The 56,541-nt window shown below is 73.7% G+C and carries 53 protein-coding genes and 1 riboswitch (1 of these 54 running past the window's edge); of the genes, 19 read left to right on the plus strand and 34 right to left on the minus strand.

The features are described 5' to 3' along the window. Positions 1–853 carry the beginning of a pyruvate dehydrogenase gene (locus ASG41_RS12715; protein ID WP_056295226.1) on the minus strand. It extends 1,469 nt beyond the left edge of the window, so only the first 853 of its 2,322 coding nucleotides appear in the window; its start codon is at positions 851–853; the stop codon falls past the left edge of the window. A gap of 78 nt (positions 854–931) precedes the next feature. On the opposite strand from ASG41_RS12715, the gene ASG41_RS12720 reads away from it, so the two are divergent. Beyond that, positions 932–1,846 (plus strand): hypothetical protein, encoded by a 915-nt coding sequence (locus ASG41_RS12720; protein ID WP_056295230.1) that lies wholly within the window; start codon positions 932–934, stop codon positions 1,844–1,846. Between the two features lie 172 nt (positions 1,847–2,018). Here ASG41_RS12720 and ASG41_RS12725 read toward each other — a convergent pair whose 3' ends face one another. Continuing rightward, positions 2,019–3,077 (minus strand): zinc-dependent dehydrogenase, encoded by a 1,059-nt coding sequence (locus ASG41_RS12725; RefSeq protein ID WP_056295233.1) that lies wholly within the window; start codon positions 3,075–3,077, stop codon positions 2,019–2,021. Between the two features lie 311 nt (positions 3,078–3,388). Here ASG41_RS12725 and ASG41_RS12730 point away from each other — a divergent pair, with 311 nt between their 5' ends. The 3 genes from ASG41_RS12730 (at position 3,389) to ASG41_RS12740 (ending at position 7,532) form a co-directional block, all read left to right on the plus strand. After that, on the plus strand, positions 3,389–5,377 hold the full coding sequence (locus ASG41_RS12730; RefSeq protein WP_056295236.1) for a PTS mannitol transporter subunit IICBA: 1,989 nt from the start codon (positions 3,389–3,391) through the stop codon (positions 5,375–5,377). A gap of 154 nt (positions 5,378–5,531) precedes the next feature. Continuing rightward, a complete protein-coding gene (locus ASG41_RS12735) occupies positions 5,532–6,272 on the plus strand; it encodes an SDR family oxidoreductase (protein ID WP_056295240.1) in 741 nt (246 codons plus the stop codon). A 138-nt stretch (positions 6,273–6,410) separates the two neighbouring features. Further along, on the plus strand, positions 6,411–7,532 hold the full coding sequence (locus ASG41_RS12740) for an NDMA-dependent alcohol dehydrogenase (protein ID WP_056295244.1): 1,122 nt from the start codon (positions 6,411–6,413) through the stop codon (positions 7,530–7,532). A 106-nt stretch (positions 7,533–7,638) separates the two neighbouring features. Here the strand turns inward: ASG41_RS12740 and ASG41_RS12745 are convergent, their stop codons facing one another. Beyond that, entirely contained in the window at positions 7,639–7,908 is a 270-nt protein-coding gene (locus ASG41_RS12745; RefSeq protein WP_056295247.1) for a DUF2277 domain-containing protein, read from the minus strand. A 91-nt stretch (positions 7,909–7,999) separates the two neighbouring features. Beyond that, a complete protein-coding gene (locus ASG41_RS12750) occupies positions 8,000–9,190 on the minus strand; it encodes an acyl-CoA dehydrogenase family protein (RefSeq protein WP_056295249.1) in 1,191 nt (396 codons plus the stop codon). Positions 9,191–9,251: 61 nt separating this feature from the next. Between ASG41_RS12750 and ASG41_RS25075 the strand changes: the two genes are divergently transcribed. From ASG41_RS25075 to ASG41_RS12775, 5 genes are all read left to right on the plus strand, one after another. Continuing rightward, positions 9,252–9,839, plus strand: a complete 588-nt coding sequence (locus ASG41_RS25075) for a TetR/AcrR family transcriptional regulator (protein ID WP_056295252.1) — start codon at positions 9,252–9,254, stop codon at positions 9,837–9,839. 250 nt (positions 9,840–10,089) lie between these two features. Next, a complete protein-coding gene (locus ASG41_RS12760; protein ID WP_082556895.1) occupies positions 10,090–11,211 on the plus strand; it encodes an iron ABC transporter permease in 1,122 nt (373 codons plus the stop codon). Next, positions 11,208–12,299, plus strand: coding sequence for an iron chelate uptake ABC transporter family permease subunit (locus ASG41_RS12765; protein ID WP_082556896.1), 1,092 nt, complete (start codon positions 11,208–11,210; stop codon positions 12,297–12,299). The genes ASG41_RS12760 and ASG41_RS12765 overlap by 4 nt, the downstream gene beginning before the upstream one ends. 16 nt (positions 12,300–12,315) lie before the next feature. Next, on the plus strand, positions 12,316–13,149 hold the full coding sequence (locus ASG41_RS12770) for an ABC transporter ATP-binding protein (protein WP_056295255.1): 834 nt from the start codon (positions 12,316–12,318) through the stop codon (positions 13,147–13,149). A gap of 101 nt (positions 13,150–13,250) precedes the next feature. Beyond that, entirely contained in the window at positions 13,251–13,541 is a 291-nt protein-coding gene (locus tag ASG41_RS12775; RefSeq protein ID WP_056295258.1) for a DUF1540 domain-containing protein, read from the plus strand. A 25-nt stretch (positions 13,542–13,566) separates the two neighbouring features. Here ASG41_RS12775 and ASG41_RS12780 read toward each other — a convergent pair whose 3' ends face one another. The 5 genes from ASG41_RS12780 to ASG41_RS12800 form a co-directional block, all read right to left on the minus strand. After that, entirely contained in the window at positions 13,567–13,995 is a 429-nt protein-coding gene (locus ASG41_RS12780; RefSeq protein WP_056295261.1) for a hypothetical protein, read from the minus strand. A 65-nt stretch (positions 13,996–14,060) separates the two neighbouring features. Beyond that, positions 14,061–14,387 carry a putative quinol monooxygenase gene (locus ASG41_RS12785; protein ID WP_056295263.1) on the minus strand — a complete coding sequence of 109 codons (327 nt, stop codon included), beginning with the start codon at positions 14,385–14,387 and terminating at the stop codon, positions 14,061–14,063. Between the two features lie 225 nt (positions 14,388–14,612). Next, positions 14,613–16,469, minus strand: a complete 1,857-nt coding sequence (locus ASG41_RS12790; RefSeq protein ID WP_235564771.1) for a BCCT family transporter — start codon at positions 16,467–16,469, stop codon at positions 14,613–14,615. Positions 16,470–16,687: 218 nt separating this feature from the next. Then, entirely contained in the window at positions 16,688–17,722 is a 1,035-nt protein-coding gene (locus ASG41_RS12795; RefSeq protein ID WP_056295267.1) for an iron-siderophore ABC transporter substrate-binding protein, read from the minus strand. 97 nt (positions 17,723–17,819) lie between these two features. Further along, the gene (locus tag ASG41_RS12800; protein ID WP_200938858.1) at positions 17,820–18,806 is read right to left on the minus strand and encodes an acyl-CoA dehydrogenase family protein; all 987 of its coding nucleotides are present in this window, start codon (positions 18,804–18,806) and stop codon (positions 17,820–17,822) included. A 44-nt stretch (positions 18,807–18,850) separates the two neighbouring features. Between ASG41_RS12800 and ASG41_RS12805 the strand changes: the two genes are divergently transcribed. Beyond that, positions 18,851–19,756, plus strand: a complete 906-nt coding sequence (locus ASG41_RS12805) for a mechanosensitive ion channel family protein (RefSeq protein WP_056295273.1) — start codon at positions 18,851–18,853, stop codon at positions 19,754–19,756. Continuing rightward, positions 19,753–20,256, plus strand: a complete 504-nt coding sequence (locus tag ASG41_RS12810; protein ID WP_056295275.1) for a hypothetical protein — start codon at positions 19,753–19,755, stop codon at positions 20,254–20,256. Before ASG41_RS12805 ends, ASG41_RS12810 begins: the two co-directional genes overlap by 4 nt. A gap of 12 nt (positions 20,257–20,268) precedes the next feature. On the opposite strand, the gene ASG41_RS12815 is transcribed toward ASG41_RS12810, so the two are convergent. Genes ASG41_RS12815 through ASG41_RS12825 form a run of 3 tightly spaced genes read right to left on the minus strand, consistent with a single transcriptional unit; the run spans position 20,269 to position 22,118 of the window. Further along, a complete protein-coding gene (locus tag ASG41_RS12815) occupies positions 20,269–21,285 on the minus strand; it encodes an alcohol dehydrogenase catalytic domain-containing protein (protein WP_056295277.1) in 1,017 nt (338 codons plus the stop codon). A gap of 37 nt (positions 21,286–21,322) precedes the next feature. Next, positions 21,323–21,655 (minus strand): Sec-independent protein translocase subunit TatA, encoded by a 333-nt coding sequence (tatA, locus tag ASG41_RS12820; protein WP_056295279.1) that lies wholly within the window; start codon positions 21,653–21,655, stop codon positions 21,323–21,325. Between the two features lie 40 nt (positions 21,656–21,695). Beyond that, a complete protein-coding gene (locus ASG41_RS12825; protein WP_056295281.1) occupies positions 21,696–22,118 on the minus strand; it encodes a MarR family winged helix-turn-helix transcriptional regulator in 423 nt (140 codons plus the stop codon). Positions 22,119–22,202: 84 nt separating this feature from the next. Here ASG41_RS12825 and ASG41_RS12830 point away from each other — a divergent pair, with 84 nt between their 5' ends. The 3 genes from ASG41_RS12830 to ASG41_RS12840 all read left to right on the plus strand — a co-directional run bounded on the left by ASG41_RS12830 (position 22,203) and on the right by ASG41_RS12840 (position 26,606). Then, positions 22,203–23,993, plus strand: coding sequence for an ABC transporter ATP-binding protein (locus ASG41_RS12830; RefSeq protein WP_056295285.1), 1,791 nt, complete (start codon positions 22,203–22,205; stop codon positions 23,991–23,993). A 43-nt stretch (positions 23,994–24,036) separates the two neighbouring features. Beyond that, positions 24,037–24,154, plus strand: a riboswitch (SAM riboswitch). A gap of 45 nt (positions 24,155–24,199) precedes the next feature. Then, positions 24,200–25,492 carry a bifunctional o-acetylhomoserine/o-acetylserine sulfhydrylase gene (locus ASG41_RS12835; RefSeq protein WP_056295287.1) on the plus strand — a complete coding sequence of 431 codons (1,293 nt, stop codon included), beginning with the start codon at positions 24,200–24,202 and terminating at the stop codon, positions 25,490–25,492. 4 nt (positions 25,493–25,496) lie between these two features. Then, the gene (locus tag ASG41_RS12840; RefSeq protein WP_056295290.1) at positions 25,497–26,606 is read left to right on the plus strand and encodes a homoserine O-acetyltransferase; all 1,110 of its coding nucleotides are present in this window, start codon (positions 25,497–25,499) and stop codon (positions 26,604–26,606) included. A gap of 73 nt (positions 26,607–26,679) precedes the next feature. Here ASG41_RS12840 and ASG41_RS12845 read toward each other — a convergent pair whose 3' ends face one another. The 12 genes from ASG41_RS12845 to ASG41_RS12900 form a co-directional block, all read right to left on the minus strand. After that, the gene (locus ASG41_RS12845) at positions 26,680–27,171 is read right to left on the minus strand and encodes a hypothetical protein (protein WP_056295295.1); all 492 of its coding nucleotides are present in this window, start codon (positions 27,169–27,171) and stop codon (positions 26,680–26,682) included. Beyond that, positions 27,168–27,530, minus strand: a complete 363-nt coding sequence (locus ASG41_RS12850; RefSeq protein ID WP_056295298.1) for a response regulator — start codon at positions 27,528–27,530, stop codon at positions 27,168–27,170. Before ASG41_RS12850 ends, ASG41_RS12845 begins: the two co-directional genes overlap by 4 nt. After that, positions 27,527–28,006, minus strand: a complete 480-nt coding sequence (locus ASG41_RS12855) for a chemotaxis protein CheX (protein WP_056295300.1) — start codon at positions 28,004–28,006, stop codon at positions 27,527–27,529. Before ASG41_RS12855 ends, ASG41_RS12850 begins: the two co-directional genes overlap by 4 nt. Then, the gene (locus ASG41_RS12860) at positions 28,003–28,392 is read right to left on the minus strand and encodes a response regulator (RefSeq protein ID WP_056295303.1); all 390 of its coding nucleotides are present in this window, start codon (positions 28,390–28,392) and stop codon (positions 28,003–28,005) included. The genes ASG41_RS12855 and ASG41_RS12860 overlap by 4 nt, the downstream gene beginning before the upstream one ends. A gap of 1 nt (position 28,393) precedes the next feature. Continuing rightward, positions 28,394–29,230, minus strand: coding sequence for a protein-glutamate O-methyltransferase CheR (locus tag ASG41_RS12865; RefSeq protein ID WP_235564772.1), 837 nt, complete (start codon positions 29,228–29,230; stop codon positions 28,394–28,396). Next, positions 29,227–30,318, minus strand: a complete 1,092-nt coding sequence (locus tag ASG41_RS12870; protein WP_056295305.1) for a chemotaxis response regulator protein-glutamate methylesterase — start codon at positions 30,316–30,318, stop codon at positions 29,227–29,229. The genes ASG41_RS12865 and ASG41_RS12870 overlap by 4 nt, the downstream gene beginning before the upstream one ends. Positions 30,319–30,406: 88 nt before the next feature. Further along, positions 30,407–31,354 carry a hypothetical protein gene (locus ASG41_RS12875; RefSeq protein ID WP_200938859.1) on the minus strand — a complete coding sequence of 316 codons (948 nt, stop codon included), beginning with the start codon at positions 31,352–31,354 and terminating at the stop codon, positions 30,407–30,409. A gap of 7 nt (positions 31,355–31,361) precedes the next feature. Then, the gene (locus ASG41_RS12880; RefSeq protein WP_235564773.1) at positions 31,362–32,996 is read right to left on the minus strand and encodes a methyl-accepting chemotaxis protein; all 1,635 of its coding nucleotides are present in this window, start codon (positions 32,994–32,996) and stop codon (positions 31,362–31,364) included. Beyond that, positions 32,993–34,609: a methyl-accepting chemotaxis protein gene (locus tag ASG41_RS12885; RefSeq protein ID WP_056295308.1), complete on the minus strand. Its 1,617-nt coding sequence runs from the start codon at positions 34,607–34,609 to the stop codon at positions 32,993–32,995. Before ASG41_RS12885 ends, ASG41_RS12880 begins: the two co-directional genes overlap by 4 nt. A 230-nt stretch (positions 34,610–34,839) precedes the next feature. Further along, the gene (locus ASG41_RS12890) at positions 34,840–36,453 is read right to left on the minus strand and encodes a methyl-accepting chemotaxis protein (RefSeq protein ID WP_056295311.1); all 1,614 of its coding nucleotides are present in this window, start codon (positions 36,451–36,453) and stop codon (positions 34,840–34,842) included. A gap of 174 nt (positions 36,454–36,627) precedes the next feature. After that, a complete protein-coding gene (locus ASG41_RS12895; RefSeq protein ID WP_056295314.1) occupies positions 36,628–37,071 on the minus strand; it encodes a chemotaxis protein CheW in 444 nt (147 codons plus the stop codon). 1 nt (position 37,072) lies between these two features. After that, the gene (locus tag ASG41_RS12900) at positions 37,073–39,472 is read right to left on the minus strand and encodes a chemotaxis protein CheA (RefSeq protein ID WP_235564774.1); all 2,400 of its coding nucleotides are present in this window, start codon (positions 39,470–39,472) and stop codon (positions 37,073–37,075) included. Positions 39,473–39,995: 523 nt separating this feature from the next. Here ASG41_RS12900 and ASG41_RS12905 point away from each other — a divergent pair. Continuing rightward, entirely contained in the window at positions 39,996–41,573 is a 1,578-nt protein-coding gene (locus ASG41_RS12905; protein WP_056295319.1) for a peptide chain release factor 3, read from the plus strand. Between the two features lie 9 nt (positions 41,574–41,582). Here the strand turns inward: ASG41_RS12905 and ASG41_RS12910 are convergent, their stop codons facing one another. The 5 genes from ASG41_RS12910 to ASG41_RS12930 all read right to left on the minus strand — a co-directional run bounded on the left by ASG41_RS12910 (position 41,583) and on the right by ASG41_RS12930 (position 44,584). Next, positions 41,583–42,110 carry a gamma carbonic anhydrase family protein gene (locus ASG41_RS12910; protein ID WP_056295322.1) on the minus strand — a complete coding sequence of 176 codons (528 nt, stop codon included), beginning with the start codon at positions 42,108–42,110 and terminating at the stop codon, positions 41,583–41,585. A gap of 14 nt (positions 42,111–42,124) precedes the next feature. Continuing rightward, the gene (locus ASG41_RS12915; protein ID WP_082556898.1) at positions 42,125–42,520 is read right to left on the minus strand and encodes an RNA polymerase-binding protein RbpA; all 396 of its coding nucleotides are present in this window, start codon (positions 42,518–42,520) and stop codon (positions 42,125–42,127) included. A 112-nt stretch (positions 42,521–42,632) separates the two neighbouring features. Further along, complete coding sequence (locus ASG41_RS12920; protein WP_157519402.1) at positions 42,633–42,944, minus strand: hypothetical protein; 312 nt, start codon at positions 42,942–42,944, stop codon at positions 42,633–42,635. A gap of 46 nt (positions 42,945–42,990) precedes the next feature. Next, positions 42,991–43,605 carry a GNAT family N-acetyltransferase gene (locus tag ASG41_RS12925; protein WP_056295331.1) on the minus strand — a complete coding sequence of 205 codons (615 nt, stop codon included), beginning with the start codon at positions 43,603–43,605 and terminating at the stop codon, positions 42,991–42,993. Positions 43,606–43,615: 10 nt separating this feature from the next. Beyond that, on the minus strand, positions 43,616–44,584 hold the full coding sequence (locus tag ASG41_RS12930) for an EamA family transporter (protein WP_056295338.1): 969 nt from the start codon (positions 44,582–44,584) through the stop codon (positions 43,616–43,618). Between the two features lie 82 nt (positions 44,585–44,666). Here ASG41_RS12930 and ASG41_RS12935 point away from each other — a divergent pair, with 82 nt between their 5' ends. Further along, positions 44,667–45,215: an ABATE domain-containing protein gene (locus tag ASG41_RS12935; RefSeq protein WP_056295341.1), complete on the plus strand. Its 549-nt coding sequence runs from the start codon at positions 44,667–44,669 to the stop codon at positions 45,213–45,215. Between the two features lie 4 nt (positions 45,216–45,219). Here ASG41_RS12935 and ASG41_RS12940 read toward each other — a convergent pair whose 3' ends face one another. Beyond that, complete coding sequence (locus tag ASG41_RS12940) at positions 45,220–46,149, minus strand: NAD(P)H-hydrate dehydratase (protein ID WP_082556899.1); 930 nt, start codon at positions 46,147–46,149, stop codon at positions 45,220–45,222. Continuing rightward, positions 46,133–46,864, minus strand: coding sequence for a histidine phosphatase family protein (locus ASG41_RS12945; RefSeq protein WP_056295343.1), 732 nt, complete (start codon positions 46,862–46,864; stop codon positions 46,133–46,135). Before ASG41_RS12945 ends, ASG41_RS12940 begins: the two co-directional genes overlap by 17 nt. A gap of 62 nt (positions 46,865–46,926) precedes the next feature. Between ASG41_RS12945 and ASG41_RS12950 the strand changes: the two genes are divergently transcribed. Next, positions 46,927–47,493, plus strand: a complete 567-nt coding sequence (locus ASG41_RS12950) for a YdeI family protein (protein WP_157519404.1) — start codon at positions 46,927–46,929, stop codon at positions 47,491–47,493. 94 nt (positions 47,494–47,587) lie between these two features. Then, the gene (locus tag ASG41_RS12955; RefSeq protein WP_056295348.1) at positions 47,588–48,976 is read left to right on the plus strand and encodes an aspartate aminotransferase family protein; all 1,389 of its coding nucleotides are present in this window, start codon (positions 47,588–47,590) and stop codon (positions 48,974–48,976) included. A 139-nt stretch (positions 48,977–49,115) separates the two neighbouring features. Here ASG41_RS12955 and ASG41_RS12960 read toward each other — a convergent pair whose 3' ends face one another. Beyond that, a complete protein-coding gene (locus ASG41_RS12960) occupies positions 49,116–49,538 on the minus strand; it encodes a universal stress protein (RefSeq protein ID WP_056295352.1) in 423 nt (140 codons plus the stop codon). 57 nt (positions 49,539–49,595) lie between these two features. Next, a complete protein-coding gene (locus ASG41_RS12965) occupies positions 49,596–51,125 on the minus strand; it encodes an APC family permease (protein WP_056295355.1) in 1,530 nt (509 codons plus the stop codon). Positions 51,126–51,281: 156 nt separating this feature from the next. Here ASG41_RS12965 and ASG41_RS12970 point away from each other — a divergent pair, with 156 nt between their 5' ends. Then, positions 51,282–52,496: a saccharopine dehydrogenase family protein gene (locus tag ASG41_RS12970; RefSeq protein WP_056295359.1), complete on the plus strand. Its 1,215-nt coding sequence runs from the start codon at positions 51,282–51,284 to the stop codon at positions 52,494–52,496. Positions 52,497–52,553: 57 nt separating this feature from the next. On the opposite strand, the gene ASG41_RS12975 is transcribed toward ASG41_RS12970, so the two are convergent. Continuing rightward, positions 52,554–56,501 carry a CBM35 domain-containing protein gene (locus tag ASG41_RS12975; protein WP_200938860.1) on the minus strand — a complete coding sequence of 1,316 codons (3,948 nt, stop codon included), beginning with the start codon at positions 56,499–56,501 and terminating at the stop codon, positions 52,554–52,556. Positions 56,502–56,541 lie beyond the last annotated feature (40 nt).

A 56,541-nucleotide genomic window follows, 5' to 3' on the forward strand; every position in this document is an offset into this window, starting at 1 on the left:
CGGCGATCAGCCGGGCGACGTCGTCGGCACCGTGGCCCTCACCGGGCAGGTGCTGGCGCAGCTCCTCGGGTGTGCGGCGCAGCATCCGCTGGTACTCGGGGTTGGTCATGGTGTCGATCCGGTCGCGCAGCGCCGGACCGCCGTCCCGGGTGAAGAGCTCCTCCAGCAGCGCGCCGTACTTCACCGTCAGCACCTGCCAGCCGGCCGCGGCGAACATGCCCTGCAGCCGGGCGGCGCCCATCGTGGGGACGACGCGGTCCAGCGACTGCCGGTTCAGGTCCACCACCCAGACGACCTCGCCCAGCTCGGCGACCATCGGGTCGACCACGGCCTCCCACACCGCGCCCTCGTCCAGCTCGGCGTCCCCGACCAGGGACCACTGCCGACCGGCACCGCCGGTGCCGAACTGGGTGTTGACGTACCGGCGGGCGATCGCACCCCAGATCGGGGCGGTGGCCCCGATGCCGACCGAGCCGGTCGAGTAGTCGGCGGGGACCGGGTCCTTGAGCCGCGAGGGGTAGGACTGCAGACCACCGAACTCGCGCAGCGTCGTCAGCTTCTCCGCCGGCAGCTGGCCGAGCAGGTACTCCAGGGCGTGCAGCACCGGCGAGGCGTGCGGCTTCACCGACACCCGGTCCTCCGGGCCCAGGGCCTCCAGCCACAGCGCCGTCATGATCGTGGTGATCGAGGCGCTCGACGCCTGGTGGCCGCCCACCTTGAGCCCCGACGGGTTCGGCCGCACCCGGTTCGCGTGGTCGACGATCGCACTGGCCAGCCACAGCACGCGCTCCTCGACCTCACGCAGGGCGGCGTCGGGACGGGTGTCGGCAGCGGCGCCGAGGGTGGCGGTCATGGGCCCAGCATCCCAGTGCGACCGGCTCTACGCTGCGCCCAGGTGGCCTGCGCCACACCCCCAGACCCGGAGGGCCCGATGGACTACGCCGAGCTCCAGACCGCCTTCCTCGGGGAGCCCGCGCCCGGACGCCCCGCCCCCCGGGTGCCCGACACCCCGGCCCGGCGGCTGCGCGACGCCGCCGAGCCGCTGGCGACCGTCGGCTTCTGGGGCCGCCCCGCCTACGCCGCCCTGGAGGCGCTGGGCCTGGAGTTCCTCACCGGCTACGTCTGGGCGCGGACCGCGCCGATGGGCGAGCCGACGGCGCCGGTCGTCGTCGCCGCGTTCGGGGTGTTCGAGCCCGGCCTGGTGACGTCGCTGTACGACCAGGCGCGGGCCCTGGCCGGCCGGGACCACGTCCTCGCCGCCCGGGAGCGGGGTGCGGTGGAGTCGCTGCGGGAGCTGCTGGCCGACGTCCCCACCCGGGAGGTGGAGACGGCGGTGGCACAGCTGCGTCGGGCCACCGACCTCGTCGTCGCCGATGTGGCGGGCCGGCCGCTGACCGCGGGCCTGGCCTCGCTGGAGTGGCCGGCGGACCCGCTCGGTGCGCTGTGGCACGCGACCTCGCTGCTGCGCGAGCACCGCGGCGACGTGCACCAGGCGGCGAACGTGGCCGCGGGGCTCAGCGGCGTCCAGATGAACCTGGTGACCGAGCACTGGGTGGGCTGGGAGCCCGGCGCCTACGCCGGCACCCGCGGCTGGTCCCCGGAGGTGATGGCCGCCGCCGGCGCCGACCTGGCCGCCCGCGGCTGGGTCGCCGACGGCGCGCTCACCCCGCTCGGCCAGACCGAGCGCGACCGGATCGAGGCGCAGACCGACGCCGCGATGGACCGGGTGCTGACCCCCGTCGGGGAGGACCTGCCCGCGCTCACCGAGCAGCTGGACGCCTGGTCGGCACTGGTGCTCGCCGGCGGTGCCGCACCCCTGGACCCGTACAAGCGCGTCTCGGGCTGACCCCGCGGGCGGCGAGCGTTGATCAGGGTCCCTGATCAGAGTCCGTCCACCCTCACGACACGTCCCGAGGGAGGACGGACTCCGGTGAACGCCCCTGATCCACGCTCGCCCCCCGCCGGAGACGACGAACGCCCCGGGGCGGCGGGCACCCGGGGCGTTCGTCCGTACTGCGTCAGGGCTCGACGGTCACCTTGATGGCGGTGCCGGCCTTGACGATGTCGAAGGCCTCCATCGCGCGCTCCAGCGGGAGGCGCGCGGTGATCAGGTCCTTGACCGGGACCTGACCGGTGGAGATGTACTCCAGGGCGCGCTTGTTGTGCTCGGGGGCCGAGCCGTTGGCGCCGTGGATGTGCAGCTGGCGGTAGTGCACGACGTTGGAGTCGCAGGTGATCGTCGGGTTGGTCTTGGGCAGACCGCCGAAGAAGGAGATCCGGCCGTTGCGGGCGGCCATCGCGATGGCCTGCTCCTGGGTGACGTTGGCCGCGGTCGCGGTGATGACGACGTCGGCACCGCGGCCGCCGGTCAGCTCCATGACCCGCTCGACGACGTCGACCTCGGCGCCGTTGATCGTCTCGTCGGGCTGGACGGCGTCGGCCGACATCTGCAGCCGCTCGGCGTTGACGTCGACCAGGAACACCTTGCCGACCTTGTGCACGCCGCGGGCGATGCGGATGTGCATGCAGCCGATGGGGCCGGCGCCGAAGACGACGAGGGTGTCGCCCTCCTCGATGCCCAGCAGCTCCTGGGCGTTGATGGCGCAGGCGAAGGGCTCGGCGGCGGAGGCCTCGTCGTAGCCGACGTTGTCCGGGATCCGGTTGAGGCCGTCGACCTTGAGGACCTGCTGCGGGACGATCATGAACTCGGCGAAGCCACCGTCGTACTGGTAGCCCACCGAGGTCTGGTTCTGGCAGACGGCCATCCAGCCCTTGCGGCACTCGTGGCACTCCCCGCAGGGCACCGCGGCGATGACCTGGACGCGGTCACCGGGGGCCCAGCTGCTGCCGTGCGTGCTGTTGACGTCGGCGCCGACCTCGACGACCTCGCCGGCGATCTCGTGGCCGATCGTCCGCGGCGGGGTCAGGTTCTGGTGCCCGTTGTGGAAGATCTTGACGTCGGTGCCGCAGGTGGAGCAGTTCTTCACCGCGATCTTGACCTCACCGGGCCCGCACTCGGGCTCCGGCACGTCCTCGAGGCGGACGTCTTCGGGGGCGTAGAACCGCAGGGCCTTCATGGGTGTCCTCCACAGGGGTGGGTCGAGAGCCGGTCGCCGCTCCACGCATCGCTCGTCGAGCATGTGTCGGCGATCACTGTAGTGGCGCGTTCCCGAGCCACTTCTCCGGAACCGCAACAGAGCCTATTTCCGACTACGTTTGCTTCGATCCGGAACGGCTTGACTCTAGGCCCTTGACCGCAGCCGTGCGCCCGTATACAAACGCATACGCAGATCCGTGACTGTGGTCACAGGACTGCACCACACTCAAGACCCGGGCCCGGGACACCGCCGATCGAGGCGCCCGCGGCCCCCACGGAGGAAGGCTCACCATGGCCAGCACCACAGAGGCAGCGCCCCGAGGAGGAGCCCGGCTGCACGTGCAGCGGTTCGGCACCTTCTTGTCGAACATGGTGCTGCCCAACATCGGGGCGTTCATCGCCTGGGGCCTGATCACCGCGCTCTTCATCGAGACCGGCTGGATCACCCTCATCGGCGACGCCCTGGGCCACCAGGGCGGCTACGGCTTCGTCGAGAAGCTCGGCGCCTGGGGCTCCGGCGCCGACGGCACCGGCATCGTCGGCCCGATGATCACTTACCTGTTGCCGCTGCTCATCGGCTACACGGGTGGCCGGATGATGTACAACGACAACCTCCGCGGCGGCGTCGTCGGTGCCATCGCGACCATGGGCGCCATCACCGGCGCCAGCGTCCCGATGTTCCTGGGCGCCATGGTCATGGGCCCGCTCGGCGGCTGGTCGATGAAGAAGCTCGACGGCCTGTGGGCGCACAAGATCCGCCCCGGCTTCGAGATGCTGGTCAACAACTTCTCCGCCGGCATCTGGGGCGGCTTCCTCGCCGTCGTGGGCTTCGTGATCGCCGGCCCGTTCGTGCAGGCCTTCTCCAACCTGGCGTCCAACGTCGTGGACACCCTGGTCAGCAACAACCTGCTGCCGCTGACCTCGATCTTCATCGAGCCCGCGAAGATCCTGTTCCTCAACAACGCCATCAACCAGGGCATCCTGACCCCGCTGGGCACCAACGAGGCCGCCAGCGCCGGCCAGTCGATCCTCTTCCTGCTCGAGGCCAACCCCGGACCGGGCCTGGGCCTGCTGCTGGCCTTCGCGCTCTTCGGCCGCGGCGCCGCCAAGTCCTCGGCCCCCGGCGCGATCCTCATCCAGTTCGTCGGCGGCATCCACGAGATCTACTTCCCCTACGTGCTGGCCAAGCCGAAGCTGGTCGCGGCCGTGATCCTCGGCGGCATGGCCGGCGTCGCCACCAACGTCGCCTTCGGCTCGGGCCTGCGGTCCCCCGCCTCGCCCGGCTCGATCATCGCCGTCTGGGCCGCCTCGCCCCCGAGCAGCCTGCTCGGCGTCACCGCCTCGGTGATCGTCGCCGCCGGCGTCTCGTTCGTCGTCGCCGCGTTCCTGCTCAAGATCGACAAGACCCCGGACGACGGTGACCTGTCCGCCGCCACCGCACAGATGGAGGCCGCGAAGGGCAAGAAGTCCTCGGTCGCCGGCATGCTCGGCGGCTCGTCCACCGGGACCACCGGGCCGATCCACTCGATCGTCTTCGCCTGCGACGCCGGCATGGGTTCCTCGGCCATGGGCGCCTCGGTGCTGCGCAAGAAGGTGCACGGCGCCGGGTTCGGCGACGTCACCGTCGTCAACAAGGCCATCAGCAACCTGACCGACGACGCCGACCTCGTCGTCACCCACCAGGACCTCACCGCCCGCGCCCAGCCGAAGACCCCCTCCGCCGCGCACGTCTCGGTGGAGAACTTCATGGCCAGCCCGCGGTACGACGAGATCGTCGACCTGCTCCGCCAGCGCAACGGCGGTGGCAGCGCCCAGACCGCGGCCGCCACCACCAGCGGCGGCGTGGACAGCTCCCTGCTGTCCCGCGAGTCGATCGTGCTGGACGCCGCCGGCGACAAGGCCGCCGCGATCAGCCAGGCCGGTGAGCTGCTCGTCGCCGCCGGCGCCGTGGACGCCTCCTACGTGCGGGCCATGCACGAGCGGGAGACCTCGGTGTCGACCTACATGGGCAACCTGCTGGCCATCCCGCACGGCACCAACGAGGCCAAGCCCTCCATCAGGCGGTCGGCGATCTCCTTCGTCCGTTTCCCGCAGGGCGTGGACTGGAACGGCAAGCAGGTCAAGTTCGTCATCGGCATCGCCGGCGCCGGCGACGACCACCTGAAGCTGCTCGGCCGGATCGGTGAGGTCTTCACCGACGACGCCCAGGTCGCCCGCCTCGAGGCCGCCCGCACCCCGGACGACGTGCTCGCCGTCCTCGGGAGCATGCAGCCGGCGTAGTCGGCACCGCACGCGAACGGCCCCGGTCCCTGCGGACCGGGGCCGTTCTGCGTCCCCACCCCCGCGACGCCCCGGCATGGGATCCCCCGCATACAGCTGGAGCCGCCACCGGTATGCGAGGGATCCCATGCTGAGGCCGCGGGAGCATGGGGGCATGACCCGACCCCTCACCGTCGTCACCGGCGGCAGCCGCGGCATCGGCGCCGCCACCGTCGCCGCGCTCGCCCGGGCCGGACACGACGTGGTCGTCGGCTACCGGGCCGACGGGGACGCCGCCGCCCGGGTGGTCGCCGACGCCGAGGCGGCCGGGGCGCGGGCCGTGGCGGTGCGGGCCGACGTCACCGACCCCGACGACGTCGACCGGCTCTTCGACACCCCATTGGGCACGGTCACCGGCCTGGTCGCGAACGCGGGCCTCACCGCGCACCTGGGCGACCTCGCCGACACCCCCGTCGACGTCGTCCGCACCGTGCTGGACACCAACCTGCTGAGCGCGGTGCTGTGCTGCCGCCGAGCCGCCCAGCTGCTGTCAACCGACCGCGGCGGACCCGGCGGCGCCATCGTCTGCATCTCCTCCTCGGCGGCGACCCTGGGCTCCCCGCACGAGTACGTGCACTACGCCGCGGCCAAGGCCGGCGTCGATGCACTCGTCGTCGGGCTGGCCAAGGAGCTGGCCACGGCCGGCGTGCGGGTCAACGGCGTCGCCCCCGGCCTGGTGCTCACCGACATCCACGCCGGCGCCGGGGACGCCGACCGCCCCGCCCGGGTCGTCGCCCGGATACCGATGGGCCGGGCCGGGGAACCGGCCGAGATCGCCCCCGCCGTGGTCTGGCTGATGGGCCCCGACGCCGGCTACACGACCGGCACGGTGGTCCGGGTGGCGGGCGGTCTCTGACCCTCCTGCGTTGCTCGACGTTGCAGTCCCGGAGATGCCCAGGTGACCGGGGTCACCACGACTCAACGGATGCGTTTATGGTCACACCTGCACGTGGCACCAGGTGCCACCCAGTTCGAGCGAAGCACAGGAGCAACGATGCCCACCACCACTCGCGCCTCGATCATCCGTTCGTCCCCCGGGTCCTACGAGACCGTCACCCTCGAGCTCGACGACCCGCGTCGCGGCGAGGTCCAGGTCAAGCTGGCCGCCTCTGGGCTGTGCCACTCCGACGACCACCTCCAGACCGGCGACCTGCAGGTCATGACCTACCCGTTCTGCGGCGGCCACGAGGGCTCCGGCGTCATCACCAAGGTCGGCCCCGACACCCCCGGCTTCGAGGAGGGCGACCACGTCGTCTTCTCCTTCGTCCCCTCGTGCGGCCAGTGCATGGCCTGTCGCCGCGGCGACTTCAACCTCTGCGACAAGGGCGCCCTGCTGCTCGTCGGCTCCCGCGCCGACGACGCCGAGGACTTCCGGATGAAGCTCGACGGCGAGAACGTCGGGCAGATGTGCGGCATCAGCACGTTCTCCGAGTACACGACCGCCGACGTCGCCTCGGTCATCAAGATCGACAAGGACATCCCGCTCAAGTCCGCCGCCCTCGTCGGCTGCGGCGTGCCCACCGGCTGGGGCACCGCGGTCGAGGCCGGCGGGGTCAAGCCCGGCGACGTCGTCATCGTCATGGGCATCGGCGGCATCGGCATCAACGCCGTCCAGGGCGCCAAGCACGCCGGCGCGACCAGCATCATCGCCGTCGACCCGACCCCCTTCAAGCGCGAGATGGCGCAGGAGTTCGGCGCCACCGACGTGTTCGAGGACATGGACCAGGCCACTGCCTACGCCCAGTCGATCACCCAGGGCCAGGGCGCCGACGTCACCCTGATCACCGTGGGCGTGCTCAAGCCCGAGCACCCCGCCCAGGGCCTGGCCTCCATCCGCAAGGGCGGCACCGTCGTCGCCACGGGCCTGGGCGCCATGACCGACATGTCCCCGATCTCGATGTTCGACCTGACCCTCATGCAGAAGCGCCTGCAGGGCGCGATCATCGGCGCCCAGTCGCCACACTCGGACATCCCGAAGCTCCTGCGCATGTACCAGGCCGGCCAGCTCAAGCTCGACGAGCTGATCACCAAGGAGTACACGCTGGACCAGGTCACCGAGGCCTACGAGGACATGCACGCCGGCAAGAACATCCGCGGCGTCATCGTCTTCGACTGAGGAAGGACCTCGTCGCCCCCCCGCACCACGCTCCGCGCGGTACGGGACCCTGCGACGAGGCCGTTCCATCACGTCACCTGAGGGCCCGGGACCACGTCCCGGGCCCTCAGCGTGCGTAGCGGGCTGCGGCCTTCTCGCGGGCGCGGGCGGCGAGGACCTCGCGGTCGCGCGGGGGTGCCGACGTCGTCAGGTCGGCCAGCAGGTGCCGGGTGGCGTGCGCGATGTCGGCCACCGCCCGGTCGAAGGCCTCCTGGTTGACCTGGGAGGGCTTCACCGACCCGGACACCTTGCGGACGAACTGCAGCGCGGCGGCGTCCACCTCGTCGGGCGTGGTCTCCGGTTCCAGGTTGTGCAGGACCCTGATGTTGCGGCACATGCCCCCGGACCCTAGGTGGAGTGCCCCGGCGCAGGGAACCTCCACCAGGGCACTCCACCGGGGGACTCCAGCAGGGCACTCCAGCGGCGGCTCAGGCGAGGGCGAACTCGGCGGGTGCGACCGCCGTGGTCACCGCACCGCCCTTGGCCAGCGCACGGCTGATCACCAGCCGCTGGATCTGGTTGGTGCCCTCGAAGATCTGCATGACCTTGGCCTCGCGCATGTAGCGCTCCACCGGGAAGTCACGGGTGTACCCGGCCCCGCCCAGCACCTGGACGGCGTCGGTGGTCACCTTCATCGCGTTGTCGGTGGCCACCAGCTTGGCGATCGAGGCCTGCTGGGAGTAGGGCAGGCCGGCGTCCTTGAGCCGGGCGGCGTGCAGCGTCATCGCCCGCGCGGTCTCGACCGCGGCGGCCATGTCGGCGAGCAGGAAGCCCAGGCCCTGGTGCTCGATGATCGGGACGCCGAAGGTCTCGCGCTCCTTCGCGTAGGCCAGCGCGTCGTCCAGCGCGCCCTGCGCCAGCCCGACGGCGACGGCGGCGATGCCCAGCCGGCCGGCGTCGAGCCCGGCCAGCGCGATCGGCAGGCCCATGCCCTCCTCGCCCAACCGGCGGTCGGCCGGCACCCGGACGCCCTCGAAGCGCATCGTGGCGGTGGCCTGGGCGGTGAGGCCCATCTTGCGCTCGGGCGGCGCGGCACTGAGGCCCTCGCTGTCGGCGGGGACAAGGAAGCAGGAGATGCCGCGCGAGCGGTGGTCGCTGGTGCGGGCCATCACCTTGTAGAAGTCGGCATGCCCGCCGTGGGTCACCCAGGCCTTCTCCCCGGTCAGCACGTAGTCCCCGCCGTCCCGGACGGCGGTGGTGCGCATCGCGGCCGGGTCCGAGCCGGCGTGCGACTCCGACAGGCAGTAGGCGCCCAGCTGCTCCCCGCCCAGCATCCCCGGCAACAGGCGCTGCTTCTGCTCGTCGGTGCCCTGGGTGACCAGGCCGAAGCAGGACAGCCCGTGCACGCTCACGCCCACCCCGACGCCGGCCCAGACGCGGCTGATCTCCTCCAGCACCTGCAGGTACACCTCGTAGGGCTGGGCGCCGCCACCGAACTCCTCGGCGTAGGGGAGGCCCAGCAGCCCGGCGCGGCCCAGGGTGGCGAACACCTCGCGCGGGAACACCTCGTCGGCCTCGGCGGCGACCACCCGGGGGGCGAGCTCGGCGCGGGCGATGTCGCGGGTCAGCTCGAGGAGGTCGGCGGCCTCCTGGGTGGGAACCAGACGCTGGACCGGCATGGCGGGCACCTCTCATCAGTACTGCAGGACGGCGTGCAGTACAGAAGATAGCCTGGACGACGTGACCACGGCCAGGCTGGCGACCCGCGGCCCCGCGCGCCGCGAGGCACTGCTGGACGAGCTGGTCGACGTCTTCCTCACCGAGGGGTTCGCCACCTTCACCCTCGACGAGCTGGCTCGGCGACTGCACTGCTCCAAGTCCACGCTCTACGCCGTCGCCGGGAGCAAGGAGCAGCTGGTGGTGGCCGCGGTCCGCCGCTTCTTCGCCCGGGCCACCCTCGCGGTCGAGTCCCGCGCCGCCGAGCCCACCGACGCCGGTGAGCGGCTGCACGCCTACCTGCTCGCGGTCAGCGACCAGCTCCGCCCGGCCGGTCCCGCCTTCTTCGCCGACCTCGCCGCGTTCCCGCCGGCCGCAGAGGTCTACGCCCGCAACACCCGCACCGCCGCCCGACGCGTCCAGCAGCTGGTCAGCGACGGCGTCGACGCCGGCACGGTCCGCCCGGTGCACGCCTCCTTCGTCGGGGCCGCCGTCGCCGAGGTCATGGCCGCCATCCACTCCGGTGAGATCACCGCCGCCACCGGCCTGGACGACGCCGCCGCCTACGCCGAGCTGGCCGACCTCGTCGTCGCCGGCCTGCGCCGCCCCTGACCCCCCGACCGCCCCCTGGGGCAACGTCCGGTTCCCTGGCTCGACCTGGGCCACCGGACGTGGAGCCGCGCCGTGTCCCGGCTCAACGTCCGGCGAAGCGGGTGGACACAGCCCACCGGACGTTGACCGGGCTGGCAGGGAGTGGCGGTGCGCACACTCGGGTTGACCTCGGCCGCGGCCCCAGAGGTAAGGTGAGGCTTACCGATCATGGTCCTGAGGGCCGTGCCCCGCCGCCCCCAGGAGACCGTCCGTGGCCCAGCGCTCCACCGCGCCGTCCTCGGCCGAGCCCTCGGCAGGCGGGACCCGGGCGCCCGCGCCGGAGGACCTGGCCCGCGAGCAGAACACCGAGCAGCGACGCCGCGGACTGCTGCGCGGCCCGGCCACCCGACTGGGCGGCCTCTGGCTGCTGCTCGTCCTCACCGTGGTGGTCTGCGCGCTGAGCATCGCCGTCGGCACCCGCTCGATCGGGCTGGGCACCGTCTGGCAGGCCCTCACCGACAGCTCGCTGCCCGGCGACGAGGGCGTCGTCATCCGCGAGCTGCGGGTCCCCCGCACCCTGCTCGGCATCCTGGTCGGGCTCTCGCTCGGCGTCGCCGGCGCGCTCATGCAGGGCCACACCCGCAACCCGCTCGGCGACCCCGGCCTGCTCGGTGTCGCCGCCGGCGCCTCGGCCGCGGTCGTGCTGGCCATCTTCGTGCTGGGCGTCTCCACCCCGTCGGGCTACGTCTGGTTCGCCTTCGCCGGCGCCCTGCTCGGCAGCGTCGCGGTCTTCGCGATCGGCTCCAGCGGACGCGGCGGGGCCACCCCGGTGAGCCTGGCGCTCGCGGGGGCCGCCATCTCCGCCCTGCTGTACGCCCTGGTCCGCGCCGTGCTGGTCAGCGACCAGCAGACGCTGGACAGCTTCCGCTTCTGGGTCGTCGGCTCGCTCGCCGGCCGGGACAGCTCGATCGCCTGGCAGGTGCTGCCCTTCATCGCCGTCGGACTGCTGCTGGCCGTGGTCAACGCCCCCGCCCTGAACCTGCTCGGCCTCGGCGAGGACGTCGCCCGCGGGCTCGGCCAGAACGTGTTGCTGGCCCGCACCACCGGCATCCTGGCCATCACCCTGCTCACCGGCGCCGCCACCGCCGCCTGCGGGCCCATCGGCTTCGTGGGCCTCGTCGTCCCGCACGTCGCCCGGGCCATCACCGGCCCCGACCACCGGTGGCTGATCCCGTACTCGGGGCTGCTGGGCGTGGTCCTGCTGCTGGTCGCCGACGTCGTCGGCCGGGTCGTCGTCCGCCCCGGGGAGCTGCAGGTCGGCATCGTGCTGGCCCTGGTCGGCGCACCGTTCTTCATCGCCCTGGTCCGTCGCAAGAAGATGAGCGCGCTGTGACCGCCACGATCAGCACCCGCGCGCCCGAGCGCCGCCCCGACAAGCGCCGCACGCTCCGGATCGGCCCGCTGTCCGGCGTCGTCCGCAGCCGCCAGCTGCTGCTGCCGGTGGTCACCGCCGTCGTCCTGGTGCTGGTCAGCGCGCTCAGCATGGGACGCGGGGACTACCCGATCGGCCTGGTCGACGTGCTGCGCACGGTGGTCGGGGCCGGAGACCCCACCCAGCAGTTCATCGTCACCGAGCTGCGTGCCCCGCGGATCGTCGTCGGCGTGCTCGTCGGGCTCGCACTCGGCGTCTCCGGCGCCCTCATCCAGACCTTCGCCCGCAACCCGCTGGCCTCCCCGGACACGCTGGGCATCAACGCCGGCGCCTCGGCCGCCGCGGTCGCCGTCATCGTCATCGGCGGTGGCTCCTCGGCCGCCGGCGGGCTGCTGGGCGGACTCGGGCTGCCGGTCGCCGCCCTGGCCGGCGGCCTGCTCACCGCGCTGCTGATCTTCGTGCTGGCCTGGCGCGGCGGCGTGGACGGCTACCGGCTGGTGCTGGTGGGCATCGGGCTGGGTTCCGTCGGCTACGCCCTCGTCGACTGGCTGCTCACCCGCTCCGACATCCAGGACGCCGCCGCGGCCACCGTCTGGCTCACCGGCTCGCTCAACGGCCGCAGCTGGGACCAGGCCTGGCCGCTGGCCACCGCGCTGCTGCTGCTGGTGCCCGTCGCGCTGGCGCTGTCCCGGGTGCTCGGCGTCCTCCAGTTCGGCGAGGACACCGCCCGCGCGCTCGGCGTCCGGGTCGGGCTGGCACAGGCCGTCGTGGTCCTGGTCGCCGTCGCGCTGGCCGCGGTGTCCGTGGCGGCTGCCGGGCCGGTCCAGTTCGTCGCCCTCGTCGTCCCCCAGGTCGCCGTCCGGCTGGCCGGGGGTTCCCGCCCGCCGCTGCTGGCCTCCGGCCTGCTCGGGGCCCTGCTCGTCGTCGGCGCGGACCTGCTGGCCCGCACCGTGCTGCCCATCGCGCTGCCCGTCGGGATCGTCACCGCGGTCATCGGCGCCCCCTACCTGCTCTGGCTGCTCGTCCGCGGCCGCCGCTCGATCACCTGAGAGAGAAGGAGCCGACATGACAGCGACCCTGGCCCACCCGGCCACCGGCACGACGTCCCGACCGCAGGTGCGGTTGGCCGCCGAGCAGGTGCGGCTGGCCTACGGCGAGCACGTCGTCGTCGACTCCCTGGACCTCGAGCTCACCGACGGCTCGTTCACCGCCATCGTGGGCCCCAACGGCTGCGGCAAGTCCACCCTGCTGCGCGCGCTGGGCCGGCTGCTGCGGCCCAGCTCCGGGCAGGTCGTGCTGGACGGCCGGCCGATCGCCAAGACCCCCACCCGGGAGGTCGCCCGGGTGCTGGGCCTGCTGCCGCAGACCCCGATCGCCCCCGAGGGCCTCACCGTGGCCGACCTGGTCGCCCGCGGCCGGCACCCGCACCAGTCCTGGCTGCGCCAGTGGTCCCGGGACGACGAGGCCGTCGTCGCCGAGGCGCTGAGCTGGACCGACATGACCGACCTGGCCGACCGCCCGGTCGACGCACTGTCCGGCGGCCAGCGCCAGCGGGCCTGGATCTCGATGGCCCTGGCGCAGGGCACCGATCTGCTGCTGCTCGACGAGCCGACCACCTACCTGGACCTCTCGCACCAGATCGACGTCCTGGAGCTGGTGGCCCGGCTGCACGCCGAGCGCGGCCGCACCGTGGCCGTGGTGCTGCACGACCTGAACCTGGCCGCCCGGTACGCCCAGCGCCTCATCGCCATGAAGGACGGCGTCATGGTCGCCTCCGGCACCCCGGCCGAGGTGCTCACCGAGCAGCTGCTGGACGAGGTGTTCGACCTCGAGGCGCGGGTCATCCCGGACCCGGTCTCCGACACGCCGATGGTCGTCCCGGTCCGTCGCATCCGCTGAGGCGGAAGCCCAGCTCAGCGGCCTGTCGACTCCTCCGACCGGGTGGTGAGGCGAGGCTCAGTTGGCTGGCGGGCGCCCGCGCGGGCTGTCACCGTGACCCCATGACCACCACCCAGGAGATGCCCCAGGTCCAGGACTGCTCGGTGAGCAGCTGCTCCTACAACGCCGACGCCGGCTGCCACGCGGGCGCCATCACCATCGGCGGCGACCACGCCCACTGCGGCACGTTCGTGGAGATCTCGTTCCGCTCCGGGATCGAGCGCACCGGCGTCGTCGGGGCCTGCCACCGCACCGAGTGCGTGCACAACGAGAAGCTCGAGTGCGGCGCGGCGTCCGTGCAGGTCGGTTCGGCCGCCGACAAGGCCGACTGCCTCACCTACTCCGCCCGCTGACCCCCGCCGTCCCCTCGCGGGGCGGTCAGGAGAGCAGGGGCTGCAGGGCGTCCGCGTCCGGCAGCCGCTCGAGCTCCACGGCGCCGTCCGCGCCCACGCGCAGGACGGCGTCCGCGACGGCGAGCACGGCCACCGGGTCGACGTCGTCCACGACGACGGTCGCACCCCGGCCGGCCAGGGAACGGAGCCCGGACAACGCGGTCCGGCGCTCCGATGCCCCCAGGCCGTCGGTGAACCGCGAGACCAGCACGACCGGTGCCCGGACCGCCTCGGCGGCCTCGAGCCGTGCCGCGAGCGTGTCCTGCGCGTGCGCCTCCAGGCGCACCACGGACAGGCTGGCGTGACCGCCGGCGCAGCGGGCCGAGTCCTCGTCCAGCGCGGCGCACACGGCAGCGCGGACCGGGGCCGGGCCCAGCAGGGCGACGACGGACGAGACGGGCAACCTGAGCGACACGGACGACCTCCAGAGCGAGTGAGGTCAGGCTAACCTGACCCCACCGCCCTGTCGAGGAGTCCGGCTCACTCCCGGGGCGAGACCTCGCCCATGGCGCCCCAGGTGTCCTGCCCGACCTCGACGTTGATGATCTTCGGGGTGTCGGTGACCAGGTACGACATCTCGTCGATCGCCTTCTGGAAGTGCGGCTCGGCCACGTGCGCCTCGCCGGCGGCGCCGTCGGCGAAGGCCTCCAGCAGCACGAACGTGTTCGGCTCCTCCAGGCTGCGGGACCACTCGAAGAACACGTTGCCCGGCTCCGCCCGCACGGCGGCGGTGAACTCGGCGGTGACGCGCTCCCACTCCTCCAGCCTGTCGGGACGGACCGGGAACTTCACGGCGATGAAGATCATGGCCCCATCGTCGCCGACGCCTCGGCGTCCCGCAGGCCGACCGGGGTGACCGGGAAGGGGTGCCCGGGCGGGCGATCGTGGATCAGGGGCGTACAGCAGAGTCCGTCCTCCCCCACGACATCTCGTGGGGGAGGACGGACTCTGATCAGGGACCCTGATCCACGCTCCGGTGCGGGTCGCGGGCAGGGCCACCCGCCGTGCGGAGGGTGTCGCGGGGGCGGTCGGTCAGTCGCGCGGCTCCTGCGGCCGGCCCGCGCCGACCCGGTCGCTGCCGGTCACCGGCACGTCGGTCGGCGCCGGGACCGGGGAGCCCACCGAGGCGGCCGTGTTGGCCTGCCCGGTGCGCGCCTGCACCGTGCGCGAGGGGGTCGGGCCGTCGGCGACGCCGTCGCCGTCCTCGTCCGGGGCGTGCTGCACGCTGAGGACGAAGTCGTCCCCGTGCGTGGTGAGCCCGTGGACGACGGCCTGCTCGACCGCCTCGGTGGCCACCACGCCGCGCAGCACCATCGGGTCGGTCCGCAGGTCCTTGGCGAGGGAGAACGCCAGCCCGACCATGACGATGGCGAAGGGCAGTGCCGCGATGATCGTCAGGTTCTGCAGGCCGGTGAGGGCCTCGTCCCCGCCGACCAGCAGCATGATCGCTGCCACCGAGCCCATGACGACGCCCCAGAAGACGACGACCCAACGGGAGGGCTCGAGGGTCCCGCGCTGGGACAGCGAGCCCATCACGATCGAGGCGGCGTCGGCGCCGGAGACGAAGAAGATCGCCACCAGCACCATGACCAGCACGGTCGCGACGCTGGCCAGCGGGTACTGCTGCAGGACGCCGAAGAGCTGCCCCTCGCTGGTCGACTGCCCGGCGACGTCGGTGCCGCTCTGCTGGGCGGCGATGCCGGCCCCGCCGAAGACGGCGAACCAGACCAGGCTGACGACGCTGGGGACCAGCAGCACACCGGTGACGAACTGGCGGATGGTGCGGCCGCGGGAGATGCGGGCGATGAAGAGCCCGACGAACGGGGTCCAGCTGATCCACCAGGCCCAGTAGAAGACGGTCCAGCCCTGCAGCCAGGTGGCCATGGCGTCACCGCCGGAGGCCTCGGTGCGGGCGGCCATCTCCCCCAGGTCGGAGAAGTAGCTGCCGATCGCGCCCGGGATGAGGTTGAGGATCAGCACGGTCGGGCCGACGACGAAGACGAAGACGGCCAGGATGAGCGCCAGCACCATGTTGGTGTTGGACAGCCACTGGATGCCGCGGGACACCCCGGAGACCGCGGAGGCGACGAACGCCATGGTCAGCACGGCGATGATGACGACCAGGACGCCGTTGCCGACGTCACCGGCCCAGCCCAGGATCTCCACGCCCGACCCGATCTGCAGGGCGCCGAGGCCCAGCGAGGCGGCGGAGCCGAAGAGGGTGGCGAAGATGGCCAGGACGTCGATGACCTTGCCGGCGGGGCCGCTGGTGCGCTTCTCGCCGAAGAGCGGGGCGAAGGCGGCGCTGATCAGCTGCTTGCGGCCGCGGCGGAAGGTGCCGTAGGCGATGGCGAGCCCGACGACGGCGTAGATGGCCCACGGGTGCAGGGTCCAGTGGAAGAGCGTGGTGGCCATGGCGGTGGACACGGCGTCGGGCGTCTCGGCCTCGACGGTGCCCGGCGGCGGGGACACGTAGTGCGACAACGGCTCGCTGACACCGAAGAACATCAGGCCGATGCCCATGCCGGCGCTGAACATCATCGCGATCCAGGACACGGTCCGGAACTCGGGGCCCTCGTCGTCGCGGCCCAGTGGGATGCGGCCGTAGCGCGAGGCGGCCAGCCAGATCACGTAGACGACGAAGCCCGACGCGATGAGCACGAAGAACCAGCCCAGGTTGGACTCGATCCAGCCCAGGGCGGTGCCGCTGGCGTTGCCCAGGCCCTGGGGGGCGGCGAAGCCCCAGGCCACGAAGGCCAGTGCGATGACGGCGGCGACCCCGAACACGACGGTGTCCAGGTGGCCCTTCTCGTCGGCCCGGGCGGGCGGCGGTTCGGCGATCGCGGGGTGGCCCCCGGTGTCGGTCGGCTCTCGGTCGGTGGTCGTCACAGGCAGGCGTGGCGCACGGTCTCGGCGCCCCTCCGTTCAGTCTCGGGGACAGGGGACGGCCCGCGCCGGGGTGGTGCCTCGGCGGGGCCGACCACCCACCGTCCGCCCCACCTGCCCCAGAAAGCAAACCGAGAACCGCCGGTGCAACCCGATCGAGACACGGCGACGCCCCGCCCGGCGGGTGCCGGACGGGGCGTCGGGGAACCCGCCGGAGGGGGTCAGGCGGGGACGATCTCCTGCAGCTGCGGCAGCAGGGCCTCCAGCGCGAACGGCACGCTGAGCACGTCGTTGTAGCTGATGGCACCGCCCTCGGCGGAGGGGTCCAGGTACAGCACCCGGCCCGCGGCGACGGCCGGGACCGCGGAGAACACCGGGTCGGCCTCCAGCTGGCTGCGGGTCTCCGCCAGGTCGAACAGCGCCGGGACGACGACGAGGTCGGCGTCGAGCAGGTCGGCCTGCTCCGCGGAGACGGTGGTGAAGAAGGAGTCGGTCTCCAGGGCCGAGACCGCGTCGGTGAGCTCGAAGCCCAGGCTGCGCAGGAACTCCACCCGGGTGTCACCGGCGACGTAGACGCCGTAGCCACCGGCGCCGGTGGTGTCGGGCACGACGACGGTGACGGTCGAGCCGGTGAACTGCGGGTTGGCCTCGGCGGCGTCGGCGAGCTGGGTGTCGACGTCGTCCAGGAGCGCCTGCGCCTCGTCCTCCAGGCCCAGGGCCTGCCCGATGGCCAGGGTGGCCTCCTCGCGGCCGACCAGGAAGGGCGCCGAGCCCTCGGGTCGGGCCAGGACCGGGACGACGCTGGAGAGCTGGTCGTACTCCTCCTGCTCCAGCCCGCTGCCCACGGCGATCACCAGGTCCGGCTCGAGGGCCAGCACCTCCTCCAGCGAGGGGGCGGCGGCGACCGGGAAGACCTGGATGTCCTCGGCGGTGGCGGCCGGCTCCTCCTGGGCCCAGGGACCCAGGGCCGGGACGGCGGCGTCGGGGAAGGTGGCGAACTCCTGGAAGGCGACCGGGGTGACGCCCAGGGCGAGCACGGTGTCGACGTCGGTGTAGCCGGTGACGACGACGCGCTGGGGCTGCTCGTCGATCGTGGTCTCGCCGAACGCGTTCGGGATGGTCACCGGGAAGGCGCCGTCCGAGGACGACCCGCTGTCGGGGGCGGCGACGTCGGAGCTGTCCGAGCTGCCACCACAGGCGGTGAGCGTCAGGGCAGCAGCCGCGGTCAGCGCGGCCAGGGTGGTGCGGCGGGACATGCGGTTCCTCACGGTCGTCGACAGGTGAGGACAGCCTCACCTGACCGGGCCATCGCGAGAAGGGCCTCCGGCCCGTCGAGACCCGATCGTGACGCGCTCAACCACCCAGCCGGTGCAGCAGCGCCGTCCGGATCGCGGGCCGGGACCCGAAGACCAGCAGGAAGAGCGCCTCCCGGGCCAGCCGCTCGACCGGGTGCCCCCGGGACACCGACCGGCTGCCCGTGGCGACGGCGAGCAGCCCGGTGGCCCGGTGCGCCAGGGCGGCGGCCGCGGCCCGGGCGTCGGGCAACCCGTCCGGGCCGGCGGCGTCCAGCTGGGCGCGCACGTCGGCCAGGTCGGCGTCCAGGCTGGGCAGCTCGGCCAGCCGGGCGCACCGCGCGGTGAGCCCCAGCGCCAGCGAGCCGTTGAGCCGCAGGCCCGCGGGGTCCCCGGCCTGCCAGCGGTCCAGCGGCACCGAACGGACCAGCCGCGACACGGGCACCGCGTGCCCGGTCAGCCGCAGTCCCACCGTGGAGCTGGCCTGCACCGCGACCAGCTGCTGGGGGACGACGTCCAGCCCGTCGCCGGCCACCGCGTCGACGAGCAGGAAGTGCACGACGTCCGCGGCGTCCCGGGCGGCGACCAGCACGACGTCCACGTGCGCCCAGCCGGTGACCCAGGGGACGCCGCCGTCGAGCACGAACACGTCGCCCTCGCGCCGGGCGGTGATCGCCGGCGGCCCCGGCCGGGTCGCGGCCAGCAGTGCGATGCCCGAGCGGACCCGGCCGGCGCACAGGTCGGCCAGGAACCCACCGCGCAGCGGCTCCGGCGCCTCGGCGATCATCCCGGGGGCGAGCAGGTGCTGCAGCCAGACGAACGTGGTGGACAGGTCCCCGCCGGCCAGCGCCTCGACGACGCCGTGCACCGTCGCGCGGTCCGCGGCCAGCCCGCCGGCGGAGACCGGGCCGGTCAGGCCGTAGAGGCCGGCGTCGGCCAGGGCGTCCAGGTGGGCCCCGGGCACCTCGCCCGCAGCGTCCACGGCGCCCGCGGCGGGGAACAGGAGGTCGTCGGCCAGGGCCCGCGCGCGGGCGACGATGTCGGACACCCGCACATGCTCCCCCGGGGTCCCGACCTGCACACTGGGCAGCGATGGACCTCCTCGCGATCGCGCCGCTCACCGACCTGACGAACTGGGTCCGCGGCCGGGGCCTGGCGGTGCTCCTGATCGTGCTGGGCTCGGTGCTGCTGGCCCGGTTCGCCACCTGGGTCGGCGGGCGGATCACCGCCCGGATCGACGCCAGCGCCGGTGGTTCCGACGCCCTGGTCCGGTCCGAGGCCGCCAAGCACCGGCACTCGCTGACCCAGGTGCTGCAGTGGGTCGCCGTCGTCGTGATCTACACCGTCGCGACCGTCACCGTGCTGTCCACGCTGGGCCTGCCGGTCACCAGCCTGGTCGCACCGGCCACCGTGCTCGGTGTCGGGCTGGGCTTCGGCGCGCAGCGGATCGTGCAGGACGTGCTGGCCGGGTTCTTCCTGATCACCGAGCGGCAGTACGGCTTCGGCGACGTCGTCTCCATCGCCGTGGTCGGTGGCGGGGACCCGGCCGAGGGCACCATCGAGGACGTCACGCTGCGGATCACCCGGATGCGGTCGGTCGACGGCGAGGTCGTCATCGTCCCGAACGGGCAGATCGTGAAGGTCGTGAACCTGTCCCGCGACTGGGCCCGCGCCGTCATCGACGTGCCGGTGCCGGCGACGACCGACGTCACCCACGTGCAGGACGTGCTGCGCGAGGTCGGCGAGCAGGCCTTCGCCGACGAGCGGCTCAAGCGCCTGCTGCTGGACACCCCCAGCGTCATGGGCGTCACCAGCCTGGGCCTGGACGAGGTCAACGTGCGGATCGTCGCGCGCACCCTGCCCGGCAAGCAGTTCGACGTCGGCCGGGACCTGCGGTCCCGGATCGCGCTGGCGTTCCGCCGCGAGGGCATCGTCGTGCAGCCGCAGCTGCCCGAGGAACCCGTCACCCGCCACGACCCGCGCGAGGTGTCGTCATGACCGACGCCTCCGGTCGGCAGCCGACCACCCCCGTCCCGCAGCTGACCACCGAGCCGGTGGCCCGGCGGGCCCGGATCTGGCCGAGGAAGGTGCCGGCCCGGATCGGCCGCGCCCGCACCTCGACCGTCGTGCTCGCCGTGCTGTTCCTGGGCCTGTTCGTGCTGTGGATCGGCGTCCGGCCGGCGAACACCGACGGGGTGCCCGCGACCCCGGCGAGCTCGACGACCGGGGTCGAGCAGCCGGCCCCGACCACCGAGCCCCCGGCGACGACGTCCGAGCCGGTGCCCACGTCGACGGCGGAGGAGACCACGACCACCCCGCGTACGACGACGTCCCGGCCGACGACCACGGCGCCGACGACGACCACCGACGAGGACGAGCCGACGTCGACGCCGACGACCACCGCGCCCGAGCGGACGACGGCGGCGCCCAGCACCACGCGCCCGGCCCCCACGACCACCGCGCCCGTACCGACGTCGCGCGCCGACCCGACCGACTGAGCGACCGCCCGGTCAGAACCGGGTGACGACCGTGACGCCCGGGCTGCGGCCGACGTCGACCAGGGCCTGACCGGCCTCGTCCAGGCCGATCTCGCGGGTGACCAGGTCCTGCGGGCGCAGTCGGCCGGCGGCGATCATCGACAGCATCGCCGGGTAGTCGTGGGCGGCCATCCCGTGGCTGCCCAGCACGGCGAGCTCCCGGGCGACCACCAGCTCCATCGGGACGACGGCCCGGCCGGCGGCGGGTGGCAGCAGCCCGACCTGCACGTGCCGGCCGCGCGGGCGCAGCGAGCGGATGCCGGCCTCGCAGGTGGCCGGGGAGCCCAGGCAGTCCAGCGCGACGTGCGCACCCCCGCCGGTCAGCTCCGCGATGCCGGCCGGGTCGGCGAGCACGTGCTCGGCGCCCATCGCCGCGGCCAGCTCGCGGGCCCCGGGCGAGCGGTCCACCGCCACCACCCGCGCACCGACGGCGACGGCGACCTGCACCGCGGACAGCCCGACGCCCCCGCAGCCCAGGACGGCGACCCACTCCCCCGGCGCGACCCGGCCCACGCCGGTGACCGCCCGGAAGGCGGTCGCGAACCGGCAGCCCAGCGCGGCGGCGGTGCTGGACGGCAGGTCCTCCGGCAGCGCCACCAGGTTGACGTCGGCGGCGTCCAGGGCGACGGCCGAGGCCATCGAGCCCCAGTGGGTGAAACCGGGCTGGGTCTGGCGCAGGCACACCTGCTGGTCGCCGTCCCGGCAGGGCGGGCACGTGCCGCAGGCGCAGACGAACGGCGTGGTGACCCGGTCCCCGACCGACCAGCTGCGCACCCGGTCACCGACCGCGACGACGGTGCCGGCCAGCTCGTGACCGGGCACGTGCGGCAGGACGACGTCGGCGTCGTGGCCGGACCAGGCGTGCCAGTCGCTGCGGCAGACCCCGGTCGCCCCGACCTCGACCACGACCCCGTCCGGGGCGGGCGTGGGGTCGGGCACCTCGCGGACCGTCAGCGGTCCGCCGAACTCCTCGAACACCAGGGCGCGCACGCACCCACCCTGCCCGACCCGTACCGGGACGGGGAGATCAGGAGGTGGCGCGGGTGGGCTGCGCCTCGGCGTGGGCCCGGGCCGCGCGGGCGCGGGCCTCGAGCGCGGCGGTCTCGGCCGCCGTCGCCTCCCGCTCGAGGGCCGCTGCGTCGACCGGGGCCTGGACCGGGGCCGAGACCGGGGCCGGGGCCGGCACCGGCGTGGCCGGGGACGACGCGCGGGCGTCGTCGTCCTTCATGCCGCCCATCTCGCCCTTGAAGATGCGCAGCGACCGGCCCAGGGAGCGGGAGGCGTCGGGCAGCTTCTTGTAGCCGAAGAGCAGGAAGACGGCCAGCACGATCAACGCGATCTCGGCGGCACCCAGGTTCATGCCCCCAGGGTGCCCGCTCCGGCTGTGGAGCAGCTGGACGTCAGGTGTCCACGAAGCGACGGAGCAGCCGGGCCAGCTCGGCGCGGTCGTCGGCCGGCAGCCGGGACAGCGCCTCCCGGGCGTCGGCGGCGCGGGCCGCGCGGACCTCGGTGAGCACTCGGGAGCCCTCCTCGGTGAGCCGGACCAGGACCGCCCGCCGGTCGGTGGGGTCCGGGACGCGCTCGACCAGGCCACGCCCGGCCAGGCCGTCGACCACCTCGGTCGCCGACCGGGGGGCGATGTGCAGCGACTCGGCCAGCCCGGACAGCCGCAGGCCCTCCGCGCGGGCGACCACCATCAGCGCCCGCACCTGGTGCGGGGAGAGGTCCCAGGGCTCCAGCGCCTCGCGCCAGCGGCCGCGCAGCGACCGGGCGGCCCGGACGATCAGCTCACCCAGGTCGTCGTCGGGGGCGGGGGCGGACACGGCGGGAATGCTAACGGACTTGCCGTTGCTACCTCACCGTGAGGTAACCTCAGCATCGTTCCACCGACAGAGAGGGGGACGTGGATGCCACGCCCCGAGGGCCGGCCCGACCCGGCAGACGAGACCCAGCTCGAGCGCTCCCCCGTGTCCCTGCGACGCGTGCTGGCGCTCTTCGCCCCCCACCGGTTCCAGGTGGGCACCGTCATGGCGCTGATCGTGCTCAGCTCGCTGATCGCCCTGTCCACCCCCTTCCTGGTCCGCACCGTCATCGACGACGCGCTCCCGCACGCCGACGTCCGGCTGCTCGCCTGGGCCGTGGCCGGCATGGTCGCCGTCGCCGCGTCCACCGCACTGCTCGGCGTCGTCCAGACCTGGCTGTCCACCACCGTCGGCCAGAAGGTCATGCACGGCCTGCGGACGTCGGTCTTCACGCACCTGCAGCGCCAGTCGCTGGGCTTCTTCACCCGCACCCGCGGCGGTGAGGTGCAGTCCCGGCTGACCAACGACATCGGCTCCATGCAGTCGGTGGTCACCTCGGCCGCCACCAGCCTGGCCTCCAACGCCACCACCGTCGTCGGCACCGTGGTCGCCATGGCCGCGCTGAGCTGGCGGCTGTCCCTGCTGTCCCTCGTCGTGCTGCCGCCGGCGATCTGGCTGACCCGCAAGGTGGCGCTGATGCGCCGCGAGGTCACCGGCGAGCGCCAGCGCCGGATGGCGGACATGCAGACCCAGGTCGAGGAGGGGCTGTCGATCTCCGGCGTCCAGCTCGGCAAGACCCTGGGCACCGGCCCGGCGCAGTCCCAGCGCTTCGCCCGCACGTCGGAGGAGCTGGTGGCCCTCGAGGTCCGCTCCCAGCTGGCCGGCCGCTGGCGGATGGCCTCGATGAGCATCGTGTTCGCCGGGATCCCGGCGCTGATCTACCTCGTCGCCGGCCTGCCCGCGACGTCGGGTGGCATGACGATCGGCACGCTGGTCGCCTTCACCGCCCTGCAGGGCACCCTGTTCCGCCCGCTGATGGGCCTGCTGGACGTCGGCGGCCAGCTGATCACCTCGATGGCGCTGTTCAGCCGGGTCTTCGAGTACCTGGACCTGCCGGTGGACATCGACGACCCGGCCGAGCCCGTCGCCCTGCCGCACGTGCGCGGCGAGGTCCGCCTCGAGCACGTCGGGTTCTCCTACGACGGCGCCCGCGCCGCCCTCACCGACGTCGACCTGGTCGTCCCGGCCGGCAGCACGCTGGCCCTGGTCGGCGAGACCGGCTCGGGCAAGTCGACGCTGGCCTCGCTGGTGTCCCGGCTCAACGACGTCACCACCGGCCGGGTGACCATCGACGGCGTCGACGTCCGCGACCTGTCGCTGGCCGAGCTGGCCCGGGTGGTCGGCGTGGTCAGCCAGGAGACCTACCTGCTGCACACCACGATCCGGGAGAACCTGCGCTACGCGAAGCCCGACGCCACCGACGCCGACATCGAGCAGGCCGCCCGGCGCGCCCAGGTGCACCAGGTCATCGCCGCGCTGCCCGACGGCTACGACACCATGGTCGGCGCCCGCGGCCACCGGTTCTCCGGCGGGGAGAAGCAGCGGCTGGCCATCGCCCGCACACTGCTGCGCGACCCGCGGGTGCTGGTGCTCGACGAGGCCACCAGCGCGCTGGACAACGAGACCGAGCGCGCCGTGCAGGCCGCCCTCGACGAGGTCGCCCGCGGCCGGACGACGATCACCATCGCCCACCGGCTGTCCACCGTCCGGGACGCCGACACCATCGCGGTGCTCGACGCCGGGCGGGTGGTCGAGCAGGGCAGCCACGACGAACTGGTCGCCCGCGGCGGCCGGTACGCGCTGCTGGCCGGGGGCACGGCGGCCGTCCCCGCCTGACCCAGGGTGACGCGGGCCGCCGGGTCGTCCTACGATCGTCACGGCTCACGAGAGGCAGCGACAAGCACCTGGCTGGCTGCCCGGCAACCGCTACTCCGTCTGCGGTGCTCCAGGGGAAGAGCCGGTGTGGACGGCGCCCGCCGTCCGCGCAAGCGACGGAGTGCCCGTACGCCCGGGCCCTCCCGATCACCAGGAGGACGTGGCGCATGACCGACCCCAGCGGCTGGAGCTTCGAGACCCGGCAGATCCACGCCGGAGCGAGCCCCGACCCCACCACCGGCGCCCGCGCGCTGCCCATCTACGCGACGACCAGCTACCAGTTCCGCGACAGCCAGCACGCCGCGGACCTGTTCGCCCTCGCCGAGATGGGCAACATCTACACCCGCATCATGAACCCGACGCAGGACGCGCTGGAGCAGCGCGTCGCGTCGCTGGAGGGCGGTGTCGCCGCCCTCGCCGTCTCCTCCGGGCAGGCCGCGGAGACCCTGGCGATCCTCAACCTGGCCGAGGCCGGGGACCACGTCGTGGCCTCGGCGTCGCTGTACGGCGGCACGTACAACCTGCTGCACCACTCGCTGCCCAAGCTGGGCGTGACGGTGTCCTTCGTCGAGGACCCCGACGACCCGCAGGCCTGGCAGGCCCTCGTGCAGGACAACACCCGCGCCTTCTACGCCGAGACGATCGGCAACCCCAAGGGCGACGTCCTGGACATCTCCGCGGTCAGCGAGGTCGCGCACCGCAACGGCGTGCCGCTGATCGTGGACAACACGATCGCCACCCCGTACCTGATCCGGCCCATCGAGTCCGGTGCCGACGTCGTCGTCCACTCGGCGACGAAGTACCTGGGCGGGCACGGCACCGCCGTGGCCGGCGTGATCGTCGACAGCGGCAACTTCGACTGGACCGGGGGCAGGCACCCCATGTTCACCACCCCGGACCCGACGTACAACGGCGTGGTCTACGCCGACCTCGGCGCCCCGGCGTTCGCGCTCAAGGCCCGGGTGCAGCTGCTGCGCGACCTCGGCCCGGCCATCTCGCCGTTCAACGCCTTCCTGGTGGTGCAGGGCATCGAGACCCTGTCGCTGCGCCTGGACCGGCACGTGGCCAACGCCCAGCGGGTCGCGGAGTGGCTCGAGGCCCGGGACGAGGTGGAGTCCGTGCACTACGCCGGGCTGCCGTCCTCCCCCTGGCACGCGGCCGGCAAGAAGTACGCCCCCAAGGGGACCGGCGCCGTGCTGGCGTTCGAGATCGTCGGGGGCGTCGCCGCCGGCAAGGCGTTCGTCGAGGCCCTGGAGCTGCACAGCCACGTCGCCAACATCGGCGACGTGCGCAGCCTGGTCATCCACCCGGCGTCCACCACGCACTCCCAGCTGACCCCCGAGGAGCAGCTGACCGCCGGCGTCACCCCGGGCCTGGTGCGCCTGGCCGTGGGCCTGGAGGGGATCGAGGACATCCTCGCCGACCTCGACGCCGGGTTCCGCGCGGCGAAGAGCGCCTGAGCCGGTGACGGGGGTCCGGGAGACCGCTGCCCGGGCCCCCCACCGCTCCGGCGGCTGGGTCGAGGGGGACCCGGTCGGCGACCGGCGCTTCGTCGACCTCGGGCCGCTGGACCTCGAACGCGGGGGTCAGCTGCCCGAGGTCCGGGTCGCCTACGAGACCTGGGGGACGCTCGCGCCCGACGGCGCCAACGCCGTGCTGGTCGAGCACGCGCTCACCGGCGACAGCCACGTCGTCGGGACGACCGGCCCCGGCCAGCCGACCCCCGGCTGGTGGGACGGCCTGATCGGGGACGGCGCACCGCTCGACGGGCGGTTCGTGGTCTGCGCCAACGTGCTCGGTGGCTGCCAGGGCACGACCGGGCCGTCGTCCCCGGCTCCGGACGGGCGCCCGTGGGGCTCCCGGTTCCCGGAGCTGACGATCCGCGACCAGGTCGCGGTCGAGGCCCGGCTGGCCGACGCGCTGGGCGTGGGCACCTGGTCGGCGGTGATCGGCGGCTCGATGGGCGGCATGCGCGCCCTGGAGTGGGCGGTCGCGCACCCGCAGCGGGTGGAGCGGCTGTTCTTCCTGGCCTCCGGGGCAGTGGCCACCGCCGACCAGATCGGCACCCAGACGACCCAGCAGGCCGCCGTCACCACCGACGTGCGGTGGGCCGGCGGCGACTACGCCGCGGGAGAGGGCCCGGTCGCGGGCCTGGGCACTGCCCGGCGCATCGCGCACCTGACCTACCGCAGCGCCGAGGAGCTGGAGACCCGGTTCGCCAACACGGTGCAGCCCGACGGCCGGTTCGCGGTGGCCAGCTACCTGGACCACCACGCCGACAAGCTGGCCCGCCGCTTCGACGCCGGCAGCTACGTGGTGCTCACCCAGGCCATGAACACCTGGGACGTCGGCCGGGGCCGCGGGGGCGTGGAGGCGGCACTGTCCCGGGTGACGGCGCGGGCCGTCGTGGCCGGCATCGACTCCGACCGGCTGTACCGGGTCCAGGAGCAACAGCGGGTCGCCGACGCGCTCGGCGTGCCGCTGCGGGTGGTGACCTCGCCGTACGGGCACGACGGCTTCCTGGTCGAGGTCGACGCCGTCGGCGCGCTGGTCCGCGAGCTCTTCGCCGACTGAGGCCACGTCGACTGAGGCCACGCACGGACGTGGACCAGCCCCGAGGGGGACTGGTCCACGGCCGTGCAGCGGATCAGGCCAGGACGACCGACAGCCCGCCCGAGCCGTAGCCGGCGACGGCCACCTCGAGGTCGATCCGGTTGGTGGAGGCGGTCAGCCCGGCGATGTCCCCGGGCAGCGGCTGCCCCGGGGGCACCAGGGTGTCCAGCTTGGAGTGGGTGACCCCACCGGCGTTGAGCAGCGCGGCGGCCACGTTGACCACCTCGTGCAGCACCTCGACGTGCATGTCGGACAGCTCGCCCTCGTCGACGGCGTCCTCGAGGCCGCCCTTGGGCAGCAGCGCGAGGGCACCGGCGCACCAGGCGGCCAGCGGCAGGTCGACCAGGCAGATCGCGGTCACCCGCGAGGTCGGGTCCACGTAGACGGCGACCGCGGCGGGACGCGACGGCGTGGGGGTGACCGGCGCGCCGGGGCCCACGGTGACGTCGCGGCCCAGCAGGCCCTCGAGCAGGTCGCGGACGTCCTTGGGCGTGGGCAGCGAGGTCGCGGCGACGGCGGAGGTCACGCGAGCACCCCGTCCAGCTGGTCGCGGAAGGTGTCGGCGGTGAACGGCTTGGCGATGAGGAACAGCGCCCCGGCCTCGGAGGCGGTCTCGCGCATCTCCGGCGAGCCCTCCGAGGTGACGAACCCGAACGGGACGGCGGAGCCCTGCGCCCGCAGCGCCCGCAGGCACTCGATGCCGGTCATCTCGGGCATGTTCCAGTCCGACAGGACCAGGTCCGGGGACTCCTCGGCGACCTTCTCCAGGGCGTCCTTGCCGTCGACGGCCTCGACGACGTCGACGTCGTCGTAACCGGCCTGACGCAGGGTGCGGATGACGATCTGCCGCATGACACGGCTGTCGTCGGCGACCAGGATCTTCACAGCGGGACCTCCGTGGTGGTGAGCTCAGGGGCCTCCGTGGCGCCCTGGACGGTGATGGCGATCGGGTGGCCGCGCCAGCTGACGGCGACCGTGGAACTGCCCGGGCGGGCGGGCGGCGGCGTGCCCGTCTCCGGCAGACCGAGCACCGAGGGGCCCGGCAGCAGGGACTTCACGTTGCCGCCGAGGATGTTGGCCAGCTCGCGGAGCACGTCGTCGACGTCCTCGGCCTCGGGCTCCTCGTCGGGGCGCAGTTGGAGCACGGCGCGGGTCAGGTCGTCGGTGGCCGACGGGCTGCAGGTCAGCACGACGGCGCCGTTCCAGGGCCCGGTCACGGTGACCCAGGCGCTGGTGCCGGCCGGGGCGGACCCGCCGTCGGGGACGAGCACCTCGTCGGCGCCGACCATGGCGCTCCAGACCTCCCCGGCGACGTCGGTGACGGTCTCGACGGTGATCAGCTCGGCGATGGTGGCGGTCATGCCGACACCTCGCTGGCGGTCGGGAGCAGGCCCAGCAGGGACAGCTTGTCGGCGAACGCGTCGGGGGTGAAGGGCTTGATGACGTACTCGTGCGCACCGGCGGCCAGCGCCCGGACGATCTGCCCGTGCTCGCTCTCGGTGGTCACCATCATCAGCGTCACCGAGCGCCAGGACGGGTTGGCCCGGACGGCGGAGACGAACTGCAGCCCGTCCATGACCGGCATGTTCCAGTCGATGCAGGCCAGGTCGGGGACCCAGCCCTCCTCGAGCACGTCCAGGGCCTCGCGGCCGTGGCCGGCGGGTCGGGTCTCGTAGCCGAGCCCCTCCAGGATGGAGCTGACGATCCGGCGCATCGCGCGGGAGTCGTCGATCACGAGCGCTCGCATGTCACTTCCCTCTCATGGGTCGGTAGGCGGAGCCGCGGCCGCAGGGGACCCGCTCCCAGGTGTCGTCGACACCCAGCGTCGTCTCGGCCGCGCCGAGGAACAGCCAACCGTCCGGGCGCATCAGCTGACGCACCTTCTGGAGGACCGTGCGCTTCGTCGGCGGGTCGAAGTAGATGAGGACGTTGCGCAGGTAGACGACGTCGAAGGGGCCGAGCCGGGGCAGGGGCGCGGCGAGGTTGAGCTCACTGGCGGTCACCATCTGGCGCAGGGCGGGGGCGACCTCCCACTCGGCTCCACTGCGGGTGAAGTGCCGGACCAGCATCGAGGCCGGCAGCCCGCGGTTGACCTCCAGCTGGCTGAACCGGCCGGCGCGGGTGCGCGCAACCATGTCCCGGGAGAGGTCGGTGGCGGTGATCTTGACCCGCGAGGTGGCGTTGGGCAGCGAGTCGGCCAGCAGCATGGCGACCGTGTAGGCCTCCTGGCCGCTGGAGCAGGCCGCGGACCAGATCCGCAGCTCCTCGCCGGGCCGGCGGGCGGCCTGCAGCGCGGGGACGACGGTGCTGGTCAGCGCGGTGAACGGGTCGCCGTCGCGGAACCAGGACGTCTCGTTGGTGGTGAGCGCCTCGACGATCTTGCGGTTGACCGCCGGGTCGGGGCGGCTGCGCACCCGGTCGACGAACTCGGCGACGCCGGAGAGCCCGAGCTGGCGGGCCAGCGGCAGCAGCCGGGCCTCGACGAGGTACTCCTTGCCGGGGGCGAGCACGATGGCCGACTCGCGGCGGACGAGCTGGCAGACCCAGTCGAACCCGGCGGGGCCCAGGGCGGTGGCGGCGGTCACGGACGGACTCCTGAGAGGACGGCGCGGCGCGAGCCGACGGAACGGAGCACGGTCTCGGCGACGCGGTCCAGCGGGACCACCTCGTCGGCGTGACCGGCCTGGACGACGGACCCGGGCATGCCCCACACGACGGAGCTGGCCTGGTCCTGGGCGATGACGGTGCCGCCGGCGGCCCGGACGGCGCCGGTGCCCAGCCTGCCGTCCGAGCCCATGCCGGTGAGGACCACCGACAGGACGGCGCCGTCGTAGGCCGCGACGGCGGAGCGGAAGAGGACGTCGACGGCGGGCCGGCAGAAGTTCTCGGCCGGCCCCTGGTTGAGCTGGGTGCGGCGCAGCCCACCGCTGGCGACGACGGTGAGGTGGAAGTCGCCGGGCGCGATGTGCACGGTGCCCGGGCGCAGCTGGGTGCCGGCCACGGCCTCCACGACCTCGAGGGACGACAGCCGGTCCAGCCGGCCGGCGAACTGCTTGGTGAACACCGGCGGCATGTGCTGGACGACCAGGACGGGCAGCGGGAAGTCCGCGGGCAGCTTGGGGATCACCCGGGTGAGGGCGTCCGGGCCGCCGGTGGAGGACCCGATGACCAGCACCGCGGGGTCCCGGCGGACGCCGGTGCGCGGGGCGGGCGGGCGGGGCGCGGCCGCCACGACGGGGGCCAGGTGGGCCGGCAGGCCCAGCGGGCGCCCGGTGAGCAGCTTGATCCGCGGGATGAGCTGCTCGCGCACGCTCTCCTTGGACTCCCCGACGCTGCCCACGTTCGCGGGCTTGGTGACGTAGTCGCTGGCACCGGCGGCCAGCGCCTCCAGGGTCGCGCTGGCACCCCGCTCGGTCAGCGTGGAGAACATGACGATGGGGACACGGCTGCCCGACGCCCGGATGGCGCGCACCGCCTCGATGCCGTTCATCTCGGGCATCTCGATGTCCATGGTGACCAGGTCCGGACGCAGCTGCTCCAGCTTGGTCAGCGCGGCCCGGCCGTTCACGGCGGTCCCGACGACCTCGATCGACGGGTCCTCGGACAGCACGTCGGTGACGATCTTGCGGACGACGACCGAGTCGTCGACCACGAGCACCCTGATCGGGGCCACGGCGTCCTCTGCTCTCTACGGTGGGGGCCCAGCCGGGCTCCCGTGATGGTCTTTCGGCACGTCAGTGGCCGGTGTTGAGCCGGCGGCCTCACCCCTGCGGGTGGTCCCTGGGACCAGGCACGTCCGGCGGGGCAGGCGGCAGGCCGGGGCGCGGACCGCCGGTGACCAGCGCCCAGGGGGCGCTCAGCTGGTCCAGCGAGGTGCCGTCGAGCAGGTCGCTCATCGCCACGCCCTGCACCACCCCGGCGACGGCGTTCCACACCCCGCGGGCGCCGTCGCCGGGGGTGAACCCGCCGTCGACGAACGCGCGGGCGGCGAGCAGCTGGCCGGCGGCCAGGGCACGGGTGCGACCGGAGACGTGTGCGGCCCAGGAGGCTCCGTGCATGGCCGTGGCCCAGGAGCGACGGCCCTCGCGGACCTCGTCCACGGCGTCGCGCCAGCGTTCGCGGTCGGGTCCGGTGGCCCCGCGGAGCCGTTCCAGGAGGTCGTGCAGGGCGTCCGCGGCGGGCCCCAGGTGCGGTTCCGGCGCCGGGCCGACCCGGTCCAGGGCGTCGGTGAGCGCCCGGCGGTCCCGGGCGGGCAGGACCGCTGCGGCCCACCCGGCGACGGCGGCGTCGGACAGCACGTCGGCGGCGAGCTCGCGGACGTCGGGGGACACGTCGGGCACCGCGGAGGACTCGGGCCCCAGGACGTCGTCGCGCAGCAGCCGCTCCACGGAGGCGGCGTCGCCCACGGTGCCCTGCTCGAGCAGGTCGACGAGGGCCGCGGCCCGGGTCTGCGGGTCCAGCCCGGTCGTGGAGGCCCGCAGCGAGGGCACCCCGGACTGGGCGAGCTCGCGGACCCGGCGGGAGCGGACCACCCAGCGGGCCCGCTGGGAGGGGGTGCCGCTGGCGACCGGGTGGGCGGCGGCGAGCCGGCGCAGGTGCCCGGCGTCGGCGCCGAGCCCGGTCAGCAGGACCCCGGCGACGTCCCGGCCGGCGGGCAACCGCACCAGGTCGAAGCCGAGGGTCGCGGCACTGACCAGCGAGTAGGGCACGGCCGGCTCAGTGGGTGAAGCGCGCGACGGCGCCGCGCAGCTCGGTGGCCATGGCGGAGAGCTCCTGCACCGACACCCGGGTGGCGTCCAGCGCCTGGGTGGTGGCCCCGGCGGCGGTGCTCACCCCGGTGATGGTGGCGGCGATCTCGGTGGACCCACCGGCGGCTTCGGCGACCGACCGGGACATCTCGTTGGTGGTGGCGGTCTGCTCCTCGACGGCGCTGGCGATGGTCAGCTGGTAGTCGTTGATCTGTCCGATGACCTCACCGATGCGGCCGATCGCGGCGACCGCGCCACCGGTGTCGGCCTGGATCGCCTCGACGCGGCGGGCGATGTCCTCGGTCGCGCGGGCGGTGGCCTGGGCCAGCTGCTTGACCTCGTCGGCCACGACCGCGAAGCCCCGGCCGGCCTCACCGGCGCGGGCGGCCTCGATGGTCGCGTTGAGCGCCAGCAGGTTGGTCTGACCGGCGATGGCGGTGATCACCTTGACCACGTCACCGATCTCGGCGGAGGAGACGCCCAGCCGGCTGATCGTGGCGTTCGTGGCCTCGGCCTCGGTCACCGCGCCGGCCGCGACGCGGGCGGCCTCGTTGGCGTTCTGGGCGATCTCCCGGATCGACGCCGACATCTGCTCGGCACCCGCGGCCACGGTGGCCACGCTGCGGGAGACCTCGTCGGCGGCACCGGACACCTGGCCGGAGCGGGCCGAGGTCTGCTCGGCCGAGGAGGCGATCTGGGCGGAGGACGCGGACAGCCCCTGGGCGGACGCGGCGACCGCGTCGGCGGAGGCGTCGAGCTGGGCGACCAGCTGCCGGACCTCGGTGACGGCGGCGTCGAGCGCGGCACCGGTGCGCCCGACCTCGTCCCGTCGGTGGAGCCCGGTGGTCCGGGTGAGGTCACGGGCGCCGACGGCCTCGGCGACGGCCCGGATGGACTCCAGCGGGCGCACCAGGGAGCGGGTGACCAGCCAGGCCAGCAGCGCGGCCAGCAGCACACCCACGACACCGGCGACGGTCAGCAGCCAGCCGGCCCGGTTCTGTGCCGCGGCCTGCTCCTGCTCCAGCCCGGCCAGCCGGGCCTGCGCCGAGGCGGCGATCTCGTCGGCGATGTCCAGCACGATGCCGTAGGCCTCGCCGGCCTCGCCGCCGTTGATCGAGGTCTGGGCGGTGGCCAGGCCCTCGCGGGTGCCCGGCCGGATCCACTCGACCACCTGGTCGTCCCAGCCGAAGTAGCTGTCCCAGGCCGGTCGGAGCCCGGCGAAGGCGGCCAGCTCGACGTCGTCCATGCCCGAGGTGTCCACGGTGTCGAGCCACTCGTAGACGGAGTCCCGGCTGGCCAGGAAGCCGGCCCGGTTGTAGCCGTCCTCGCCGAGGGCGACCTCGGGGCCGAACGCGGCGACGTCGGCCAGCACGAAGCCCTGCCACCCGGTGGCGTCGGCGATCTGGAAGCGCATGGTCTCGGCGTCGCGGACGACGCCGTCCACGGCGGTGACCTGCTGGGCCAGGTCGCGCTGCTCGCCCACGGCGACCACGCCGGCGACGGCGCACCCGACCACGAGCAGGGCCACCCCACCGAAGGCCAGTCCGAGCCGGGCGCGCAGGCCCAGGTCGGCGGGCCCGCGGCGGACCGGCGGGGCGGTCACCACGAGAAACGGCCCACGGTGGCGCGCAGGTCGGCGGCCATCCGGGACAGCTCGTCCACGGCGACCCGGGTCTGGCCCAGCGCCTCGGTGGTGGTGCCGGCCGCGGAGGAGACGCCACCGATGTTGGCGGCGATCTCGGTCGTGCCCCCGGCGGCCTCCGCGACGCTGCGCGACATCTCGTTCGTCGTCGCGGTCTGCTCCTCGACGGCACTGGCGATCGTGAGCTGGTAGTCGTTGATCTGACCGATGACCTCACCGATCCGGCCGATCGCCGCCACCGCACCACCGGTGTCGGCCTGGATCGCCTCGACCCGGCGGGCGATGTCCTCGGTGGCGCGAGCGGTCTCCTGGGCCAGTTCCTTGACCTCGTTGGCCACCACGGCGAAGCCCTTGCCCGCCTCACCGGCGCGAGCGGCCTCGATCGTGGCGTTGAGGGCCAGCAGGTTCGTCTGCTCGGCGATGCTGGTGATCGCCTTGACCACCGCGCCGATCTCCTTGGAGGAGGCACCCAGCTTCTGGATGGTCGCGTTGGTGGCCTCGGCCTCGGTCACCGCACCGGCGGCGACGCGGGCGGCCTCGTTGGCGTTCTGCGCGATCTCCCGGATGGAGGCGCTCATCTGCTCGGCGCCGGCGGCGACGGTGGCCACGCTGCGGGACACCTCGTCGGCGGCACCGGACACCACCCCGGACTGCAGGGCCGTCTCCTCCGCCGAGGAGGAGATGCGCGCCGAGGACGAGGCCAGCTGCTGGCTGGAGGCCGCGACCGCGTCGGCCGAGCCGACGACGGAGGCCATCAGGGTGCGCAGGGCGGACTGCGCGGACCGCAGGGCGACCGCCGTCCGGCCGAGCTCGTCGTCGGTGGTCACCTCGGGCTCGACGGTCAGGTCGCCCCGGGCCAGGGCGTCGATGGACCCGCGCAGCGAGCGGATGGTGGCCAGCATGCGGCGGACCACCAGCAGGGTCAGCGTGACGGCGGCCAGCACGCCGATGCCGACGACGAGCCAGATCGTGGTGAGCGCGGAGCCGGCGTCCTCGGCGTCGGCGTCGGCGCGGTCGGCCGCCCGGGCGGCCTGGGCTGCGGCCTCGACCTGCAACGGCTTGCCGACGGCGGCGGCGAGCGGCCGGACCATGTCGCGGTAGACCCGGGTGAACTCGGCCTGGTCACCGGAGTCGGCGCGGGCGAAGAGCACCTCCTCCGCCAGCGTGTAGTACGACCCCAGCATCTCCTGGAAGTCCGCGAAGGCGGCCGGGTCGGCGGCCACCGGCTCGTAGGCGGCCACCTGGGCGGTGATCTCGGCCCGGCGCGTGGTCAGGTCGGCGCGCAGCGACTCACGACCCTCGGCGTCGGAGACCCCGTAGGCCACGACCCGGGCGCGGTCGCCCTGGAAGGAGTCCTGCAGCTGGGCCAGCTGGGTCAGCGGCACGACGGTGTCGCGGTAGAGCTCCTGCTCCCCGGCACGCAGTGCACCGATCCGGACGGCGGCCACGCTGGCCACCGCCAGGGCCACCAGGACCAGGGCGAGCACCGCGGCGCCGATCTTGACCCCGACGGGCCGGTCGACGGTCCAGCGCCGGGCGCGTGCGGCGCGGCTCGCCTGCTCTGACGTGCTCATGGTGGTTCCCCCGAGGGTGCTGCGCTGTGGCCGGCGCGGGTCTGGCGCCGTCTGGTGGTGCCGGTCGTGCGGTGGTGCCGGTCGTGCGGTGGTGCCGGTCGTGCGGTGGTACCGGTCGTGCGGCGGTGCCGGTCGTGCGGCGGTGCCGGTCGTGCGGTGGTGCCGGTCGTGCGGCGGCGAGATGGTGCGGCGGCGCGGTGACCGGCGGGCCCCCGGTGCGGGGGGAGGGGTCACCAGGTGAAGCGGCCCACGGTGGTGCGCAGGTCGGCGGCCATCCGGGACAGCTCGTCCACGGCGACCCGGGTCTGACCCAGCGCCTCGGTCGTCGAGCTGGCCGCGGTCGAGACCCCGGTGATGTTCGCGGCGATCTCGGTCGACCCACCGGCAGCCTCGGCCACCGACCGGGACATCTCGTTGGTCGTGGCCGTCTGCTCCTCCACGGCACTGGCGATCGTGAGCTGGTAGTCGTTGATCTGACCGATGACCTCACCGATCCGGCCGATCGCCGCCACCGCACCACCGGTGTCGGCCTGGATGGCCTCCACCCGGCGGGCGATGTCCTCGGTCGCCCGGGCAGTCTCCTGCGCCAGCTCCTTGACCTCGTTGGCGACCACCGCGAAGCCCTTGCCCGCCTCACCGGCACGAGCGGCCTCGATCGTGGCGTTCAGCGCCAGCAGGTTCGTCTGCTCGGCGATGCTCGTGATCACCTTCACCACGTCGCCGATCTCCTTCGACGACAGCCCCAGCTTCGTGATCGTGGCGTTCGTGGCCTCGGCCTCGGTCACCGCACCCGCGGCGACCCGAGCGGCCTCGTTGGCGTTCTGCGCGATCTCCCGGATCGACGCCGACATCTCCTCCGCACCCGCGGCGACCGTCGCCACGCTCCGGGACACCTCGTCAGCAGCGCTGGACACCACCCCCGACTGCAACGACGTCTCCTGCGCCGACGCCGAGATCTGCGCCGAGGACGCCGACAGCTCCTCACTCGACGCCGCGACCGCATCGGCCGAACCGACGACCGAGGACATCAGGGCGCGCAGGTCGACCAGGGCCCCGTCGAGCAGCTTGGCGGTCTGGCCCACCTCGTCGGCGGAGTCGACCCCGGTGCGCACGGTGAGGTCGCCGCCGGCGAGCGCGGAGACCGCGGCCTGCAGCTTGTGCAGCCGCCCGACGATGGAGCGGGCGACGGCGATGCCCAGGCCCAGGGCCACGGCCAGGCCGACGACCAGCGTGGTCAGCAGCACCCAGCGGGTCTGCTCGTAGGCCGCCGCGGCGGCCTCGGCGTCCGCCTGGGCGGCCGCCGACCGGTCCTCGGCGAGACCGTCCAGGGCGTCCACCACGCCGGTCATCAGCGGGGTCACCTGGGTGTCGCGCAGGTTCTGCCAGCCGGCCCGGTCACCGGCCGCGGTGAACGCGTCCAGCTGGGCGGTCAGGTCCACGTACCGGTCGACGCCGGCGGCGGCGTCGGCGACGACCTGCTGGTTGGCCTCGGACAGGCGGACCGAGTCCGTCAGCTCCGCGGCGGTGTCCTCGAAGGCCTGCACCGACTCGCCGCGGGTGGCCGTCCAGCGCGCCAGCGCCTCGTCGTCCTCGGCATTGGTGGCGTTGGTGCGGTTGAGCTGGGCGAAGCGGATCGAGATGAGCTGGAAGCGCATCTCCTGGGCGAGCTCGACGCCGCGGACGTCGTCGGCGTAGACGACCTGGGTGCGGTCGGCCGAGTCTGAGAGGGCCGAGAGCCCGACGACGCCGACGACGGCTGCGGCCACCGCGGCCACCGACACCCCGGCCAGGATCTTGGTGCGGACGCCCAGGGAGCCCAGGCGGTCGGAGACGGTGGTGCTCATGGTGGTTCCCCCGTGGTGGGTGGCTGGGTGGCTGGGCTGTGCGGGCAGAGCGGGCAGAGCGGGCAGAGCGGGCGGTGTGGGCAGTGCGGGCGTGGGAGGCAGCGCCGCCGGACGTCCGGCGGCGCTGCGGTGCACGGGTGGTGCGGGGCGCGCCGGGACCGGCGGCCTCGGGGGTCAGTCCGCGACGACCCGGGCGACGTCCAGGGCCAGCAGCAGCCGGCCGTCGAGCTTGTAGGCGCCGCGGATCAGCTCGCGGGCGCGGCCGTCCAGGGTGTCCGGCGGCTGCTCGAAGTCCGCTGCGTCGACGTGCACGACGTCGGCGATGCCGTCGACCAGGAAGCTGACGGCCTCCCCGTGCATCCGGACGACGATGACCACGGAGTCCGCGCCCTCGGGCCGGGCCGGGCGGCCCAGCCGCTCGCGCAGCTCGATCGCGGTGACGACCTGGCCGCGCAGGTTGATCAGGCCGGCCACCGCCGGCGGTGCCAGCGGGACCCGGGTGAGCTTCTGCGCCCGGAGGACCTCCTGCACGTGCGCCACCTCGACGCCGTACAGGTCGCCGTCGAGCCAGAAGGTGGCCAGCTGGGTGGTGGCCCGGGTGGTGGTGGGTGCACTCATGTCAGACCGCCAGGAGACCGGTCGGGACGCCGGTGGCGTCGGGGTGGGCAGGGGCGTCGAAGGCGTAGAAGGAGGGGTCCGCGGCGAGGATCGCGGCCCGGACGTCGAGCAGCTCGGTGACCTTGTCGCCGAAGACGGCCGAGCCCAGCAGGCCGGCGTCGTCGATGTCGGAGTGCAGGACCTCGGAGTCGTCGACGATGTCGAGGATCTCCTCGACCACGATCGCGACGGACCGGTCCCGGTCGGCGTACACGATGACCTCGAGGACCTCGCGGGCCGCCGTCTCCTCGCCGTAGCCGTAGCTGGGCATGGCGCCCAGGTGCCGGTCCAGCCGGACGATCGGCAGGATCGCGCCGCGGTACTGGACCACCTCGCGGGAGCCGACGCGTTCCACGCTGTCGGCCCGCAGCTGCTCCAGCCGGGTGACGGTGTCCAGCGGGATCGCGACCCGCCGTCCGCCGCCGATGGCCGCCAGCAGCATCCGCTGCCGCTCGGCCGGGCCGGCGGCGTGCGCGTCGGCCTGGGACTGGGCCCGCTGCTCGGCACGCTCGACGCTCTCGGCGCGCAGCGCCCGTCGGGCCAGTGCCTGGACGTCCAGGATGAGGGCGACGGTGCCGTCCCCGAGGACGGTCGCCCCCGAGTAGAGGCCCATCGACTTCAGCTGCGCACCGACTGCCTTCACGACGATCTCCTCGGTGTTGATGACCCGGTCCACGACCAGGCCGAAGCGACGCCCCTCCGACCGCAGGACGGCGATGACGACGTGGCCGTCGTGCCGGTCCGAGGTCAGACCGAAGACGTCGGCCAGCCGGACCAGCGGCAGGAGCTCGCCGCGCAGGCGGTAGACCTGGGCCCCGCCGATCTCCTCGACCGCGCTGGCGGCCTTCTCGGCGTCCAGGCTGACCAACTCCTGCAGGCTCACCTGCGGGATGGCGTACCGGTCACCGGCGCACTCGATGGTCAGCGCCGGCACGATCGCCAGCGTCAGCGGGATGCGCAGCCGGGTGCAGGTGCCCCTGCCGGCCTCGGACTCGATCTCGATGGTGCCGCCGATGGCCTCGATGTTGGTCTTGACCACGTCCATCCCGACACCGCGGCCCGAGACGTTGGTGACGGCGGCCGCGGTGGAGAAGCCCGGGGAGAAGATCAGCTGCAGCACGTCGGAGTGGCTCATCCGGGACAGCGCGTCGGCGGTCACCAGGCCGCGCTCCACGGCCTTGGCCCCGACCCGGGCGGCGTCGATCCCGCCGCCGTCGTCGGCGACCTCGACCACGACCTGGCCGGACTCGTGCCGGGCCCGCAGGCTCAGGACGCCGTCCGCGGGCTTGCCGGCCGCGCGTCGGGCCTCCGGGGTCTCGATGCCGTGGTCCACGGAGTTGCGGACCAGGTGGGTCAGCGGGTCCTTGACCGCCTCGAGCAGCGTCTTGTCCAGCTCGGTCTCGTTGCCCTCCATCGCCAGCCGGACCTGCTTGCCGCACTGCTGGCCCAGGTCGCGGACGACGCGGGGCAGCTTGGACCAGATGTGGTCGATGGGCTGCATGCGCGTCTTCATGACGCCCTCCTGCAGCTCGCTGGCGATCAGGTTCAGCCGCTGCCCGGCTCGCACCAGGTCGGTGTCGGCCTGCCGGGAGACGTACTGCACGATCTGGTTGCGGGTCAGCACCAGCTCGCCGACCAGCTGCATCAGGGCGTCGAGCAGGTCGACGTCGACCCGGATGGTCGAGTCGGCGACCGCGCGGCGGCCGGGGGCCTGCTCCTCGTGGTGCTCCTCGGCGGCGGCCCGGGCGGGGGCCTTCGGCGCCGGGGGCGGGGTCTGGTCGGTGCGGCGGACCGGGACGGCGTCCACGACCTCGGCGGCCTCGGCCAGCACGGCGCTGGCCTCGGTGACGGCCACGCCGGCCGGCAGGTCGTCGAGGACCGGGTCGGGGGCGGTGCCCTCGGCGGTCGCGGGGGGCTCGGTGGCCTCGGCGGCGGCCGGTGCGGCGGTGCCCGTCGTCCCGGGGCCGGCGGCGGCTGCCACGGCCACGGGCTCCATCGAGGCGACGATCGCGGCCACGGCCGGGGACACGTCGACGGCGCCCTCGCTGCCGGCGGTCTCGATCGAGCCGAGCAGCTCGCGGACCGTGTCCACCATGGTCAGCAGCGCGTCGGTGCGGTGCGGGGTCAGCTCCAGGACGCCGTCCCGCAGCTTGGAGAGCATGTTCTCCCCGACGTGCGTGACCTCCTCGAGCTTGCCGAAGGCCAGGAAGCCACTGGTGCCCTTGATGGTGTGGATCGTCCGGAAGATGCTGGACAGCCGCTCCCGGGACCCGGGGTCCTGCTCGAGGGCGACGAGGTCGCGGTCGAGCTGGTCGAGGTTCTCGTGGCTCTCCACGAGGAAGTCCTCGACGATGTCGTCCATGCCGTCCACGCGTCACCGTCCAAGCGAGTCATCGCAGCGGTCGTGCTCCGCTGTCGAAGGCGGTTACGGCCTGGCCGGGACGTTCTCAACCCGAAGTGGTGAGCCTTTCTCCGCGCATTCCGCGAGTGCGGCGACGACCATTCCGAGAATGGTCGACGCCTGAGGTGTCACCGCCCCTGCGGCCCCACGGTCACCACCCGTACCAGGTCGACACGAGCCCGGAGCAGCGGTGTTTACGCAGCCAACGACACCGAACGAGGGCGTCCGGCCGGGCGGTGACGTCGTCCGCCGGGTCGACACGGTGACTCGCCGGGAATGGTCACCGCGACGCTCGTGTCGACTCGACGACCGGCGGCGGACGACCATTCCCGGAGAGTGCGTCCGACGTCACCGGATCGTCACCGGGGAGGCCGGTCGACCGAGCGACCGGGGGCCCGCCGCCGACCGCCGTAGACTCGGGGGTCCCGTACGACCCCAGCACCGTGTCCCTGCCTCCGGGCGCGCCGGTGAAGACAGGAGCACCGTGAGCACCGCCGCCACCGAGGCCGCGCGCCGGCGCACCTTCGCCGTCATCAGCCACCCCGACGCCGGCAAGTCCACGCTCACCGAGGCGCTGGCGCTGCACGCGCACGTCATCGGCCGGGCCGGCGCCGTGCACGGCAAGGCCGGCCGCGGGGCCACCGTGTCCGACTGGATGGACATGGAGAAGGCCCGAGGCATCTCCATCACCTCCGCGGCCCTGCAGTTCGCCTACCGCGAGGCGGTGGTCAACCTGCTGGACACCCCCGGGCACGCCGACTTCTCCGAGGACACCTACCGGGTGCTCACCGCCGTCGACGCGGCCGTGATGCTGGTCGACGCGGCCAAGGGCCTGGAGACCCAGACGATGAAGCTCTTCGCCGTCTGCAAGCACCGGGGCATCCCGATCATCACCGTGGTCAACAAGTGGGACCGGCCGGGCCTGGACGCCCTGGCGCTGATGGACGAGATCCAGGAGCGCACCGGCCTCACCCCCACCCCGCTCACCTGGCCGGTCGGCATCGCCGGGGACTTCCGCGGCGTGCTGGACCGCCGCGACGGCAGCTACCGGCACTTCACCCGCACCGCCGGCGGCGCCACCATCGCCCCCGAGCAGGTCATGGACCCCGACGCCGCCCTGGCCCAGGAGGGCGAGGCCTGGACGACGGCCCTGGAGGAGAGCGAGCTGCTGGAGTCCAGCGGCGCCGAGCACGACGAGGAGCTCTTCCTCGCCGGCGCCACCACCCCGGTCCTCTTCGCCTCTGCGGTGAGCAACTTCGGCGTCGGCCTGCTGCTGGACACCCTGGTCGACCTGGCTCCCCCGCCGGCCGACCGGCCCGACGCCGACGGCAAGCCGCGCGCCCTCGACGACCCGTTCAGCGCCTTCGTCTTCAAGGTGCAGGCCGGCATGGACACCGGCCACCGCGACCGGCTGGCCTACATCCGGGTGTGCACCGGGGTCTTCGAGCGCGGCATGGTCGTCACCAACGCGGCCAACAACCGGCCCTTCGCCACCAAGTACGCCCAGCAGGTGTTCGGCCGGGACCGGGAGACCATCGAGACCGCCTACCCCGGCGACGTGGTCGGCCTGGTGAACGCCAGCGCGCTCGGCGTCGGCGACACCCTGTTCGTGGACGCACCCGTCGTCTACCCGCCGATCACCACGTTCGCCCCCGAGCACTTCGCCGTCGCCCGGGTCGCCGACACCAGCAAGTACAAGCAGTTCCGCAAGGGGATGGACACCCTGGCCGGCGAGGGCGTCGTGCAGGTGCTGGTCTCCGAGTGCCGCGGCGACGGCGCCCCGGTGCTCGCCGTCGTCGGGCCCATGCAGTTCGAGGTGGCCCAGCACCGGATGGAGCACGAGTTCGGCGCCAAGGTGAGCCTGGAGAACCTGCCCTACAGCCTGGCCCGCGCCACCGACGCCGAGTCCGCCGCCGAGATCTCCAAGGCCCGGGGCGCCGAGGTCATGCAGCGCCCCGACGGCGAGCTGCTGGCGCTGTTCACCGACAAGTGGTCGCTGCGGGCGCTGGAGCAGAACAAGCCGCACCTGACCCTGACGCCGCTGGTCGCCGCCCAGCTCTGACCCGGGGTCTCAGACCTCGCGCAGGGCGCGGTGCTGGTCGAGCCGGTCGGTGTAGCTGACCGCGTTCGCCCGGATCCGCTCGACCGCGGCGTCGCCCATCTCGCGGACGACCTTCGCCGGGACGCCGGCGACGAGCGACCCGGGCGGCACGAGGGTGCCCTCGGTGACGACGGCTCCGGCCGCGACGATCGAGCCGGCCCCGATGTGCGCGCCGTTCATGACGACGGCGCCCATGCCGACCAGCACGTCGTCGTCGACCCGGGCGCCGTGGAGCACGACCCGGTGCCCGACGGTGACCCGGTCTCCCAGCACCAGCGGGGAGCCCGGGTCGCTGTGCAGCGTGGAGCCGTCCTGCACGTTGGAGTCGGCGCCCACGACCACGACCTCGGCGTCGGCACGGACCACCGCGCCGTACCAGACCGAGGCCCGGGGGCCGAGGGTCACGTCGCCCACCACCACGGCGGTGGGGGCGACGAAGGCGGTGTCGTGGACGGTGGGGACGCGGTCGCCCAGGGCGCCGATCAGAGGAGGCTGCACGCCTCCTGCCTACCTCACTGGCGGGTGCGTCGCGCCTTCAGCACACCCAGCCGCTCGGTGAGCAGCTCGTCGAGGTCGGAGATCTCGCGACGCTCCAGCAGCATCTCCCACGGGGTCTTGCTGACCCGCGGGGGGCCGGTCTTGCGCTGGCGCCCGGTCGTCGGGGGCTCTTCACCCTCGGCGAGCACCGGCGCCTGCGGCGTCTGGGGGGTGACCACGAGGACCGAGACCCGCCCGTGGTTCGGGCAGGCCCAGGCGTTCGGGGGCACGGCGTCGGCGGCCATCGTCACGCGGACGTCGTGGCCGGCCGGGCACTCGTAGGTGTGGGTCAGGGTGTCGGCGAGGACGGCGCCGCGGACGTTCTCCAGGCTGGTCGCCCCCATCCGAGACCCACGCAGGTTGTCAGCCACGACGGGCTCTCCTCGGGTCGGTGGGGTGTTGTACTACTCCACAGTAACCCCACCCGACGATGCGCAAACGCGGTTTACGCCGCTGGGGTCGACAGGAGACCCCGGCGACCGCTCAGCTGAGCGGGCTGGGCACGATCCGCGGGCCGGGACGACGGGCCGCGGGCTGTGCCGCCGTGGCTGCCGTGGACGCCTGGGCGAGCGCGGCGCGGTGTGCGGAGACCAGCTGGGACACCCGGTTGCGGGTGACCCCGGCCTCCCGGGCCACCGCGGAGGGGGCGTAGCCGGCCTCGACGGCCGCCACCAGCGCCGCCTCCCAGGTCCGCTGCGCGTCCCGGGCAGCGGACTGGGCGGCCTGCCGCTCGGCATCGGCGAGCCGGATGGCCCGGATCGCAGCGTCCGTCGTGGTGTCCTGACTGCCGTTCATCTGGCCCACGATAGGCGGGGAACCGGTCCCGTGGGGTCCAAACCGCTCACGAGCCCTGCGACTCCCCCTCGGGCGAGGCGCCCCGGACCAGCCCGAACGCCGCTTCCGCCACCCCGTCGGCGAGCCGGACGGCGGCGGGGTCGGTGCTCAGCAGCGTGCCGATCCAGGCGTCGACCCGACGCCCCCGGGAGACGCACAGGCCGCGCACCGTGCCCTCGACCCGGAACCCGCAGCGCTCGGCGACCCGCCGGGAGGCGTCGTTGCCGACGTACGCGCGCCACTCGACCCCGACCAGGCCGCGGGTGCCGAAGCCCCACCCCAGGGCGAGGTCGAGGGCCCGCGCCATCACACCGCGCCCGCGCGCCCAGGGCGCGAGGCCGTAGCCGATCTCGGCCCAGTCCCCCTCCTGCAGGCGCAGGTCGACGGTCCCGGCGAACCGGCCCTCCACCTCGACCGCCCAGGCAGCGAGCCATCCGTCGCGCCAGCCCGCATCCACCGCCGCGAGGAAGCCCGCGGCGTCGGCGGCCGTGTAGGGCGCGGGCACGGCGGTGAAGCGCTGCATCTCCGGGTCCTGGCACTGGGCCACCACCTCGGGCACGTCGTCGGGGCGGTGGGCGCGCAGCCGGACCACCCCGTCGGTCTTCTCGGGTGCGGTGTCCACGCCCCCATCGTCAGACGGCGGGCAACCGGGTTCCCACGGCGGGCACCGGGTCGACGTCCACGACGGCCGCCGGCCGGTCGCCGGCGCGGACCAGCACGATCCCGGCCAGGACGACGACCCCGCCCACCAGCTGCACGACACCCGGTTCCTGGCCGAGCAGCAACGCGGCGAACAGCACGGCGAAGAGCACCTCGGTGAGCCCGATGAAGGAGCTCAGCCGGGAGCCCAGCCGGCGGATCGCGGCGACGCCCGAGGCGTAGGCGAACGCGGCAGCGACCAGGGCGAGGCCCAGCACGGGCACCAGCCAGCTGGTCGGGGAGCCGGCCAGCTCGACGTCCGCGGTGGCGGTGTGCCAGGGGACGAGGCCGACGGCGGCGGCCACCCCGAGGACGACCGCTCCGACGCCGAGGCCGCCCCAGGCGCTGACCAGCGGCGGCAGCGCGCCGTCGGACCGGGCCGAGACGATGAAGTAGACGGCGAGCCCGACCGCGGCCATCAAGCCGTAGACGACGCCCAGCGCGTCGATCTGCGCACCGCGGACGACGTCGAGCACCAGCACCAGCCCGACTACGGCGACGACGACACCCGCCGCGGTGACCGGGCTCGGGCGCTGCCCGTGCCGCAGCCAGGTCCACAGCACGACGAGGACGACGCCGGAGTACTCGAGCAGCAGGGCGACGCCGACCGAGAGCCGGGAGACCGCCAGGAAGTAGGTGAGCTGACAGCCGGCCACGGCCAGCACGCCGAAGGCCAGCACCGCACCGGCGTTCTCGCGCAGCAGGTGCCAGCGGCCGCGCAGCTGGAGCACGGCAGGCACGGTGAGCACGAGGGCGGCCAGCCCGACGCGGACGGTGACCGCGGCCGCCGCACTCCAGCCGGCGTCCATCAGCCCGGTGGCGAACACCCCGGAGGTGCCGAACGCGGCCGCGGAGGCCAGGGCGAGCAGGAGGCCGGTCGACCCGGTACGACGGTCCAGCACGGCAGTTCTCCTCACGACGGCGTCAGGACCATCGGGACGTACACTCCTGACGTGCCGGACCGTAGCAGAAGTCAGGAGCTACATGCTCTTTGCCCATGACACCGAGGTGGGGCTGCATGCCGCCGCCGGCCTGGTGAACACCGCCAGCGGTTCGGGGGCCGGCACCGAGCTGCTCCCCGACCCGGCCGCACTGGACGCGTTCCTGGACACCTGGGCGTTCACCGGCGACCGGGTCGGCGACCTGCCCGAGCTGACCGCGGTGCACGCGCTGCGGGCCGAGCTGGCGCAGATGTGGGACGCCGACACCGACGGCGTCGTCGCCGTGGTCAACCGGCTGCTGCAGGAGGGGCGCGCCCTCCCCCAGCTGGTCCGGCACGGCGACTGGGGCTGGCACGTCCACGCCACCGAGGCCGGCGCGCCGGTCGCCCACCGGATGGCGGTCGAGGCGGCGATGGCGGTCACCGACCTGGTCCGCACGGAGGAGCTGGACCGGCTGGGCCGCTGCGAGGCCGAGGGCTGCGGCGCGGCCCTGGTGGACCTGACCAAGAACCGGTCCCGCCGCTTCTGTGACGCCAGCTGCGCCAACCGGACCCACGCGGCCGCCTACCGCGCCCGCCGCCAGCGCGGCTGAGCCGCTAGAGGTCGACCTCGCTCAGCACCCGGGGGACCTCCGCCGGCAGCTCGCGGGCCAGGAAGCCCAGCCGGCCGACCTGGGCGGCCAGCCGCTCCCCCGCACGGCCGTGCAGGTGGGCGGCCCACACCGCGGCCTGCGCGGGCTCCGCGCCGCGGGCCAGCAGGCCGGCGACCACCCCGGCCCGGACGTCGCCGGACCCCGAGACGCCCAGCCCAGCACCGCCGCTCTCGTCCCGCCACAGCCGACCGTCGGGTGCCGCGACCCAGCTGGTCTCCCCGCCCAGTGCGACCACGGCCCGCGCCCGGGCCGCCATCTCCCGGGCGGCCTGCGGTGGGTCCTCGACCTCCTCCACGTGCAACCCGAAGGCCAGCTCGGTCGGGTTCGGCGTGAGCACCACCCGGCCCTCCAGGTGGTGCAGACAGGCCGGGTCGGCCGTGACGGCGGCCAGGCCCAGCGCGTCCAGTGCCAGCGGGCCGGACAGCTCGGGCAACAGCCGCTGCACCAGCAGCCGGGTCTGCTCCTCGTCCACCATCCCGGGCCCGACCAGCACCGCGGCCGCGCTCTCGGCCAGGTCCAGCACGCGGTCGGCGGCATCGGCGCGCACCGCACCCTCGTCGGTCTCGGCGAGCCCGCGGACCAGCGCCTCCGGCAGCGCGGACGACGTCACCGGCGCCAGGCTGCGGGGGACGGCGACCTGGAGCTTCCCCGCCCCCGACCGCAGGGCGGCCTCGGCGGCCAGCAGCACCGCGCCCAGGGTCTCGGTGCTGCCACCGACGACCAGGATCGAACCGCGGGCCTCCTTGCCGCCGGTGGGTTCGGGCAGCCGCCACCCACGCAGCACCTGCGGGGTCACCAGGGTGGGCTGGGGCTCAGGGGTGCCGGGCTCAGGGGTGCCGGGCTCAGGGGTGCCGGGCTCAGGGGTGCGGGACATCGGCTTCCTCGGTGACCTCGGGGGCACGCACGTCCGCCAGGTGCTCGACGGAGTTGAACGACTGCAGCGACCAGCCCCCGTCGTCCGCACGGTGGCGGGTGACCGAGGTGTTCGCGACCTGCTCGTGCCGGTCGACCTCCAGCAGCTGGGACTCGGTGAGCTCCTCGAGCACGTACCGGAAGACCATGACCACGGCCTGGTGGCTGACGACGAGCAACCGCTCGCCGTCGTGCCGCAGCGCCTCGGTGGCCAGCACGCTGCGCACCCGCAGGGCGACGTCGGCCCAGCTCTCCCCGCCCGGCGGGCGGTACCAGAACTTGCCCAGCAGCTGCCGCCGCTGCGCCTCCTCGGGGTACCGGTCCCGGATGCCGCCGGCGGTCATCCCGTCGAAGGCACCGAAGTCCCGCTCGCGCAGCCGTTCGTCGAACCGGACGGACAGGCCCAGCCCGGCGGCCGCTCGGTGCGCGGTGTCGGCGGCCCGGGTGAAGGGCGAGCTGAGGACGGCGGTCGGTGGACCGGGCTGCCCGGCCAACCACCGCCCCAGCGCGTCGGCCTGCTGCTCCCCGGTCGGGGACAGCGGCACGTCGGGGTCGCGGACGTCGAGGTCCAGCCGGTCCACACCGAGTTCCTGGGCGCGCGCGTCGGCGAGGTTGCCCACGCTCTCCCCGTGCCGCACCAGCCAGAGCTCCTCGGGGCCGGGCGGTCTGCGGGACACCCGGACACGGTGACCGTCGGTACCGGTTCCGAAACCCCGACCGGGAGGCCACGATGGCGGCCATGCCCGACGACTTCGAGCGCCGCTCCTTCGCCACCGCCGACGAGGCGCACGCCTGGTTCGACGAGCACGGCGCCGACACCCCGGGGCTCTCGGTGCTGCTGGCCAAGAAGGGCGCCTTCCCGTCGCTGACCTGGGCCGGGCTGGTCGAGGTGCTGCTGTGCCACGGCTGGATCGACGGTCGGGCCAACGCGGTGGACGAGACCTCCTGGACGATCCGCACCACGCCCCGGAGAGCGAAGAGCATCTGGTCGGCGAAGAACGTGGCCACCGTCGCCGAGCTCGAGGCCGCAGGCCGGATGCGCCCGGCCGGACTGGCCCAGGTCGAGGCCGCCCGGGCCGACGGCCGGTGGGCGCAGGCCTACGCCGGCCCGGCCACGATGACCGAACCCGAGGACCTCACCGCAGCACTGGCCGCCACCCCCGGCGCCCGGACCGCCTTCGACGCACTGACCAGGTCCCAGCGGTACGCGGTGCTGCACCGGGTGCAGACCAAGCGGACCCCGGCCGGCCGGGCTGCGACCATCGCCGACCTGGTGGGGCGGGTCGCCGGAGGTCGCCCACTCTGACGAACGGTCTCGTCAGGAGAGGGGTCGTCTCGCTACGCTCTCCGTCGTCGAGCCGTCGTCCGGCGACGGGATCCGCAGCCCCCGGGAGTGACCCATGACCACCACCGAGCAGCCCGTCACCGAGCCGGGGCGCTACGGCCCGGACAGCGTGGACAACCTGTGGCTGCACTTCTCCCGGATGGGCGGCTACACCGAGCACGCCCCGCCGGTGATCGTGAAGGGCGAGGGCCACTGGATCTGGGACGACCGGGGCCGCAAGTACCTCGACGGGCTCGCCGGGCTCTTCGTCGTCCAGGCCGGGCACGGACGGCGGGAGCTGGCCGAGGCCGCGGCGAAGCAGGCCGAGACGCTGGCCTTCTTCCCGCTGTGGTCCTACGCGCACCCCTCCGCCATCGAGCTGTCGAAGCGGCTGGCGGCCGAGGCCCCCGGCGACCTCAACCGGGTCTTCTTCACCACCGGCGGCGGCGAGGCCGTCGAGACCGCGTGGAAGGCGGCCAAGCAGTACTTCAAGCTGGTCGGGAAGCCGGCCAAGCACAAGGTGATCAGCCGGGCGGTGGCCTACCACGGCACCACCCAGGGGGCGCTGTCCATCACCGGCCTGCCCGCGCTCAAGCAGGACTTCGAGCCGTTGGTGCCCGGGGCGTTCCGGGTGCCCAACACCAACATCTACCGGGCCCCGTACTTCGGCGACGACCCCAAGGCCTTCGGTCGCTGGGCCGCCGACCAGATCGAGCAGCAGATCCTCTTCGAGGGCCCGGACACCGTGGCCGCGGTGTTCCTGGAGCCGGTGCAGAACGCCGGCGGCTGCTTCCCGCCCCCGCCCGGCTACTTCGACCGCGTGCGCGAGATCTGCGACCAGTACGACGTGCTGCTCGTCTCCGACGAGGTCATCTGCGCCTTCGGCCGACTGGGCACCACCTTCGCCTGCAGCAAGTTCGGCTACGTGCCGGACATGATCACCTGCGCCAAGGGGATGACCTCGGGCTACTCCCCCATCGGCGCGATGATCGCCAGCGACCGGGTGATGGAGCCCTTCCTGCGTCCCGGCGTCTCCTTCCCGCACGGCTACACCTTCGGCGGCCACCCGGTCTCGGCCGCCGTCGGGCTGGCCAACCTGGACCTCGTCGAACGCGAGGGGCTCAACCAGCACGTGCTGGACACCGAGCACGACTTCCGCCGCACCCTGGAGAAGCTGAACGACCTCCCGATCGTGGGCGACGTCCGCGGCGACGGGTTCTTCTACGGGATCGAGATGGTGAAGGACAAGGCCACCAAGGAGACCTTCGACGACGCGGAGAGCGAACGCCTGCTGCGCGGGTTCCTCTCCCAGGCGCTCTTCGATGCCGGCCTCTACTGCCGCGCCGACGACCGCGGCGACCCGGTCATCCAGCTCGCCCCGCCGCTCACCTGCGGCCAGCCCGAGTTCGACCTGATCGAGCAGACGTTGCGCTCGGTGCTCACCGAGGCCTGGTCCCGCCTGTAGCCCGTCCCCGCCCTTGCCCCCCCCGCCCCCGAGCGTGGATCAGGGGCGTTCACCAGAGTCCGTCCACCCGCACCACATGTCGTGTGGGTGGACGGACTCTGATCAGGGACCCTGATCCAAGGTCCAGGGGCGGGACGGGTCAGGCGGCGGGGTCGGCGGGGACGCAGAGCACCGGGCGGGTCGACAGGTGCAGCAGCTTGTAGGCCACCGAGCCCAGGAAGGCGCCCTTGAGCGGGCTCTCCCCGTAGGTGCCGACGACGATCACCCGGGCGTCGTGCCGGTCGCCGGCGGCCAGCAGGGCCGGCACCGGCTTCTCGGCCACGACCTCGACGACGGTGGTGACGCCGGCCGCCTCGGCCTCGGTGACGGCGTGCGCGAGCGCCGTCCGGCCGATCTCGGTGAGGGCCCGCGCGTGCTCGCCGGCCTCCTCGCCCACGACGCCGGGCGGGGCCGCGCCGTAGACGAGCACGAGGGGCTCCTCCAGCTTCCCGGCCAGGTCGATGGCCAGTCCCAGGGCGCGACGGGCGCCCGGGGACTCGTCGTAGCCCAGCACGATGCTCACTCAGTTCTCCTCAGGGACGACGGGGCAGGGGTCACGGGGCGGGGTCACGGGGCTGGGTCACGGGGCTGGGTCCTCGACGACGGCGGCGCTGCGGCCGGCGGCGATGTCGGCCTGCAGCCGCTCGGCCGTCGTCGTCTTCTCGGCCCAGAAACGGGCGTCCTTGAGCCGCCAGACCAGCATGAAGACCACGCCGACCAGGAAGATGCCGACGCCGATGACCAGCGGCGGGCCGAGGCCGAACCAGGCCTCACCGCTGTAGGAGTTCGCCGGGTCGGCCAGGTCCCCGATGCTCTCGACGAGCAGCCAGATCAGCAGCAGCGAGCCGATGACCGGGCCGACCCCGATGAGCAGGAAGTCCTTCACGCTGCGGGTCAGCTGCCGGCGGTGGAACACCGCGCAGGCGATGCCGGTGAGGGAGTAGTAGAAGGCGATCAGCAGCGACAGCGCGGTGAGCGAGTCGAAGAGGGCGTTCTCGCTGATCAGGTTGACCACCAGGTACCAGGCGATGGCGATCGCCGCGACGGTCCAGGTCGACACGTCCGGGGTGCGGAAGCGCGGGTGGATCCGGGCCAGCGCCGGGGGCATCGCGTGCCGCCGGGCCATCGACAGGCCGGTGCGCGAGGCCGGCAGGATCGTCGTCTGGGTGGAGGCGATGGCCGAGGTGGACACCGCCAGCAGCAGCACCCAGTCCCAGGGACCCATGACCTCGGTGGCCAGGGTCGCGAAGATCGTCTCCTCCTCCCCCGAACGGTCGGCCAGGAACGCCGGGCCGAAGTAGCTGAGGATCGCGATCGTCACGCCCAGGTAGGTGACCAGCAGGACGACGGTGGAGACGATCGCGGCCTTGCCGGGGGTGGACTCGGCGTCCTGGGTCTCCTCGGTGAGGTTCACCGCGGACTCCCAGCCCCAGTAGATGAAGACCCCGAGCAGCAGCCCGCCGGTCAGCGCCGCACCGCCGGCTCCGAAGGGGTTCAGCCAGGACAGCGAGGGGGTGAGACTGCCCCCCTCCTCGCCGTTGCCGCGCAGGCCCGCGGTCAGCGCGATGCCGGCGAAGACCAGCAGGGCGACCACCTGGGCCACGATCAGGCCGTTCTGCAGCTTGGCACTGATCTCGGTGCCCAGCACGCAGACCGCCGTCATGGCGATGATCAGCAGCACCGTCAGGGTCCGGACGACGAACACGTTGCCGGCCAGGCCGTCCAGCTGCAGGGCCAGCAGCCCGAACCGGACGCCGACGTCGGCCAGCGAGCCGATGACCAGCACCCCGGTCATGGCGATCGCCCAGCCGCCCAGCCAGCCGATCCACGGCCCCATCGCCCGGGTGACCCAGGAGAAGGTCGTCCCGCAGTCCTGGTCGGCGCGGTTGAGGTAGTAGAAGGCCGAGGCGATCAGCAGCATCGGGATGAACGAGGCCAGGAAGACCCCCGGCGCGTACACCCCGACCAGCGCCACCACGGCACCGACGACGGCGGCCAGCGAGTACGCCGGTGACGTCGAGGCCAGCCCGATGACGAGGGCGTCGACGAACCCGATGGCCCCCTGCTTCAGCTGGGGCTGGGCGTCGGCCCGGTCGGCCGGTGCGCTCACCGCTCGCTCTCAAGTCCGGTCATGCGACGGTTATCGCAGGTGCCGAGGGGCTGCACAAGGGTTTCGCGTGTTACGAGTTGGTGCGGCGACGGAAGCCGTCGCCAGTGACGACGATCTCCCCTAGGGTCGCAGCACCGTCCCCTCTGAGAGGTCCTCATGCGCATCCTGCTGGTCGGCGCCGGTGGCGTCGGCAGTGCCATCGCCGCCATCGCCGCCCGTCGTGACTTCTTCGAGGCCATGGTGGTCGCCGACTACGACGGCGCGCGGGCCGAGAAGGTGATCGCCGCCGCCGGGGGCGACGCCCGGTTCACCGCCGTGGGGTCGCTGGACGCCGGGGACGAGTCCGCCGTCGCGGCCGTGCTGGCCGAGCACCGCTGCGACGTGCTGATGAACGCCGTCGACCCGCGCTTCGTGATGCCGCTGTTCCGGGCCGCACTGGCCGCCGGGGCCGGCTACCTGGACATGGCGATGTCGCTGTCCAGGCCGCACCCGGAGGACCCGTACGCCAAGACCGGCGTGAAGCTCGGCGACGAGCAGTTCGAGATGGCCGGGCAGTGGGAGTCCGCCGGGCAGCTGGCGCTGGTGGGGATGGGCGTGGAGCCCGGCCTGTCCGACGTGTTCGCCCGGTACGCCGCCGACCACCTGTTCTCCGCCATCGAGGAGCTCGGCGTGCGGGACGGCGCGGACCTGCAGGTCGCCGGCTACGACTTCGCACCCTCCTTCAGCATCTGGACCACGATCGAGGAGTGCCTCAACCCGCCGGTGGTCTACGAGGAGGGGCGCGGGTTCTTCACCACCCCGCCGTTCAGCGAGCCCGAGGTGTTCGAGTTCCCCGAGGGCATCGGACCGGTCGAGTGCGTCAACGTGGAGCACGAGGAGGTGCTCCTCATGCCGCGCTGGGTCGACGCGAAGCGGGTCACCTTCAAGTACGGCCTGGGCGAGGAGTTCATCGACGTCCTCAAGACCCTGCACAAGCTGGGCCTGGACCGGACCGACCCGGTGACCGTCAAGGGCGTCCAGGTCAGCCCGCGCGACGTCGTCGCGGCCGCGCTGCCCGACCCGGCCACCCTCGGTGACGTGATGACCGGCAAGACCTGCGCCGGGCTCTGGGTGAAGGGCACCGGCCAGGACGGCGAGCCCCGCCAGGTCTACCTGTACCACGTGGTCGACAACGAGTGGTCCATGCGCGAGTACGGCCACCAGGCCGTCGTCTGGCAGACCGCGGTGAACCCGGTCGTGGCGATGGAGCTGCTGGCGGCCGGCACCTGGTCCGGCGCCGGGGTGCTGGGCCCGGAGGCCTTCGACAGCACCCCGTTCCTGGAGCTGCTGACCGCCTACGGCTCCCCGTGGGGCATGCGCGAGGGCGGCTGACGCGCGGGGCGCACCGTCGCGGGGGCCAGGGCTCCTGACCCCCGCGACGGTGTGTCCTCAGCGGGTGACCGTCACCCGCCCCTGGGCCACCGGGTCACCGTCACTGCCCCTGGCGGTGAGGGTGGTGGCCCCGGCCACCGTGTCGGCCGGCACCTGGAAGGTGATCCGGGCGGACCCGTCCGCGCCGGTGAGCACGGTGGACACCTGCGCCGGTCCGAGGGAGAGCGTGGTCAGGTCCCACCGGTCGAAGCCGGCGACGGCCACCGTCAGGTACCCACCCGCCGCGACCCGGGACGACAGCGCCCGGACGCTGGGCGTGACGTCGGCGGTGATGGCCACCGTCAGCGACCGGACGGTGCTGACGTTCCCGGCGACGTCGGCCGAGCGGTAGCTGACCAGCGAGCTGCCGACGGTGTCGAACCGGACGCCGTCGGCCGGGGCAGCGGTCCACGCGCCGTTCCCCACCCGGTACTCGATCCCCGCCAGACCGGAGTGCGCGTCGGTGCCGGCGAAGGTGAGCCGGACCGGGTTGCGCGGGGTCCCCGATGCGCTGGGTAGCGCCGCCACCGAGACGGTCGGACGCGCGGTGTCGACCGAGACCGACACCTGCCCCTCGGACCCGGCGACGACCACGGAGGAGCGCAGCAGTCGGTGGTCCACCGTGTGCGCGCCGTTGGCGCTGACCGTGAACGGCCGGCTGTAGGTCCGCCAGCTGCCGCCGTCGACCCGGTACTGGACGGCCGACGCCGGACCGGCTGGCTTGGTCAGCGTGACCAGGACGGACCCGCCGTACCAGCCGGCCACCGGCTCGTCGGCCGAGGACAGGGACGCGGTGGCCCCCGCCACGGCGGCCTCCACGGTGGACTGCTGTCGAGCCGAGTTCCCGGCGACGTCCACGGTGCGGACGACGACGTCGGTCCGGGCGGCACCCACGGTCACCGGGGCGGTGTAGGGCGACCACGTCGTCCCACCGTCCAGCGACCACTCGGTGGCGGCGACACCGGAGGTGGCGTCCGCGGCGGTCGCGGTGACCGTGCGGGCCGCCCGGTCGACCCTCAGGGTCAACGTCGGGTCGGTGGCGTCCACCTGGACCGGCACGTCCTGGACGGCCGAGTACTGGCCAGCGGAGTCGACCGCCCGTACGCCCACCACGTGCGGGCCGTCGGTGCCCACGACCAGGCCCGTGGTCGAGGCGGCCCACGCCCCGCCGTCCAGCCGGTACTCCACCGTCGGCGCGGGTGCGTCGTCGGTGGCCGTGCCGGTGACGGTGACCGGGCCGTCGACCCAGCCCGCCGCGTTCGGCGCCGGCGCGGACGTCGTGCTCAGCGTGGGCTCCGCGTCCGCGGTCGAGACCGTGGTCGGGGTGCCGAGCACCGTCGGGGCGATGGTGACGGCGTTGACGTCGGGGGCGAACGCCCCGGCGTTGCCGAACACCAGCGGTGCGTCCGACGTGGTGAGGGTGACCGGGATGGTCCGGTTCTGGAAGGAGTTCCAGGCGTAGGTGTAGCGGAAGTACGCCTCACCCACGGCCGTTCCCGCCTCGGTCACCTGCAGCCTGCGGTCGATGACCTGCGGGTTGTAGGCGTGCTGCCCGATCGTCTCGGCGTTGGCGTAGGAGACGACCACCTCGTAGTCGCCGGGGGCCGCGAACCCCGCCTGGCGGGGGATCGTCAGGGTGGCGCCCCGACCGAGGTAGCCCACGGAGGCCCCGCCGGTGACGTTGCTCCCGCTCGATGCGGCGATGGTGCCCACCCGGGCGCCGCCGGCGAGGACACCGGACTCGGCCTCGATGCGGGTGGCCGCCGCATCGGCGTCCGGGGTGCGGACGGTGCTGACCTGCTGCAGCAGGGTGCCCCCGGCGGAGCGGACCTCGATCTCGTTGATGCCCTCGGAGAGGAACACCCGCGCGGTCGACGCCCAGGAACCGGCGCCCGGTGTGGTCATGGCGGGCACGGCCCGGCCGTTGACCGTGATGGAGACCGACGAGGCGCCCTGGGTGACGTGGTCCAGGACGACGTCGTGGTAGCCGTCCTCCCAGGCGCTGACGTACAGGTCGGCGCGCTGGTCACCGCTGATGGAGGCGAACCCGCGGGCGTCCGGGGTGGTCCAGTCCAGCCCGGCCCCGTCGTAGAAGCGCAGCGTGCTGGCGGGGTGGACCGTCCGCTCGCCGTCGGTGACGTCGGTGAGCAGGAACCGGTCGAGGGTGATGTCGGCGTTGGGCAGCACCGTCGTGCCGTCGGCGCTGGCGCGCACGGACAGCGTGTGCGACCCCGCGGTCAGCTCGACCTCCATCTCGGTGGACCCCCGGTACTTCCACCGGCTGGTGTCGTTGAGTGCGAGGTTCGCGGCGTACTGCACCGTGCCGGCGGCAGCTCCGTCGACGAACAGCGCGTGCTGCCCGGGTCGGCCGGGAGTGGCCCCGACGACCTGGAACCGGTACGTGCCGTCGCGGGGGACCTCGACGGTCCAGTCGGCCCGCGAGCCCGCGTTGTTGAACGAACCGACGTCCCGGCCGCCGGAGGCGAGGAAGTTCCAGCCACCGTTGGCCGTGGGGCTCTGGGTGTAGACCTGCGCGCCGCTGAGCCGGGTGTCCTCCGCCTCGACGGCGGCCGACCAGGCCTGCTCGGCACCGACGGTGGAGTCCCCGGCCGGGGTCACGACGACCTGGTAGCCGGCGTACCGGTCCAGGTTCGACACCGTCAGGGTGAGGTCGCCGTCGGACAGGGCGACGTCCTGGGCCGCCTGCACGACCCGCGGGGTGGCGGAGAGACCCTCGGCCCCGGACAGCGGGGCCTCCCGGACCTCGACGTCCACGGCGCCGCCGAAGACGGCGGGGTCCAGGTCGGTCATGGCCACCTGGACCTGGTCGGCCGCGGACCCCCCGTAGAGCACGGTGGCCCGACGGTCGGAGGTGTCGACGGCCCCGATGCCCTGCAGGGTGTCGGGGACGTCGGGCTGCGGCGGGGTGACCGCCACGGTCCGGCTGCCCTCGAGGTCGCCGTACCACTTGAACAGCCACCAGCCGGCGTTCGCACCGTTGGCCCGCGCGGTGTTGTCCGACAGGTTGCCGGCGTAGTTCCAGTACGCGGTCTGGGCGTCGACCTTGGCGTCCTCGAACATCGAGAACCACTGGATCAGCTGCCCGGGCACGCTCATGTCGCGGAGCAGGCCGTACTCGGTGATGTTGACCGGGAGGTCGGCGATGCCCAGCCGGTCCTCGATGGCGCGGTACTCGGCCAGGTGGGCCGGGAACGTGGCCAGGTTGTCGATGCCCAGCTCGTGCCAGATCGCGATCTCGGGCAGGTTGCCCGCCTGCTGCGCATGGGTCATGAAGACGTCGGTGCGCTCGCGCTGCCAAGAGGCGTCGCCGGGACCACCGATGCGCGGGACGGGCTTGCCGGCTGCGGTGTAGACCTCGCTGATGACGGCGTGGACGGCGTCCCAGTCGCCGAGGAAGAACTGGTCGAAGACCCCTCGGTCGCCGTACCAGTTGCCACCGTCGGGCTCGTTGAAGGGGATCAGCACGTAGTCCGAGGCACGGTCGGGGTCGCTGGCGAGCTCCGTGGCGACGATCCGCACGACCTCCAGGTAGTCCCAGGTGCCGTTGGGCTGGTTCGCGTACTCGCCGGTGGCCAGGTCGTAGCTGCGGTCGTCGCCCGGGCGGCGCCCGCCGTTGTAGGCCCAGTCCGGGTAGTAGTCCTGCATGTAGACGTACATGTCCTGGCCGTGCTTGGCGTAGAAGTCGCCCTGCACGTCGAAGATGTCGCCGCTGGGGTGCTGGGTGCCGAACGGCGGCTTCTGCGAGGTGTTGGTGACGTGGGCGCCGTTGACCAGGGCCCGGGTGGGTGCGCCGGTGTCCCCGAAGCCGTACAGGGTGCCGCTGGCCCCGCCGCGGAACTCCCCGGTGTCCTGGTCGAAGTCGACCGCGAGGGTCTCGCTGGTCGCGGCCGCCGCCGTCGGGGGTGGGACGGCGAGCGTCCCGCCGATCACGAGGCTGGCCGTCAAGGCGGCCAGGGTGGGGAGGGATCTCTTCGTCATGGGCGTC

It is taken from the genome of Modestobacter sp. Leaf380 (genome assembly GCF_001424485.1).
Lineage (GTDB): Bacteria > Actinomycetota > Actinomycetes > Mycobacteriales > Geodermatophilaceae > Klenkia.

What these genes read in the sequence shown, in the direction of transcription:
- ASG41_RS12720 (WP_056295230.1), top strand. Translation starts at nt 932, where the DNA reads ATGGACTACGCCGAGCTCCAGACCGCCTTCCTCGGGGAGCCCGCGCCC.
- ASG41_RS12725 (WP_056295233.1), bottom strand. Translation starts at nt 3,077, where the DNA reads ATGAAGGCCCTGCGGTTCTACGCCCCCGAAGACGTCCGCCTCGAGGAC.
- ASG41_RS12730 (WP_056295236.1), top strand. Translation starts at nt 3,389, where the DNA reads ATGGCCAGCACCACAGAGGCAGCGCCCCGAGGAGGAGCCCGGCTGCAC.
- ASG41_RS12735 (WP_056295240.1), top strand. Translation starts at nt 5,532, where the DNA reads ATGACCCGACCCCTCACCGTCGTCACCGGCGGCAGCCGCGGCATCGGC.
- ASG41_RS12740 (WP_056295244.1), top strand. Translation starts at nt 6,411, where the DNA reads ATGCCCACCACCACTCGCGCCTCGATCATCCGTTCGTCCCCCGGGTCC.
- ASG41_RS12745 (WP_056295247.1), bottom strand. Translation starts at nt 7,908, where the DNA reads ATGTGCCGCAACATCAGGGTCCTGCACAACCTGGAACCGGAGACCACG.
- ASG41_RS12750 (WP_056295249.1), bottom strand. Translation starts at nt 9,190, where the DNA reads ATGCCGGTCCAGCGTCTGGTTCCCACCCAGGAGGCCGCCGACCTCCTC.
- ASG41_RS12770 (WP_056295255.1), top strand. Translation starts at nt 12,316, where the DNA reads ATGACAGCGACCCTGGCCCACCCGGCCACCGGCACGACGTCCCGACCG.
- ASG41_RS12775 (WP_056295258.1), top strand. Translation starts at nt 13,251, where the DNA reads ATGACCACCACCCAGGAGATGCCCCAGGTCCAGGACTGCTCGGTGAGC.
- ASG41_RS12785 (WP_056295263.1), bottom strand. Translation starts at nt 14,387, where the DNA reads ATGATCTTCATCGCCGTGAAGTTCCCGGTCCGTCCCGACAGGCTGGAG.
- ASG41_RS12795 (WP_056295267.1), bottom strand. Translation starts at nt 17,722, where the DNA reads ATGTCCCGCCGCACCACCCTGGCCGCGCTGACCGCGGCTGCTGCCCTG.
- ASG41_RS12805 (WP_056295273.1), top strand. Translation starts at nt 18,851, where the DNA reads ATGGACCTCCTCGCGATCGCGCCGCTCACCGACCTGACGAACTGGGTC.
- ASG41_RS12810 (WP_056295275.1), top strand. Translation starts at nt 19,753, where the DNA reads ATGACCGACGCCTCCGGTCGGCAGCCGACCACCCCCGTCCCGCAGCTG.
- tatA (WP_056295279.1), bottom strand. Translation starts at nt 21,655, where the DNA reads ATGAACCTGGGTGCCGCCGAGATCGCGTTGATCGTGCTGGCCGTCTTC.
- ASG41_RS12830 (WP_056295285.1), top strand. Translation starts at nt 22,203, where the DNA reads ATGCCACGCCCCGAGGGCCGGCCCGACCCGGCAGACGAGACCCAGCTC.
- ASG41_RS12835 (WP_056295287.1), top strand. Translation starts at nt 24,200, where the DNA reads ATGACCGACCCCAGCGGCTGGAGCTTCGAGACCCGGCAGATCCACGCC.
- ASG41_RS12855 (WP_056295300.1), bottom strand. Translation starts at nt 28,006, where the DNA reads ATGACCGCCACCATCGCCGAGCTGATCACCGTCGAGACCGTCACCGAC.
- ASG41_RS12860 (WP_056295303.1), bottom strand. Translation starts at nt 28,392, where the DNA reads ATGCGAGCGCTCGTGATCGACGACTCCCGCGCGATGCGCCGGATCGTC.
- ASG41_RS12885 (WP_056295308.1), bottom strand. Translation starts at nt 34,609, where the DNA reads ATGAGCACGTCAGAGCAGGCGAGCCGCGCCGCACGCGCCCGGCGCTGG.
- ASG41_RS12890 (WP_056295311.1), bottom strand. Translation starts at nt 36,453, where the DNA reads ATGAGCACCACCGTCTCCGACCGCCTGGGCTCCCTGGGCGTCCGCACC.
- ASG41_RS12895 (WP_056295314.1), bottom strand. Translation starts at nt 37,071, where the DNA reads ATGAGTGCACCCACCACCACCCGGGCCACCACCCAGCTGGCCACCTTC.
- ASG41_RS12900 (WP_235564774.1), bottom strand. Translation starts at nt 39,472, where the DNA reads ATGGACGACATCGTCGAGGACTTCCTCGTGGAGAGCCACGAGAACCTC.
- ASG41_RS12920 (WP_157519402.1), bottom strand. Translation starts at nt 42,944, where the DNA reads ATGAACGGCAGTCAGGACACCACGACGGACGCTGCGATCCGGGCCATC.
- ASG41_RS12935 (WP_056295341.1), top strand. Translation starts at nt 44,667, where the DNA reads ATGCTCTTTGCCCATGACACCGAGGTGGGGCTGCATGCCGCCGCCGGC.
- ASG41_RS12940 (WP_082556899.1), bottom strand. Translation starts at nt 46,149, where the DNA reads ATGTCCCGCACCCCTGAGCCCGGCACCCCTGAGCCCGGCACCCCTGAG.
- ASG41_RS12950 (WP_157519404.1), top strand. Translation starts at nt 46,927, where the DNA reads ATGCCCGACGACTTCGAGCGCCGCTCCTTCGCCACCGCCGACGAGGCG.
- ASG41_RS12955 (WP_056295348.1), top strand. Translation starts at nt 47,588, where the DNA reads ATGACCACCACCGAGCAGCCCGTCACCGAGCCGGGGCGCTACGGCCCG.
- ASG41_RS12970 (WP_056295359.1), top strand. Translation starts at nt 51,282, where the DNA reads ATGCGCATCCTGCTGGTCGGCGCCGGTGGCGTCGGCAGTGCCATCGCC.